A 56,038-nucleotide genomic window follows, 5' to 3' on the forward strand; every position below is an offset into this window, starting at 1 on the left:
GCCCGCCCCCGCCCCCCGACCCCCCGCCCCCGCCGCCCGGCCCCGGCGCCGCCCCCCCCGCGGGCGGGGGCCGGCAGCGGCCGCGCCCCCGGGGGGCGGGCCGGCCCGGGCGCCTTCCGTGCTCCCCCGTACTCCCCCGTACTCCCCCGTGTGTCCCCCGCAGGACCCCCCGTTGCGGTCGCCCCCGGTGCTCCCGGGTGATCCGGACTGCCCGGATCCTCCGGTCGTGCTCCCCCGTGCCTCGCTCCCGCCGGCTCCGCCGGCGGAAGGAGCGGATCGCGGGCCGGCTCCGTTCCGGCGCCCCGTGTCGCCGGTGCCGGAGCCGTGCCCCTCTCCGTGCCTCCACTCTCCCGTCCCGGCAGGTGGCCTCCCATCCGCGCCCGTACTCAACTCCCCGCCTGAGTACGGGTACTCACCCCTGCGCACCTGCCCCCGGAACCCTCCTGGCCGGGTGGGCACGATCGCGTCCGCTCCCGTACGCGCAGGTGGCCGGCAGAAGTCCCCGGAGCTGGGCGGATAAAGTCCCTGGCATGGCACGGATTGCGGTGATCGGCGCCGGGATGGGCGCGATGGCGGCCGCCGCCCGGCTGGCCGTCGCGGGCCACCGGGTGGCGGTGTACGAGCGGACGGACACCTACGGCGGAGCGCTGCGCCGCTTCACACGCGGCGGGTTCTCCTTCGACACGGGCCCCGGTCTGCTGCCGCTGCCCGCCGTCCACCGGGACCTGTTCGTCAAGACCGGCAAGGAGCCGCTGGAGGCGTGCGTCGACCTGGTCCAGGTCGACCCGTCGTCACGGCACGTGTTCGCGGACGGCACCGAGGTGTCCCTGCCGAACGCCTCCCGCGCCGGTGTGGTCGCCGCCCTGGACGAAGGTCTCGGCGCGGGCGCCGGGCAGCGCTGGGGCGACTTCCTGGTCCGGGCGCGCGAGGCCTGGGACCGGACCCGGCGGCCGCTCCTGGAGGAGCCGCTGTGGCCCGACTGGCAGGTGCTGGCCGAGCGCGAGCCCTACCCGGCGGTGCCGCACAAGCGCCTGCTGCGCACCCGCAGGGCCGGCACCCTCGCCGAGGTCGGTGCCTGGGAACTGCGCGACCCCCGGCTGGCCGCACTGCTGGAGAGCCACGCCCTCACGTACGGTCTGGACCCGCGGACCGCGCCCGCGAGCGCGGCCGTCCTGCCGTACATGGAGCACGCGTTCGGCACCTGGTACGTGCGCGGCGGGATGCGGGAGCTGGCGCGGGCGGTGCACGAGCGGTGCCTGGCCCGCAGGGTCGCGTTCCACTTCGGTGCCGAGGTCACCGGTGTGCTGGAGAAGGACGGCCGGGTCGCGGGGATCGAACTGGCCGACGGGACGGCCGTGGAAGCCGATCACGTGGTGGCCGGGGTCTCCCCCGGCACGCTGGACCGGCTGGCGGCGGGCCGGGCGGTGCGCGGCGCGAGCGGGGTGCGCCCGCAGCCGGCGGCGGCCGCGCGGCTGACGCTCCTGCTCGCCCTGCGCGGCGGCCGCCCCGAGGGCACGGCTCACCGCACGGTGGTGCACGCCCCGGACCGCGAGGCCGAGTTGGACGCCCTGTTCGGCCGGGCCGAGCCGGCCGGGCAGCCGACGGTGACGGTTCTGCGGCCGGGCGACGAGCGGGCGGCCCCGGAGGGCCACGAGGCGGTCACCGTCACCGCGACCGTCCCCGCGCGGCCCGACCGCTCCTGGGACGACCTGGCCGCACGGATGCTGGCCGCGGCCGGACGGGCCGTGCCCGGGCTGCGCGAGCGGCTGCTCTGGCAGGAACTGCGCACCCCGGCCGACATCGTGGACGCGACGGGCGCCGAGGGCGGTGCGGTGCCGGTCCCGGCGCTGGCGGCGGCCGGCGGGCGGCTGCTGCACCCGTCCAACACCACCGGCCTGCCGGGCCTGTTCGCCGTCGGCGGCTGGGCGCACCCCGGCGGCGGGCTGCCGCACGCGGGCATGTCGGGTGCGCTGGTGGCCGGTCTGATCGTGGAGGGACCGGGGTTCCGCGGCTCGCAGTGACCTGCCGCCGGGGGCTACGGAAGCGGTACTGCTCTCGGACTCTGGGACTCTCAGAAACGGTACTGCTCGTCGAAGCCGTTCCCCTGCGGCTGCTGCCCGCCTCCCTGGTAGGGATAGGGCTGCTCCGGCGGGAGTTCCTGGCCGTACTCGTCGGTGCTGCGCTGCTGCGGCACCCACACCCCGCCGGGCGGCGTCTCCCCGGTGTAGCTGCCCGAGTACGCGTCCTGCCCGTAGCCCTGCTGGCCGTAGTACTGCTGGTCGCCGTAGCCGGTGTCGTAGGAGGCACCGGCGTAGTTCGACGAGCCGATGTACGGGTCGGAGTAGGCGGCGTACTGCTGCTGGCCGGTGCTGTCGTAGCCCTGCTGCTGGCCGTAGCCCGAGTAGTCGTAGGAGTAGGACTGGTCGGCGCCCTGGGCCGCGTACTGGTCCTGGGGCGGGCCCGGGTAGCCGGTGTCGCCGTAGACGCCGTAGGTGCCGGTGTCGTCGGGCATGGGCTGCGGCTCGTAGACGGCGGTGTGCGCGTCGTCGGCCGCGCGGCCCTGGCGCACCGGGGTGAACACGTCGTCGTGGTCGTCGTCCTGGCCGTAGGCGTCGGTGTCCCGGCTGCGCCCGGCGTCTTCGTCGCCGTAGCCGCCCTCGGCCTCCAGGCCGGAGACCTCCAGGGTCGGCTCCTGGCGTCCGCGCTCACCGCGGCGGCGCTTGCTGCCGCCGAGCACCGGCGCGTTGACCGCCCAGCCGGCCGCGAAGCCGCTGCGGAACGACAGGGTGACGTAGGTCTGCCCGACCGCGAACGCGGCCGCGCCGAGTCCGATCACCACGACCGACGGGATCAGGACACCGACCACGACGCCGAGGAACCCGACGAAGGCCAGCAGCCGCCAGCGCAGCCGCGCCTTGTACTGCAGGAGCACCTCGCCCAGCAGCCACAGCGCGACGATGCCGAACGCGATGTAGAGGACCGCCCAGCCCATGTACGCCCCTCTCCCAGTGGCCGTTACGCAGTGTGTCGTATATCGGTGCGAACGGTCTAGGCCTGCGATGGGTGGTGCAGGCCCAGGTTCTCGTAGATTTCCAGGGTCGCCGTGGAGTTGTTGAGCGTGATGAAGTGCAGCCCGGGCACGCCTTCGGCGAGCAGCCGCGCACAGAACTCCGTGGCGAATTCGATCCCAATGGAGCGTACAGCGGCCGGATCGTCTTGTGCTGTGAGGATCCGCTCTTTCAGGGCGTCCGGGAACGCGGCGTTGGTCAGGGAGCCGATGCGCTCCAGCGTCCGCACACTGGCGATCGGCATGACCTCGGGGATGATCGGGGTCTCGCAGCCGGCGGCCGCGACCCGGTCGCGCAGCCGGAGGTAGTCCTCCGGCTGGAAGAACATCTGCGTGATGGCGTAGTCGGCGCCCGCGCGGCACTTGTCGACGAAGTGGCGGACGTCGGTCTCCCAGTCCGCGGAGCGCGGGTGCATCGCCGGGAAGGCGGCCACGCCCACGCAGAAGTCACCGGAGGCTTTGATCAGTTCGACGAGTTCGGAGGCGTAGGCCAGTCCTCGCGGGTGCGGCACCCAGTCGCCCATGGGGTCACCGGGCGGGTCGCCGCGCAGGGCGAGCATGTTGCGGATCCCGGCGTCCGCGTACTGGCCGATGATGTTGCGCAGGTCGGCCACCGAGTGGTCGACCGCGGTGAGGTGGGCGATCGGCGTGAGGGTGGTGTCGGAGGCGATCGCCTCGGTCGCCTTGACCGTCCCGGCGCGGGTCGAGCCGCCCGCGCCGTAGGTCACGGAGACGAAGTCGGGTGCCACGGCCTCGACCCGGCGCAGCGCGTTCCACAGGTTCCGCTCGCCCTTCGGGGTCTTGGGCGCGTAGAACTCGAACGAGTACGTCGTCTTGCCGGTCGCGAGCATGTCGCGCACGGTGCGGGCGTGGTCCGACCTGATGGATGCGGTGCCGAGGGCCATACCGGCAGGTTAGCCAGGGGCGGGCGGTCCCCCAACCGGGCACGGGATTTTGCACCTTTTGTCCACTTGTTGTCCATCCTTCTGTCCACTCCTTGGACAGAAGGACGGCTCAGGCGAAGGACGCTTCGGACGGAAGGCCGGTTCACCGCTCGCGCAGGCGCTCGGCGAACTCGGCCGCCGCGGCACCCGGGTCACCGGCCTCGGTGATCGCCCGTACGACGACGACCCGCCGGGCGCCCGCGTCCAGGACCTGGTCGAGGTTGCCGAGGTCGATGCCGCCGATGGCGAACCAGGGGCGGTCGGTGCCGAGGCCGGCCGTGTACCGGACCAGGTCCAGGCCGGGGGCGTGCCGGCCGGGCTTGGTGGGGGTCGGCCAGCAGGGGCCGGTGCAGAAGTAGTCCACGCCCTCCTGCCGGGCGGCCGCGGCGGCCTCGGACTCGGCGTGGGTGGAGCGGCCGATCAGCACGTCGTCGCCGAGGACGGCCCGGGCCGCGGGGACCGGGAGGTCGCCCTGGCCGAGGTGCAGGACGTCGGCGCCGGCGGCGTGGGCGACGTCCGCCCGGTCGTTGACCGCGAGCAGCTTGCCGTGCCGGGCGCAGGCCTCGGCGAACACCTCCAGGTGCGCCAGCTCCTCGCCCGCCTCCATGCCCTTGTCGCGCAGCTGCACGATGTCGACGCCCCCGGCGAGGACGGCGTCCAGGAACGCGGGAAGGTCGCCCTGGCGCTTGCGGGCGTCGGTGCAGAGGTAGAGCCGGGCGTCGGCGAGCCGGGCCCGGGCGGTGGTGGCGGCGGTGCCGGTCATACGAGTCCCCCTCGGTTGTCGGTGGCGCGGACCCCACCCGCCTGCCCGCGCGGAGCATGCGGGCGCCGGGGTCCGGTGGTCGGCGCGGACCGCCCCCGCCCGTACGCCGTGGGTGGGCGCGGGCGCGGCGCCCGGCCGGTGGTGCGGGCGGACACGCGCGCCTGCCCGGTGCGCGAGGGCGGGAGGCCTGTGCAGGCCGGTGCGGTCCCGTCCCAGGGGGCGGCCCCGCCCGCCGGGGTCCCGGCCGGGCGTGCGCGTCCCGTGCGGGACCGACCCGGGCACCTTACGCGCAGCCGGCCCGGGTCCGCCCGCCCCGGCCCGTGCGGGGACAGGGTCCGGATCCTCAGAGGGGCCCGTGCGCGGGCACGGCGCGGTCCCGGGCCGTGACCCCGAGGATCACGGCCCCGCACCGGGCGGCTGTCCGGATCCGGCCCCGCTCGCGCGGGGCCGGACGGCCGGCCCGTCGGATCGGGGTCAGACCGCGAGCGCCTGCGCGCGGCGCTTCACCTCCGTGCCGCGGTTCTCGCTGAGCGCCTGCGCCGGGGTGCCGGGCAGGCTGGGGTCGGGGGTGAAGAGCCACTCCAGCATCTCTTCGTCCGTGAAGCCGTCGTCCCGCAGGAGCGTCAGGGTCCCGGTGAGGCCCTTGACGACCTTGTCCCCGTCGATGAAGGCGGCGGGGACGTGCAGCGCGCGGTTCTCACCGCGGCGTACGGCGATGAGCTGGCCCTCCTTGACCAGCTGCCGCACACGCGTCACCTCGACGCCGAACTGCTCGGCGATGTCGGGGAGGGTGAGCCAGGCGGGGACGAGAGCATCGATCTTTGCGTCAATCTCGGTCACGGTGACAAGCCTGCCATCCGCCACCGACAGTCGGAAACCGGCCCGGTCCACCCGGGCGCCCCGGCCCCGTCCACCCGGGCGCTCCGACCCCGCCCACGCAGGCGCCCCGGCCCGCTCCGCCCGGGCCCGGCCCTCAGGCCGTGGCCGCCTTCATCGGCCGGGCCGGGTCCGCCAGCAGCACCCGGTTCATCGGCGTGCCCGACTCGATCAGGCGGCGGCCCTGGGCCAGGTCCCGGGGGCGGCCCACCGCCAGCAGCGCGACCAGCCGCTCGTCCCGCAGCCAGCACGCCGTCCAGGCCGGGCCGGAGGGGTCGCCCCGCCACAGCAGCGCGTCGGCGGCCGCGTGGTGCCCGGCGTACTGCACGAACCGGCCGAACTGCTCGGACCAGAAGTAGGGCACCGGGTCGTACACCGCGGGCGGCTCGCCCGAGGCCCCGCCGACGATGTTCGCGGCGACCGTGCGCGGCCCCTGCAGGGCGTTGTCCCAGTGGTGCACCAGCAGGCGCTCGCCGTAGCGGCCCGAGGGGAAGGAGGCGCAGTCGCCGACGGCGTACACGTCGGGCACGCGGGTGCGCAGGTGCGCGTCGGCGACGATCTCGCCGTGCGCGCCGAGCTCGACGCCGGACCCGGCCAGCCAGGCCGTGGCGGGGCGGGCGCCGATCCCGACGACGACCGCCTCCGCGGGCAGCCGTGAGCCGTCGTCCAGGACCACCGCGCCGGGCTCGACCCGCGCCACGCGCGCGTGGGTGCGCAGGACGGCGCCCGCGTCGGCGTACCAGCGGGCCATCGGCGCGGCGACCTCGGCGGGCAGGGCGTCGGCGAGGGGACGGCCGGCGGCCTCCACGACGGTCACCGAGCAGCCCGCCTCGCGCGCGGCCGTGGCGAACTCCGCGCCGATCCAGCCCGCGCCCACGACCACGATCTCGTGCCGGGCGGCCAGCACCGGCCGCAGCCGCTCGGCGTCGTCCAGGGTGCGCAGCAGGTGCACGCCGGGCACGCCCTGCGCGCCGGGCAGCCGGACCGGCTCGGCGCCGGTCGCGACCACCAGGACGTCGTACGGCACGGGCCCGGCCTCGGTGTCCAGCTCGTGATCGCCGGGGCGCAGGCCCAGCACCTCGCAGCCGAGGCGCAGTTCGATGCCCAGGGCCTCGAAGTCCACGTCGAAGGCGGAGCCCTCGGCCTTGCCGAGCAGGACGGCCTTGGACAACGGCGGGCGGTCGTAGGGCTGGTGGGGCTCGGCACCGATGAGGCTCACGGTGCCGGTGAAGCCCTGTTCGCGCAGGGCGACCGCGGTCTGCACCCCGGCCATGCCCGCGCCCGCCACGACCACGCGCCGCGGCGCGGACGGGCCTGGTTCCTGCGTCTGCTCGCTCACCTGATCACCATAGACACCTGACGTTCCGTCAGTCAGTGCTCCTGCGCCGTGAGCTGCTCCACAACGCTGGTGCCGCTGCCCGGCCCGGACTCCCACTCCCAGGTCTCCTCCAGCCGCACCCGGCCGTCGGGCAGCTCCACGACCGTCGAGACGCAGTGCCCCGAGGCGGTGGTGCCGTCCCGCCTGAGCTGGACGTAGCGGAAGTCGAGCCTGTCACCTTCCCGGATACCCACGAGATGCCCGCGTACGACGTCCCCGCCCGCGTAGTCGGCCCAGATCTCGCCGTCCCGCTCGTGGTAGCGGAACCGGGTGCGGGTCCCCACCTGACCGGGTGCCTGGTCGGCGACCGGGGCGAGGACGAGACCGTCGAGGGATCGGGCCATGGGGGAAGGCTCCCTTACTGCGGTGTGCGGGGTCGGGCTAGGGTGGCCAACGTAGAGCACTCGCGGGAGCCCGGGCGCACCGGGCTGAGAGGGAGGCTGGCGGCCTCCGACCGTACGAACCTGATCCGGGTCATGCCGGCGAAGGGAGGGGCTGGACGCCCATGTCGCGCACGTCCACCACATCAGACGTCCTCGTCGTCGGGGGCGGGATCATCGGCCTGGTCACGGCCTGGCGGGCCGCGCAGCGCGGGTTCGCCACGGCCGTGGTGGATCCCGAGCCCGGCGGCGGGGCCGCCCAGGTCGCCGCCGGGATGCTGGCCGCCGTCACGGAACTGCACTACGGCGAGCAGACCCTGCTGGGGCTGAACCTCGCCTCGGCCCGCCGCTACCCGGAGTTCGCGGCCGAGCTGACCGAGCTGACCGGGCACGACCTCGGCTACCGCCGCAGCGGCACCCTGGCCGTGGCCCTCGACGCCGACGACCGCGCGCACCTGCGGGAGCTGCACGCCCTCCAGCAGCAGTCGGGGCTGGACTCGCAGTGGCTGTCGGGGCGGGAGTGCCGCCGGCTGGAGCCGATGCTCGCGCCGGGGGTGCGCGGCGGGCTGCGGGTCGACGGCGACCACCAGATCGACCCCCGGCGCCTCGCCGCGGCCCTGGTCACCGCCTGTGAGCGGGCCGGGGTGGTCCTGCACCGGGCGTGGGCCGAGCGGCTCACCGTGGCGCGGGACCGGGCCGCGGGTGTGGTCACCGACGACGGGACCGTGCTGGGCGCGGGGCAGGTGGTGCTGGCCGCGGGCAGTCTCAGCGGCCGGCTCGCGGGCGTCCCGGACGAGGTGCTGCCCCCGGTGCGGCCCGTGAAGGGCCAGGTGGTGCGGCTGACCATGCCGGCGCGGCACGGGCCGTTCCTGAGCCGCACCGTGCGCGCGGTCGTGCGCGGCAGCCACGTCTACCTGGTGCCACGCGAGAGCGGCGAGCTGGTGATCGGGGCGACCAGCGAGGAGCTGGGCTGGGACACCACCGTCACCGCGGGCGGCGTCTACGAGCTGCTGCGCGACGCCCACGAGCTGGTGCCGGGCATCACCGAACTGCCGCTCACCGAGACCCGCGCCGGGCTGCGCCCCGGATCCCCGGACAACGCCCCGCTGTTCGGCCCGACGGCCCTGGACGGGCTGCTGCTGGCCACCGGGCACCACCGCAACGGCGTGCTGCTCACACCGGTGACCGGCGACGTGCTGGCGCACGCCCTGGCCACGGGCGAACTGCCCGCCGAGGCCCGCCCCTTCACCCCGGAGCGCTTCCGCGCCGTCACCGCACTCCAGGAGCAGCCCGCGTGAACATCTCCGTCAACGGCGAGCCCCGCCGCGTCCGGCCCGGCACGGCCCTCGACACGGTCGTGGCGTCCCTCACGACCTCGTCCTCGGGAGTGGCCGCCGCCCTCAACGAAACCGTCGTCCCGCGCGCGCAGTGGCCCGCCACGCCCCTGTCCGAGGGGGACCGCGTGGAAGTCCTCACCGCCGTCCAAGGAGGCTGACCATGGCCGACGATCCGTTCGTCCTCGCAGGCACGTCCTTCACCTCCCGCCTGATCATGGGGACCGGCGGGGCGCCCAGCCTGGACGTGCTGGAGCGCTCCCTGGTCGCCTCCGGCACGGAGCTGACGACCGTGGCGATGCGCCGGGTGGACGCCTCCGTGCACGGCTCGGTGCTGTCCGTCCTCGACCGGCTCGGCATCCGGGTGCTGCCCAACACGGCGGGCTGCTTCACCGCGGGCGAGGCCGTCCTCACCGCCCGCCTCGCCCGCGAGGCCCTGGGCACGGACCTGATCAAGCTGGAGGTCATCGCCGACGAGCGCACCCTGCTGCCGGACCCGATCGAGCTGCTGGACGCGGCCGAGACACTGGTCGACGACGGCTTCACGGTGCTGCCGTACACCAACGACGACCCGGTGCTCGCGCGGAAGCTGGAGGACGTGGGCTGCGCGGCGATCATGCCGCTCGGCTCGCCGATCGGGTCGGGGCTGGGCATCCGCAACCCGCACAACTTCGAGCTGATCGTGGAGCACGCGCGCGTGCCGGTGATCCTCGACGCGGGCGCCGGGACGGCCTCGGACGCGGCCCTGGCGATGGAGCTGGGGTGCGCGGGCGTGATGCTGGCCTCGGCGGTGACGCGGGCGCAGGAGCCGGTGCTGATGGCCGACGCGATGCGGCACGCCGTGGAGGCGGGCCGGCTGGCCCATCGGGCGGGCCGGATCCCGCGGCGGCACTTCGCCCGGGCGTCCTCGCCGACCGAGGGCGTGGCGGCGCTGGACCCGGAGCGTCCGGCGTTCCGGTAGGCACGTCCGTCCTTGCGGGGCACGTCACAGGTCCGCTGCAGTCCCGCCCCGAGGACGGCCGGGGGGCGGGGGCTGTCGGTCACGGCTCGTACACTCGCCTGCGTGGACACGACCCTTCAGGACCCCTTGGTCGGGCAGGTGCTCGACGGCCGGTACCGCATCGACGCGCGGATCGCGGTCGGCGGGATGGCCACGGTCTACCGGGCCGTGGACACCCGCCTCGACCGGGTCCTCGCGCTCAAGGTGATGCACCCCTCGCTCGCGGTCGACGGCTCGTTCGTCGAGCGGTTCATCCGCGAGGCGAAGTCGGTGGCCCGGCTGGCCCACCCGAACGTGGTGCAGGTCTTCGACCAGGGCACCGACGGCGCGTACGTCTACCTCGCGATGGAGTACGTGGCCGGCTGCACCCTGCGGGACGTGCTGCGCGAGCGCGGGGCGCTGCAGCCGCGTGCCGCCCTGGACATCCTGGAGCCGGTGCTGGCCGCCCTCGGGGCCGCCCACCGGGCCGGGTTCGTGCACCGCGACATGAAGCCGGAGAACGTGCTGATCGGGGACGACGGCCGGGTGAAGGTCGCCGACTTCGGCCTGGTCAGGGCCGTCGACACGGTGACCAACACCACCGGCACGGTCCTCGGCACGGTGTCGTACCTCGCTCCCGAGCAGATAGAGAACGGCACCGCCGACCCCCGCGTCGACGTCTACGCGTGCGGCGTGATGCTCTACGAGATGCTCACCGGTGACAAGCCGCACGACGGGGACTCCCCCGCCGTGATCCTCTACAAGCACCTGCACGAGGACGTCCCGCCGCCCTCGGCCGCCGTGCCGGGCCTGGCGTACGAGCTGGACGAGCTGGTCGCCTCGGCGACGGCCCGCTCCGCGGAGGTCCGCCCGTACGACGCGGTGGCCCTGCTCGCGCAGGTCCGCGACGGACGCGCCCGGCTCACCGGCGACCAGCTGGACGCGGTGCCGCCGCAGGCGCTGGCGTCGGAGCACGACAACGCCGACGACCGCACGAGCGTGATCCCGCGTGCGCTGACGACACCGCGCCCGGGCTCCTCCGGCCGGGACGGCGCGACGCCCGACGCGGAGCTGAACCGCACCAGCCGTCTGGCGTCCCCGCCGCCGCCCCCGCCGTCTCGGCGCCGGGCGGTGCCGCGCGGCCCGCTGGCGGTCGTCGTGGCCCTCCTGCTCGTGCTGGGCGTGGGCACGGGCGTCTGGTACATCAACTCCGGCCAGTTCACCGAGGTCCCGCCGCTGCTGGCGAAGACCCAGGACCAGGCCGAGGACCGGTTGCGGGACGCGGGGCTGGAGCTGGGCAAGGTCGAGCACGCCCACAGCGACACGGTCGAGCGGGGCCGGATCATCAGCAGCGACCCCCGGACCGGGACGCGCATCCGGGGGAACGACGCGGTGGGCATCACCGTCTCCGACGGCCCCGCGACCGTGCGGGTGCCCGCCCTGGCCGGCCGGAAGCTGGCCGAGGCGCGGTCCTCGCTGAAGGACGACGGGCTGGAGCCCGGCATGGTGACGCGGGCGTTCAGCGAGGACGTGCCGCGTGGCGCGGTCGTCTCCGCGGAGCCGGCGGACGGCACCAAGGTGCGCGCGGGCACGGCGGTGGCGCTCGTCGTCAGCAAGGGCAGCCCCGTCGACGTCCCGGACGTCACCGGCGAGGACCTGGCCGACGCCGAGGCGGACCTGGAGGAGGCCGGCCTCAAGGTGAAGGTCGCCGAGAAGCAGGTCACCTCCGCCGAGTTCGACAAGGGCGAGGTCGCCGGGCAGAGCCCGAAGGCCGGCGGCCGGGCGGCCGAGGGCGACACGGTGACGCTGACGGTGTCCAAGGGGCCCGAGATGGTCGAGGTCCCGGACGTGGTGGGCGACAGCGTCGACGACGCCACCCGCGAGCTGGAGGAGGCGGGCTTCCAGGTCGACGAGGACCGCGGGCTGCTCGGCCTGTTCGGCGACACCGTCGAGGGCCAGTCCGTCGAGGGCGGCGAGCGCGCGCCCAAGGGCTCGACGATCACGATCAAGATCAGGTGACGGCCGCGGGCGCGGGGCCCGCGGCCGGGACGGGGCCGCGGGCATGACACCCTGAACGGGTGATTCCTCAGCTGTCCGGCCCGTCCCGCAACCCCGTGGGCGGCCATGTCCCCGTGGCCGGCGGTCTCCACCGCGTCGGCCTGTCGTACGCCCGTGAACTGGCGGCGGAGGCCGTGCAGGTCTTCGTCGCCAACCCCCGCGGCTGGGCCACCCCGGCCGGGAACCCCCAGCAGGACGAGGCGTTCCGCGCGGCCTGCGAGGCCGGCGGGATCCCGGCGTACGTGCACGCTCCCTATCTGATCAACTTCGGCTCGCACACCGAGGCGACCGTCGAGCGGTCCGTGGAGTCGCTGCGGCACTCGCTGCGGCGCGGGCGGGCGATCGGCGCGCGGGGCGTGGTGGTCCACACGGGCAGCGCCACCGGTGGCCGGGAGCGGCCGGTGGCACTGCGGCAGGTCCGGGAGCACCTGCTGCCGCTGCTGGACGAACTGACCCACGAGGACGACCCGTTCCTGCTGCTGGAGTCGACCGCCGGCCAGGGTGCCTCGCTGTGCTCGCGGACCTGGGACTTCGGCCCGTACTTCGCGGCGCTGGACGCCCACCCGAAGCTGGGCGTGTGCCTGGACACCTGCCATGTGTTCGCCGCGGGGCACGACCTGACCGGCCCGGACGGGATGCACCGGACGCTGGACCTGCTGGTGGACACGGTCGGCGAGGGCCGGCTGAAGCTCATCCACGCCAACGACTCCAAAGACGTCGCGGGCGCGCACAAGGACCGGCACGAGAACATCGGTGTCGGCCACATCGGCGAGGACCCGTTCCGCGCGCTGATGACCCATCCGGCGACCGAGGGCGTGCCGCTGGTCATCGAGACGCCGGGCGGCAAGCAGGGGCACGCGGCGGACGTGGAGCGGCTGAAGAAGCTGCGCGACGGCTGACGCGGCCGCGCGACGGCTGCCGCGGCCGCGCGACGGCCCAAGGATGGGCGGCCGGCCGTCTCAGAGCCCGGGGCCGTCCCCCGGTTCCTCCTGGTAGGAGTAGCGCTGCTCGCGCCAGGGGTCGCCGATGTTGTGGTAGCCGCGCTCCTCCCAGAAGCCGCGCCGGTCGGCGGTCATGTACTCCACGCCGCGCACCCACTTGGGGCCCTTCCAGGCGTAGAGGTGGGGCACGATCAGCCGGACCGGGAAGCCGTGCTCGGCGGTGAGCAGCTCGCCGTCCCTGTGGGTGGCGAACACGCTCTGCTCGGAGGCGAAGTCGGCCAGCCGCAGGTTGGAGCTGAACCCGTACTCGGCCCACACCATCACGTGCGTGACGTCGTCGGCGGGCGGTGCGAGGTCGAGGATCGTGCGGGCGGGGATGCCGCCCCACTCGGCGCCCAGCATGCTGAACTTGGTGACGCAGTGCAGGTCGGCCACCACGGTGGTGTGGGGCAGGGCCGTGAACTCCTCGTGCGTCCAGCAGTGCTTGCCGCCGGCGGCGGTGGCGCCGAAGACCCGGAACTCCCAGCGCTCGGGCCGGAACTTGGGGACGGGGCCGTAGTGCGTGACCGGCCAGCCGCGCTGTACGCGCTGTCCCGGGGGCAGCGCCGGCTGCGCCGCTCCTGCCGAATCGCGCCCTTCTCCCGATTCGTGTCCCAGCGGCTGACCCATGACTCCATCCTGACAGACCCGCGGTGATGCCCCTGACCGGGGCCACTCCATACGCGGACGAAATGGACTAAGCATGCCCTAACTTACTAAGTGAACACTTACTGGACGATCTTCGCCCTCAGTGGAATCATGCGGCGCACGTGCCAGTCCCACGCGTGGAAGGAGCCTCTGCGATGCAGGGCGACCCCGAGGTCCTCGAATTTCTCAACGAGCAGCTGACCGGCGAGCTGACGGCGATCAACCAGTACTGGCTGCACTACCGGATCCAGGACAACAAGGGCTGGACCAAGCTCGCCAAGTACACGCGTGAAGAGTCCATCGACGAGATGAAGCACGCGGACAGGATCACCGAGCGGATCCTGATGCTGGACGGCCTGCCCAACTACCAGCGGCTGTTCCACGTACGGGTCGGCCAGACGGTCACCGAGATGTTCCAGGCGGACCGGCAGGTCGAGGTCGAGGCGATCGACCGCCTCAAGCGCGGCATCGAGGTGATGCGCACCAAGGGCGACATCACGTCCGCGAACATCTTCGAGGACATCCTCGCCGACGAGGAGCACCACATCGACTACCTGGACACCCAGCTGGAACTCATCGAGAAGCTGGGTGAGGCGCTGTACCTCGCGCAGCAGATCGAGCAGCCGAGCTGAGCCCTGCCGTCAGGCGGCGTCTTCCAGTTCCGACAGGACCGGCTCACCGCGGTCGGCCAGGTCGCGGCGCGGGCAGGTGCCCCGGCCGAGGATCGCCTGGATCCGGCGGACGCACGACCCGCAGTCCGTGCCCGCCTTGCAGGCGGAGGCTATCTGGCGGGGCGTGCAGGCGCCGCCGTCCGCGTGCTGCTTGACCTGCTGCTCGGTGATGCCGAAGCAACTGCAGACGTACACGCGGTCCACCTCCCGACGGGATCTGAGTGCCGTCCCCGTGATCGGTGAGGCAAACCTAACCTTACCCGCCGCCCCGGGAGCACGAAAGCAGTGAGGGGCGCGGATCGTGTGATCCGCGCCCCAGTGCTTGCCCCGGTGACGGGCAGGCGGACCGCTACTGGTCCCGGTACATCTCCGCCACGAGGAACGCCAGGTCCAGCGACTGGCTGCGGTTGAGCCGCGGGTCGCACGCCGTCTCGTAGCGCTGGTGCAGGTCGTCGACGAAGATCTCGTCGCCGCCGCCCACGCACTCGGTCACGTCGTCGCCGGTGAGCTCCACGTGGATGCCGCCCGGGTGGGTGCCGAGCGCCTTGTGGACCTCGAAGAAGCCCTTCACCTCGTCGAGCACGTCGTCGAAGCGGCGGGTCTTGTGCCCGGAGGCCGCCTCGAAGGTGTTGCCGTGCATCGGGTCGGTCACCCAGGCGACGGTGGCACCGGAGGCGGTGACCTTCTCGACCAGCTCGGGGAGCTTGTCGCGGACCTTGTCGGCGCCCATGCGCACGATGAAGGTCAGCCGGCCCGGCTCCCGCTCCGGGTCGAGGCGCTCGATGTACTGCAGCGCGTCCTCGGCCGTCGTGGTCGGACCCAGCTTGATCCCGATGGGGTTGCGGATCTTCGAGGCGAACTCGATGTGCGCGTGGTCCAGCTGCCGGGTGCGCTCACCGATCCACACCATGTGGCCGGAGACGTCGTACAGCTGCCCCGTGCGCGAGTCGACCCGGGTCAGGGCCGACTCGTAGTCGAGCAGCAGCGCCTCGTGCGAGGCGTAGAACTCGACCGTCTTGAACTCCTCCGGGTCCGCCCCGCAGGCGTGCATGAAGTTGAGCGCCTGGTCGATCTCGCGGGCCAGCTGCTCGTAGCGCTGCCCCGACGGGGACGACCTCACGAAGTCCTGGTTCCAGGCGTGCACCTGGCGCAGGTCGGCGTAGCCGCCGGTGGTGAAGGCGCGCACCAGGTTCAGCGTGGAGGCGGAGGCGTGGTACATCCGCTTCAGCCGCTCGGGGTCCGGGACGCGGGCCTCTTCGGTGAAGTCGAAGCCGTTGACGGAGTCACCGCGGTAGGTCGGCAGGGTCACGCCGTCGCGGGTCTCGGTCGGCTTGGAGCGCGGCTTGGAGTACTGGCCGGCGATGCGGCCGACCTTCACCACGGGCACGGACGCCGCGTACGTGAGCACCGCGCCCATCTGCAGCAGCGTCTTGAGCTTGTTGCGGATGTGGTCCGCGGACACCGCGTCGAAGGCCTCGGCGCAGTCGCCGCCCTGGAGGAGGAACGCCTCTCCCTTGGCGACGGACGCCATCCGGGCGCGCAGCTGGTCGCACTCGCCCGCGAAGACGAGCGGCGGATACGACTCGAGGTCCGCGATCACTGCGCGCAGAGCCTCGGTGTCGGGGTACTCGGGCTGCTGCGCCGCGGGCAGGTCTCGCCAGGTGTTGCCAGCAGTCGCGCTGGTCTTAGCGTTCACGGTCACGCACTCAACCCTACGGGGTCGGCACGGGCCTCCCGACCGGTGACCAGCAAATGAGACACGGGGTACACCCCTCGGACGTGGGGTAGGGTGCGGGGCATGTTCGCGCACTCGATCCAGACCTGGTGGTGGACCGCTCATCCGGCGGCCCGCTGACTGCGCGTATCCCAGACTTCGCGAAGGCCGCCCGAGGGGCGGCCTTCGGTGTTCCCGGGGTCCGTTCCTCTCCCTCTGACGTTCCCCGAGAAGGAGCACGGACCATGAACCTGCTCGGCTTGCCGGACGACCCCCGTCCGTTCGCCCTGCTGCGCCGCCGCACCCCGGGCCACGACCACGACCTGGTCGAGGTGCTGATCGGCCCCGTCACCGCCCATGAGCGACTGGCCGACCTGCCCGCCGAGAGCCTCGCGCTCGTGCCGTTCCGGCAGATCCGCGAGCGCGGCTTCGACGTCCGCGACGACGGCACACCCCTGCTGGCCCTCACGCCCGAGGAGACGTACACCGTCCCGCTGGCCGAGGCGCTGGAGCAGCTCCCCGCGCACGACGTCCGGGTCCGCGACGGGGGCTTCGACGTCGACGACGACGCGTACGCGCGGATCGTCGGACGGGTGCTGGAGGAGGAGATCGGCCGCGGCGAGGGCGCCAACTTCGTCATCCGGCGGACCTACGAGGGCGAGATCCCCGGGTTCGGCAGGGCGGACGCCCTCGCGCTGTTCCGGCGGCTGCTGGAGGGCGAGCGGGGCGCCTACTGGACGTTCGTCGTGCACACCGGAGAGCGGAAGGGGCCCGAAAGGCCTTCCGCGGAGGGGCGGCGGTGGGAGACGGGTGGGCGCACCCTGGTCGGGGCCAGTCCCGAGGTGCACGTGCGGATGTCCGGCGGCACGGTCGTCATGAACCCGATCAGCGGCACCTACCGCTATCCCGCCGGCGGCCCGACCCCGGAGCACCTGCTGGACTTCCTCGCCGACGGCAAGGAGATCGAGGAGCTGTCGATGGTCGTCGACGAGGAGCTCAAGATGATGTGCACCGTCGGCGACCGGGGCGGGGTGGTGGTCGGACCCCGGCTGAAGGAGATGGCACATCTCGCCCACACGGAGTACGAGCTGCGCGGCAGGTCGACGCTGGACGTGCGGGAGGTGCTGCGGGAGACCATGTTCGCGGCGACCGTCACCGGCTCGCCGGTGCAGAACGCCTGCCGGGTGATCGAGCGGCACGAGAGCGGCGGGCGCGGGTACTACGCCGGGGCGCTGGCCCTGATCGGCCGGGACGCGGGCGGGGCCCAGACCCTGGACTCCCCCATCCTCATCCGCACCGCCGACATCGACGCGGACGGGCGGCTGCGGGTGCCGGTCGGCGCCACCCTCGTGCGCGGCTCGGACCCGGCGGGCGAGGTCGCGGAGACCCACGCCAAGGCGGCGGGCGTGCTGGCGGCGCTGGGCGTACGTCCCTCGCGGCCGCGGGCGGAGCACTCCGGCGCCCGCCTGGCCGACGACCCGCGCGTGCGGGCCGCACTGGACGGACGGCGGGCGTCCCTGGCGCCCTTCTGGCTGCGCATGCAGGAGCCCGCGCAGGAGCCGGCCGGGCACGCCCTGGTCGTCGACGGCGAGGACACCTTCACGGCGATGCTCGCGCACGTGCTGCGCTCGGGCGGACTGCGGGTGAGCGTGCGGCGGTACGACGAGCCCGGGCTGCGGGAGGCGGTGCGGGGACACGAGGGGCCGGTGGTGCTGGGCCCTGGACCGGGGGATCCGTCCGACCCGGCGGATAGGAAGATGCGGTCGCTGCGCGCCCTGACCGCCGAGGTGGTCCGCGCCGGGCGGCACGGCGTGCTCGGTGTCTGCCTCGGGCACGAACTGATCGCCGCCGAGCTGGGGCTGCAGATCGTCCGCAAGGACGTGCCGTACCAGGGGGCGCAGACGGAGATCGAGCTGTTCGGACGGCACGAGACGGTCGGCTTCTACAACAGCTTCACCGCGCGCTGCGACGACGGGGCGGCGGCCGGGCTCGCGGCCCGCGGGGTGGAGGTGTGCCGCGCCGCGAACGGGGAGGTGCACGCCCTGCGCGGGCCGGGCTTCGCCGGTGTGCAGTTCCACCCCGAGTCGGTGCTGACGCTGAACGGGGCGCGGATCGTCCGGGAGCTGATCGGGCAGCTGCGGGACACCGGCGCGCCCTCGCGGTGACGCCCCCCGGTACGGCGCGGACCGGGTGACGCAGACGCGGACCGGGTGACGGACCGGCCGGGCCCGCGGGGTCCCGGCCGGTGGGGGCGTCACTCGTCGTCGAGGCCGCGTTCGATCGCGTACCGGACCAGCTCCACGCGGTTGTGCAGCTGGAGCTTGCCCAGGGTGTTCTGGACGTGGTTCTGCACCGTGCGGTGGGAGATGACCAGGCGCTCGGCGATCTGCTTGTAGCTCAGACCCTTGGCGACCAGGCGCAGCACCTCGGTCTCGCGCTCGGTGAGCCGGGGCGCCTTCGGCTCGTCGGTGTCGGGCGCGGGCGCGGGCTCCGAGGCCAGGCGGCGGTACTCGCCGAGGACCAGACCGGCCAGGCCCGGGGTGAAGACGGGGTCGCCGGCCGCGGTGCGGCGGACCGCGTCCTGGAGTTCCTCGGTGGAGGCCGACTTCAGCAGATAGCCGGTCGCGCCGGACTTCACCGCCTCCAGCACGTCGGCGTGCTCGCCGCTCGCGGACAGCACCAGCACGCGCAGGGCCGGGTCGGCGGCCACGACCTCCTTGCAGACCTGGACGCCGGGCTTGCCGGGCAGGTTCAGGTCCAGGACGAGGACCTGGGGCGCGGCGGCCCGGGCGCGGCGCACGGCCTGGTCGCCGTCGCCCGCGGTGGCGACCACGTCGAAGCCCGACTCGGCCAGGTCGCGGGCGACGGCGTCGCGCCACATGGGGTGGTCGTCGACCACCATCACCTTGATCGGGTCCCGTCCGTCCCCGGTGCTCGACGTCATCGCCGCTCCGCCTTCCCCCGCGTGTCCGCCACGCTCTTCGGTACCTTCAACTCGACTTCCGTGCCCTGCCCCGGCACCGAGATCAGCTCGGCGCTGCCGCCGAGGTCGCGCAGCCGGCCGCGGATCGACTGGGCGACGCCGAGCCGCCCCTCGCCCTCGGCCTGGGCGAGCCGCCCCTCCGGGATGCCGGGCCCGTCGTCCCGGACGGTGACGATCACCTCGTCGGGTTCGTCCTCGACCAGGATCCAGGCGCGGGCGTCCTCCCCCGCGTGCCGCCGGACGTTGTCCAGCGCGGCTCCGACCGCCGCGGCGACCTCCCGGGCGGCGGCGGGCGCGAGGAGCACCGGGGCGCCGGGCTCGGCGAGGCTCACGGTGGCCCTGGCGTACGGCGCGAGCAGGGCGCGCAGGTCGGCGGGCCCGTCGTCGGGCTCCTCCTCGACGGCCCGGACGAGCGCGCCCTCGGCGGCGTCCTCCGAGACGCGGGAGACCGGCACCAGCCCGCCGGAGACGAGGGTGCGCAGCGCGACCTCCTGCTCGCCGGCCATGCGGCCCAGCTCGGCCGCCTCGCCGCCGATCACCGCGCCCCGGCGCTGCACCATCGCCAGCACCTGCAGCACGCTGTCGTGGATGTCCCGGGCGAGGCGCTCCCGCTCGCGGGTGGCGGCCTCGATCTCCAGGGCGCGGGCGAGGGTGCGCTCGGAGGCGCGGGCCACCTCGACGACGTAGCCGATGGCGACGGACGCGATGATGACCAGCACGACGTTGTGGACGGTGTCGCGGGCCGGGCTGCCGCGCTCGGCCAGGTTGGCCACGGCCACCAGGGAGGAGGCCAGGGCCGCCCAGCGCCAGCCGCCCTTGAGGGCGAAGGCCAGGACGGCGCCCGCCGTCCAAATCGACGGCAGGGTCGGGCCGCCCGCCTGGACCCTCTCGTGCGCGTCGGCGACGGGCGTGAGCAGGATGCCGGTGAGGGCGACGGTCAGGTCGGCGGCCAGGAACCCCCGGGTGCAGCGGGCCGCGTTCGCGACCCGGGTCAGCGTGGCCAGGGTCCACCCGGCCAGCACCACGTAGTAGCCGACGGCGATCCAGGGGCGCGGGAACTCGTCGTGGGCGGTGGCGAACAGGCCGATGGCGTACAGCATCGTGAGCACCCGGTAGGCGGTCAGCGCCCGCCACAGCGGCTGCTCGACCGACATCCTCATGACACGCTCGCGCCTGGCCATCTCCCCCACCCCCGGCCCGGGCCCCGGCTAGGGCTCGGTGCGCTGCTCCGACTGCTTTTCCTTCTCGGCCTGTTCCTTCTCGGCCTTGGCGAGCGCGGCCCGGGCGGCCTTCCCGGCCTCCTTCTCCGCCTTCGCCGCCTCGGCGAGCTGCCGCTTCATGGCCGTGGCGTACATGTCGACGTACTCCTGGCCGGACAGCTTCATGATCTCGTACATGACCTCGTCGGTCACCGCGCGCAGCACGAACCGGTCGTGCTCCATGCCCTGGTAGCGGCTGAAGTCCAGGGGCTTGCCGATGCGGATGCCGGGCCGCATCAGCTTGGGCATCACCTGGCCGGGCGGCTGGATCTTCTCCGTGTCGATCATGGCGACGGGGACGACGGGCGCGCCGGTCGCGAGGGCCACGCGCGCGAGGCCGCCGGGCTTGCCCCGGTACAGCCGGCCGTCGGGCGAGCGCGTGCCCTCGGGGTAGATCCCGAACAGCTCACCGCGCTCCAGCACCTCGATGCCGCTCCTGATGGCGGCCTCGCCCGCGCCGCGCGCACCGGAGCGGTCCACGGGCAGCTGGCCGACGCCCTTGAAGAAGGCGGCCGTCAGCCGGCCCTTGACCCCGGGCGTGGTGAAGTACTCGGCCTTCGCGATGAAGGTGACCTTGCGGTCCAGCACCGCGGGCAGGAAGAACGAGTCCGAGAAGGACAGGTGGTTGCTCGCCAGGATCGCGGGGCCCTCGGCGGGAATGTGCTCCAGACCTTCCACCCAGGGCCTGAAGGCGACCTTCAGCGGTCCCCCAACAGCGACCTTCATCGCGCCGTACAACAACCGAGTGCCTCCTGTAGGTATCGGTCAGACCTTAACCCGGAGTGCCGTCAAAGGCGCCGACGGCCCTGGTCGGTGTCAGTGCGGTCGCGTACGGTGAAGGTCCCGCGAACGCCGTGCGACCCCTTCCATGACGTTCCGTGACATCAGTGATCGTGTCCGTCCCTTCTCACGACCTGGAGGCCGAAGGTGCCGGTCCTCGCCGGAGCCGAGCCGTTCCACCACGAGGGCGGGGAGGTCGCCGTCCTCCTCTGCCACGGCTTCACCGGATCACCGCAGTCGCTGCGCCCCTGGGCGGAGCACCTCGCCGAGCACGGCATGACCGTCTCCCTGCCGCTGCTGCCCGGGCACGGCACGCGCTGGGAGGACCTGCGGATCACCGGCTGGCAGGACTGGTACGCCGAGGTGGACCGCGCCCTGCGCCTGCTGTGCGAGCGCCGCGAGAAGGTCTTCGTCGCCGGTCTGTCGATGGGCGGCGCCCTGGCCCTGCGGCTGGCCGCCAAGTACGGCGACGCCGTGAGCGGTGTGATGGTCGTCAACCCGGCGAACAAGGTGCACGGGCTGGCCGCGCACGCGCTGCCGGTGGTCCGCCACCTCGTCCCGGCGACGAAGGGCATCGCGAGCGACATCGCCAAGCCGGACGGCAGGGAGCTCGGCTACGACCGGGTGCCGCTGCACGCGGCGCACTCCCTGCGGCAGTTCTTCCGGATCGTCGACGGCGAGCTTCCCCAGGTCACCCAGCCGGTGCTGCTGCTGCACAGCCCGCAGGACCACGTGGTGCCGCCCGCCGACTCGGCCCGCATCCTCGGCCGCATCTCGTCGACGGACGTGCGGGAGGTCCTGCTGGAACAGAGCTACCACGTCGCCACGTTGGACCATGACGCGGACCGGATCCACGAGGAGAGCCTCGCGTTCATCGGCCGGCTCGCGTCCGGCCCCGTCCAGGAGTCCGGTCTCGGCAAGGAAGGGACGACCGCAGGTGGCTGAGAACGACTCCGACCGCGAGGGCCGGGAGCCGGACGAGAAGGGTGTCCCCTTCGACGAGGACGCCGCGTGGGCCGCGATCGTCGCCGGGTACGGCGAGGAGCCGCCGGACCCGCCCGGCGCGAAACCCTTCAAGCCGGTGGAGGACCTGGCGCTGCTGGAGGCCGGCACCAACGACGACCGGGTGGAGACGGCCGGGGCCGCCGGTGAGGCGGTGAAGCCCGCCGAGCCGGAGGAGAGCGACCGGCCCGCCGAGAAGCCGGTCAAGCCGCTCGGCGGCTCGGTCTCCTTCGCGCCCGGCGTCGGCCCGCGCGACTACAGCGTGCCCGAGCCCGCCGAGGAGGACTTCGACGAGGACGACGAGGGCCACTTCGTGCCGCCGGAGCCGCCTCCCCTGCCGACCGCCGACCCCACGGCGAAGTTCGCCTGGCTCGGCGTGCTGGGCGGCCCGGTGCTGCTGCTGCTCGCCGTGCTGCTCGGCTGGGAGATGACCTGGTGGCTGGCCACCCTGGGGATCGGCGGCTTCCTCGGCGGCTTCGCGACGCTGGTGGCCCGCATGCGCACGGACGACGAGGACGACGACGACCCCGGGCGCGGGGCGGTCGTCTAGCCGGCGGGCACCCTGAGGGCGGCCAGGACCGGGAGGTGGTCCGTGGCCGCCCTCAGGTCTGCGTCCGTCACCCCGGACAGCGCCGACGGCACGCCGCAGCCGAGCACCTCGATGCCGCCGGTCGCGAAGATCGCATCGATGCGCTGGTAGGGGTCGTGGGGGGTCCAGGTGTGCTCACCGCCCCAGGGCGCGGCCGCCCGGCAGTCGGTCAGCCGCCCGGCCAGGCGGCGGAAGGCCGGGCCCTCGGGCCGTTCGTTGAGGTCGCCACCGGCGATCGCGTGCTCCACGCCCATCCCGGCGAGCCGGTCCAGCAGCATGCCGGACTGCGCGTAGCGCTCGTCCTTCTGCAGGGACAGGTGGCAGCTGAGCACGCCCAGGCGGGTGCCGGCGATCCGGACGACGGCGGTGGCGAAGCCGCGGCGGTGCAGTCCGGGAGTGGGGGGCAGCAGGACGTCCTCGGTGCGTTCGACGCCCACCCGCAGCGAGCCGAGGATCGCCGGTCCGGTGGTGGTGGCGCCGCCGGTGACCATCACCAGGTCGCAGGCGCGGGCCAGCCGGGCGAGCTTCTTGCGCCAGCGGACGAAGCGGGGGGCTTCCTGGAGGAGGACGAGATCGGGCTCGCACGCCCGGATGACGCGGACGAGGGCGTCCGTGTCGTCGCGCAGGGAGCGGATGTTGTAGCTGAGGACCCTGATGACCGCGGAACCGTCGGGTTCCGTACGGGAGTTGGGGAGCAGCGGCATGTGATCAATTTACGCCTCATGGCGCGGGGCGCGGGGTACGTGCGCGCGTGCCGGTTGTTCGTGGCTCGTCGCGCAGTTCCCCGCGCCCCCGAAGACGAAATGCAGGGCGTCACATGATCGGGTCGGGTTCCCTCGCCAGGTCGGCCGCGCCCACCAGGCCGGCCTTGTTGCCCAGTTCCGCCGCGCGGACCTCGGCCACGGGACGCCAGTTGCCGCCCACGAGCCAGCGCTTGTAGGACTTGCGGATCGGTCCCAGGACCAGCTCGCCCTCGTCGGACAGACCGCCGCCGACGATGAACGCCGAGGGGTCGAAGAGGGAGGCGAGGTCGGCGAGCCCCGCACCGACCCAGCGGGCCAGTTCGCGGTACGAGTCGACGGCCACGCGGTCGCCCTGGCGGGCGGCCATGGAGATGTGCTTGCCCTCGATGCCGTCGGGCGTGCCGTTGCCGAGCCCCAGCAGTATCTCGGCGTTCTCCGGAGTGGCGTTGGCGCGCTGCTTGGCGTACCGCACGAGCGCGCGGCCCGAGGCGTACTGCTCCCAGCAGCCCTGCGAGCCGCAGCCGCACAGCAGGCCGTCCGGCACCATGCGGATGTGGCCGAACTCGGCGGCCACGCCGAAGTGCCCGCGGCGCAGCTTGTTGCCGATGATGATGCCGCCGCCGAGGCCGGTGCCCAGCGTGATGCAGATGACGTTGCGGTGGCCCTTGCCCGCACCGAACTTGTACTCGCCCCAGGCTGCGGCGTTCGCGTCGTTCTCGACGACCACGGGGAGGCCCGTGCGGGCCTCGACCTTCTCCTTGAGCGGCTCGTTGCGCCAGTCGATGTTGGGCGCGAAGTAGACCTCGGAACGCTGCCGGTTGACGTATCCGGCGGCGCCGATGCCCACGCCGACGATCTCGTGACCGACGCGCGCGCCGTCCACCGCCGAGGCGATGGCGTCCACGATGCCCTCGGGCGTGCCCGGGGTCGGCACCGTGTGCGTCGAGAGGATGTTGCCTTCCTCATCGACCACGCCGGCCGCGATCTTCGTGCCGCCGATGTCGACGCCGATGGTGAGTCCCATGAATCCCTCAGTTTCGGTCGAGCCCCGCTACGGCCAACGGTACCCGAGGCCCTGACCCCCGGTCGGCGGTCGTCCGCGAGCTGGGCAGGGCGCGGTGGCGGCTCCAGGGGGCCGCTCGTTCCCGGAACGGGGGATTCAGTCCAGGTCGATGCGCTCGCCGGGGCCGTCGTCGCCGCCGCGGTCCGGTCGTTCGCCCTGGTCACGCGGGTCGCCCTCGGTGTCGCGGCCGGTCCAGCGCCGCTCCTGGCCCTGGACGGCGGTGCGGTAGGCGGCCAGCAGTTCGTTGCCGGCGGCGGCCAGGTGGTCGAAGACGTCCGGGTTGCGCTCGATGACCGGTTCCACGGCGGACCGGGCCTGCTCGACGACCTGCCGGACGGCCTGCTGGGCCGCCGGGCCCGCGAGTGCGCCGAGCAGCGGGGACCGGACGCCCGACAGCTTGTCCGCGACGGCGTCGACGAGCTTCTTCAGCTCCTCGGCCGCGGAGCCCGGGGGCGTGCCGTGCTGTGTGCGGCGGCGGGCCTTCTCCGCTTCGAGGTCCTCGGCGCACGCCCTCGACCAGGCGTCGGCGTCGAACGCCCGCGCCTCGTCCGCGGCCTCGTCGCGCGCGCCGTCGAACGGGGGCTGCTCTTCGCTCATGACGGACTCCTGACTACGGTTCGTTCCTCCGACGTTACCCGAACGGCCGTACCGGGTTCACGGGCCGGACGGACCGTGTCCGGCCGCGCCGGCCGCGCCGGCCGCCTCACCGGGTCCGGGGCCACAGCCGGGGGTCGGGCGCGAAGCGGACGCGCAGCTCGCCCTCGCGCAGCGCGGCCCCGTCGACCGTGCAGCGGCGCAGGGCGGAGGGCAGGGGGACGATCCTGCGGAACCCGCCCGCCGTGACCACGAGTTCGTCGCCGCGCCGGACCAGGTCCAGTTCCTCGCGGACGGCGCCGGGCAGGGGAAGGTGCCAGACCAGCACGCCGTCCTCGGCGAGCCGGTCGGTCACGGGCCAGTCGACGGCGGGAGCGGCGCCGCCGGCACCCGGGGCGCCGAGCGCGGCGAGGTCGTCGGCGCCGCGCGGGTCGCGGCCGAGGTGCGCGACGGTGCGGACGTCGTGGACCTGGCGCCACTCCTCCAGCGCCTTGCGCTGCTGGGCGACCGGGCCGGCCAGCCAGGTGTCGGGCGAGGCCTCGGGCAGGACGCGGTTGGCGACGACGGCGTCGGTGCGCAGTCCGCGCAGGGCGAGTCCGAGTCCGGCGGTGCGCAGGGCGTCGGAGCCGGCCGGGCCGGGCTCGGCGACCAGGCGGACGACGGTCTCCCGGTCGGCGAGGACGGCCTCGACCGCGGCCAGTTCGGTGTCCCAGCGGGCCGCCGTCTCGTACAGCCACTCCGCGGGCATGGGGACGCCGGCCAGGCGGCCGAGGACGGGGCGCAGGGCGCGGGCGGCCCGCCGCTCGGGCGGCACCAGACGGCGCAGGTAGCGGCGGAGTTCCTCGGGCAGGGCGAGCAGGGCGAGGGCCTGCGGGACCGGCGGCAGGTCCACGACGAGCAGGTCGTACGCCTCGCCGAGCGCCGCGTCGCGCAGGGCGCGCAGCAGGGCGAGCTCCTCCGCACCGGGCAGGGGGGTGAGCTCCTCGGGGTCGAGACGCGAGGCGCCGAGGAGGTCGAGGGCGGAGGCGGCGCGGTCCTGGAGGGCGGTGAGGTCCCGGCGGAAGTCCCGGGCCGGGTCGGGGCGCCGGACGGTGAGGTGCGGGGCGGCTTCGACGGGCGCCGGGCCGGTCGGCACGCCGAGGGCGGCACCGAGGGTGTCGGTGCGGTCGCTGCCGAGGAGGAGGGTGCGGGTGCCCCCGGCCGCCGCGACCAGGGCGGTCGCGGCCGCGAGAGTGCTACGACCGCTGCCGCCGGGGCCGGTGATCAGGAGGGTGCGCATGGAACGGAACGCTACCGGCCACCACCGGCGTGCCCGGCGCGGCAGCGGAGTCCCCCGGCCGCCGCGGGGCGAGGGCTCCGCACCGGACCTCCGGTTCCAGGGGTACGGCCGCTTCCCCGGCGCCGCACACCCGGGGCCGGGCCCGCGGTGTCCGCCGCGCGGGCGGGAGCGGCCACGGCGGGAGCACGGCGGGCCCGTGGCGGAAGTGTCCGCGGCGACCGGGCGGCTCCGGCCGCTTCCTCAACCCGCCGACCGGGGTCGGACCTGCGCAGGAGCGGCCACGACGGGAGCGCGGCGGGGGGGAAGTGCCTGCGGCGCTCAGGCGGCTCCGGCCGCTTCCTCAGCGCCCCGCGCCGCGGTCGCACCTGCGGCTCCGCCGCGCGGGCGGCAGCGGCCACGACTGGAGCGCGGCGGAAGCGCCCGCGGCGCTCAGGCGGATACGGCCGCTTCCTCAGCGCCGCACACCCCGGTCGGACCTGCGCGGGAGCGGCCACGACGGGAATGCGACGAGCCCTTCGCGGGAGCTCCCGCGGCGATCAGGCCGATTCGACCCGCTTCTTCAGCCCCGCCAGCGCGCGGTCGATGATGACCTTCTCCGCCTTGCGCTTGATCATGCCGAGCATGGGGATCTTGACGTCGACGGTCAGCGCGTACGTGACCTCCGTGCCGCCCGTCCCCGCCGGCTTCAGCAGGTAGGTGCCGTCGAGGGAGCGCAGCATCTGGGACTTCACCAGGGTCCAGGACACCTCGTTGTCACCGGTCCAGGTGTAGGCGAGGACCTGGTCGTCCTTGATCGCGCCCGCGTCCATGACGAGGCGGACCTGCTCGGCGCGGCCCTGCGCGTCGGTCTGGAGGACCTCCGCCTCCTTCACCTCACCGGTCCAGTCCGGGTAGCGGCCGAAGTCGGCGATGACCGCCATGACGTCGGCCGGGGCCGCCTCGATGGTGATGCTCGAGCTGGTGTGTTCCGCCATCGCCGTGGCTCCTCCAGATGCGGGCCGGTATGGATCGTGGTGCGCACGTGTGTGCAGCGTGAAGGCTACCGCGCACGGGACCGCCCGATCTCATCCGACCTGGGGCGCCCTCACCACTGGAGCGCCCAGGGCGTGCCGGTCCCCGCGAAGTGCCCGACGTTCACACATTCGGTTGCCCCGATCCGCATCCGCCGCACCAGCGGCTGGTGCACGTGTCCGAAGAGGGAGTACCGCGGACGGGTGCGGCGGATGGCGTCGAGCAGGGCCCGGCTGCCATGTTCGAAGCGGCGCGCGACCGTGTCGTAGACCAGTTCGGGCACCTCCGGCGGGATGTGCGTGCACAGCACGTCGACCTCGCCCACGGCCTCGATCTTCGCCGCGTACTCCTCGTCGCTGATCTCGTAGGGCGTGCGCATCGGGGTGCGCAGCCCGCCGCCGACGAAGCCGAAGACCCGTCCGCCTATCTCCACGCGCTGCCCGTCCAGGACGGTCGTGCCGGGGCCGGCGTACTCCGGCCACAGGGACGGGATGTCGACGTTGCCGTAGGTCGCGTACGTGGGGGTGGGGAACGCGGCGAACATCTCGGCGTACTGCTTGCGCACCGCCTGCTCGATCACCGCGGCGCGGTCCTCGCCGACGCCGGCCCACAGGCGGGCGCCGAACGCGCGGGCCTCCTCGAAGCGCCGGGCGGTGCGCAGGGCGACGATGCGGTCGGCGTTCTCCACGCCGAACAGGTCCGGGAAGATGCCGCGCGAGTGGTCGGCGTAGTCGAGGAAGAGCACGAGGTCGCCCAGGCAGATCAGCGCGTCGGCGCCGTCGCCGGCCCGGGCCAGGTCTCGGGCGTTGCCGTGCACGTCGCTGACCACGTGCACGCGGGTGGTGGGGCGTCCGGCTGGTGTGGGTGCCATGACGATCAAGGGTAGGTCGCGCGCTGCGCCTGTGAACAGTGGCGGTCCTACCTGCGGTTACTGGCCAGTCGTTTTGGCGGTGGACTACTGTGCGCGAAGGAACGCCCGACCGTGTGACGCAGCGAACATCTCGATGGGACCCCCTGTCGGAGAAGCCATACCGGCGGGTAACGTCCGGGCAGTCCAGTCGTGCTCTGCATTTCAACAAGTGAATGCCTGAGTACCTGCCCGAGCCTTGGACCGCACCGTCGCAGCACACACCGTCGTGGCGCCGGTGCCCTATGAGGAGCAGCAGTCTTGCGCGAGTTCAGCCTTCCGGCTTTGTACGAGGTCCCTGCGGACGGAAATCTGACCGACATCGTCCGCAGAAACGCCGCGCAGCACCCGGACGTCGCCGTGATCGCCCGCAAGGCCGGCGGCAGCTGGCAGGACGTCACGGCCACCGCGTTCCTCGCCGAGGTGCACCGGGCGGCCAAGGGGCTCATCGCCGCCGGGGTGCAGCCGGGCGACCGGGTGGGCCTGATGTCGCGCACGCGCTACGAGTGGACGCTGCTGGACTTCGCCATCTGGAGCGCGGGCGCGGTGACCGTGCCGGTGTACGAGACCAGCTCGCCCGAGCAGGTGGAGTGGATCCTCGGCGACTCGGGCGCGACCGCCTGCGTCGTGGAGAGCGACGCCCACACCGCCGCCGTCGAGTCGGTGCGCGACCGCCTGCCGGCGCTCAAGCACGTGTGGCAGATCGAGGGCGGCGGCCTCGACGAGCTGGGCCGGCTCGGCCAGGACGTCACGGACCGGACGGTGGAGGAGCGCAGCTCGATCGCCCGGGCCGACGACCCGGCGACCATCGTCTACACCTCGGGCACCACCGGCCGCCCCAAGGGCTGCGTGCTGACCCACCGCAGCTTCTTCGCCGAGTGCGGCAACATCGTGGAGCGGCTGCGTCCGCTGTTCCGCACGGGCGAGTGCTCGGTGCTGCTCTTCCTGCCGCTCGCGCACGTCTTCGGCCGGCTGGTGCAGATCGCGCCCATGATGGCGCCGATCAAGCTCGGCTGCGTGCCGGACATCAAGAACCTCACCGACGAGCTGGCCGCGTTCCGCCCGACGCTGATCCTCGGCGTGCCGCGCGTCTTCGAGAAGGTCTACAACTCGGCGCGCGCCAAGGCGCAGGCCGACGGCAAGGGGAAGATCTTCGACAAGGCCGCCGACACGGCGATCGCCTACAGCAGGGCGCTGGACACCCCCTCGGGCCCGTCCTTCGGCCTGAAGATCAAGTACAAGGCGTTCGACAAGCTCGTCTACAGCAAGCTGCGCGCGGTCCTCGGCGGCCGGGGCGAGTTCGCCATCTCCGGCGGCGCCCCGCTCGGCGAGCGGCTCGGGCACTTCTTCCGCGGCATCGGCTTCACGGTCCTGGAGGGCTACGGCCTGACCGAGTCGTGCGCGGCCACCGCGTTCAACCCCTGGGACCGGCAGAAGATCGGCACGGTCGGCCAGCCGCTGCCCGGTTCGGTGGTCCGCATCGCGGACGACGGCGAGGTGCTGCTGCACGGCGAGCACCTGTTCAAGGAGTACTGGAACAACCCCGGCGCGACCGCCGAGGCGCTGGCCGACGGCTGGTTCCACACCGGTGACATCGGCACGCTCGACGAGGACGGCTACCTCAGGATCACCGGCCGCAAGAAGGAGATCATCGTCACCGCCGGCGGCAAGAACGTCGCCCCGGCCGTGATCGAGGACCGCATCCGGGCGCACGCCCTGGTCGCGGAGTGCATGGTGGTGGGCGACGGACGGCCGTTCGTGGGCGCCCTGGTCACCATCGACGAGGAGTTCCTGGGTCGTTGGTGCAGCGACCACGGCAAGCCGGCCGGTTCCACGGCGGCGTCGCTGTGCGAGGACCCGGACCTGCTGGCCGCGATCCAGGCGGCGATCGACGACGGCAACGCCGCGGTGTCCAAGGCGGAGTCGGTGCGCAAGTTCCGCATCCTGTCGCACCAGTTCACGGAGGAGTCGGGCCACCTGACGCCCTCGCTGAAGCTGAAGCGGAACGTGGTGGCGAAGGACTACGCGCACGAGATCGAGGCGATCTACGCCAAGTGACGCCGGGCACCCGCGGGGCGGGCACCTTCTACAGCAGCTGCTCGAGGTGCTCCGCCAGCAGGTCCCAGCGCCACTTCTCCTCGACCCACGCCCGGCCCCGCTCGCCCATCCGGCGGCGCAGCTCCGCGTCGCCGAGGAGCGTGACGATGCGGTCGGCGGCGTCCTCCGGGGAGCCGCCGCGCACCACCCAGCCGGTCTCGCCGTCGAGGACCGCGTCCGGGGCGCCGCCCGAGTCCCCGGCCACCACCGGCAGGCCCGTCGCCGAGGCCTCCAGGTAGACGATGCCGAGGCCCTCGACGTCGAGGCCGCCGCGCCGGGTCCGGCAGGGCATGGCGAAGACGTCGCCGGCGCCGTAGTGCGCGGGCAGCTCGGACCAGGGGACGGAGCCGGTGAAGCGGACCGAGGCGGCGACGCCCGTCTCGTGGGCCAGCCGCCGCAGGTCCTTCTCGTAGGGCCCGCCGCCGACGATCAGCAGGACGGTGTCCGGCTCGGCCGCCAGGATGCGGGGCAGGGCGCGGATCAGGGTGTCCTGGCCCTTGCGCCGCACCAGCCGGGAGACGCAGACCACCACGGGCCGGTCCGTCAGACCCAGCCGGGCGCGCACCTCGTCGCCGCCCGACCCGGGGTGGAAGGTCTTCTCGTCGACGCCCGGCGGCAGTTGCACCATGCGCGCGGCGGCCTGCGGAGTCAGCGCGGTCGCGATCCGCGAGCGGGTGTACTCGCCGAGGTAGGTCAGCGTGTCCGTGGCATCGCCGATGCGGCGCAGGAGCTGCCGGGCGGCGGGCAGTTGGGCCCAGCCGGCCTCGTGCCCGTGCGTGGTGGCCACCAGCCGCTCGGCGCCCGCCTCGCGCAGGGCCGGGGCCATCAGGCCGAGCGGGGCGGCCGCGCCGAACCACACCGACGTACACCCGTGCTCGCGCAGCAGTCCCACGGCCCGCCGGGTCGCCCCCGGCGTCGGCAGCAGCATGGTCGTGCGGTCGCGTACGACGGTGAAGGGCTGCTCGGCGTCGAAGGCGCGGGTCGCCTCGATCCCCTCGCTGCCGCGCTTCCACGTCGAGGCGTAGACGACCAGCTGCTGCGGGTCCAGCCGCAGCGCCATGTTGTGCAGGAACGCCTGGATGCCACCGGGCCGGGGCGGGAAGTCGTTGGTCACGATCAGGGTCTTGCGCACGCCGCCGACCCTACCGAACGGCCCCGCGGGTCCCCCCGGCGCGGCGGGTGTGGCACGCTCACAGGCGGCGGGCCCCTCACGGCCCCCTCGACGCGGCAGCCGAACGGACAGGGATCACGTGGAGACGACGGGCGCGAGGCGGTCCCTGGCATGGCTGCCGGTGATCTGGTGTCTCACGAGGACGCTGCTGCTGCTGTGGGTGCTGAAGGTGTACGTCTTCCCCGGCCCGGACGTCACCAGCGACGTGCACGTGATCTACCAGGGCTGGTACGGCGTGCTGCGCGGCGGAACGTTCCCGCTGGAGGACGTCACCTGGCAGTACCCGCCGGCCGCCGCGCTGGCGATCCTCTCCCCCGGCCTGCTGCCCTTCCTCGACTACGCGACGGCGTTCTTCGTCCTGGTCTGCGTCACCGACCTGCTCGTCCTGGTGCTGCTGGCGTACGCCGGGCGCCGCCCGGGCCGGTCCCCGCGCGGCGCCTGGGTGTGGGTCGCCGGCGTCCCGCTGCTCGGCCCGACCGTCTACGCCCGCTACGACGTGATGGTCACCGCCGTCGCGGTGGCCGCCCTGCTCGCGGGTGTCCGGCACCCGAGGACGCTCGGCGTGCTGGCGGCCTTCGGCGCGCTGCTGAAGGTGTGGCCGGCGATGCTGCTGCTGGCCGCGCACCGCCGCAGCGCCTGGGTGTCGGCCCTGGGTACGGGCCTGCTGGTGTCGGCGCTGTTCCTGCTGACCATGCCGGGGCCGTTCGCGTTCCTGACCTTCCAGCGGGACCGGGGCACGGAGGTGGAGTCGCTGGGCGCGCTGGTCTTCCACGTCGCCCGGCACTTCGGCTGGCAGGGGGAGATCAAGCTCAACTACGGCTCCATCGAGTTCCTCGGCCCGTACGTGCGCGAGGTGAGCACGGGAGCGCTGTTCTTCACCGGAGCGGCCTTCGGCTGGCTGGTGCTGTGGCGGCTGCTGGCCCGGCGCTTCGAGGAGCACACCCTCGCCGACGCGGCCTTCGTGGCGGTGCTGATGTTCACCACCACGAGCCGGGTGATCAGCCCGCAGTACATGGTGTGGCTGGTCGGACTGGCGGCGGTGTGCCTGTGCTTCCCCGGAAGCCGGATGCGCCTGCCCGTGGTGCTGGTGCTGGTGGCGTGCTTCGTGACGGTGCTGGAGTTCCCGCTGTACTTCGCCGACGTGGTGGCGAGCAACGGCCTGGGGCTGACCCTGCTGTTCCTGCGCAACGGCCTGCTGGTGGCCGCCACGCTGCTCGCGGCGCGCGCCCTGTGGCGCGCGACGGTCCCCGGGCCGGCTCCCGCCCGGGTGCCCGCCGGTTCCGCGCGCGGCGACCGCGACCCGTCCGGGGTCGCCGGCGAGCCGGAGCCCGCCGGTGCGCGCCGGGAGGCGGGCGACCTGCTCCCGCCCGGTCAGCCCAGCTGATCCCGCAGGTACGACCGCCACTCACGGGTGAACGCCTGCGGCGTCGTGCCCAGGACGTCGCGCATCGCCCCCTCCACCGCCCCCTCGCGTGTCCCGTGCTCCCCGACGGCCCGGTAGAAGGCGCGCAGCCGGGCCTCTCCCCAGCGGCCCGCGATCATCAGGCACGCCGTCCAGCCGCTCTCGTAGGACCGGGCCAGCCGGCCCGCGTCGCCCGTGAAGCCGAAGTCCCGGTCCGAGGGGAGTCCGGCCGGGACCTCGCCCCGGCGCACCGCCCGGGACAGCTCCGGGGCGGCCTCGGCGGGGGCCCGGCCCGCCGTGCGGTAGCCGACCCAGTCGGCGTACCCCTCGGACAGCCACAGGGGGGTGGCGGCACCGGTGTGGGCGCGGGTGGCGACGTGCGTGGTCTCGTGGGTGACGACGACCTGCTCCCCGGGGCCGCCGAGGAGGGCGAACGCCTCCGGGTTGACGATGATCCGGTCGGCCGGGGACCGGCCGGGGGTGCCGGTCTCCCCGGTGGTGACCGCCGCGATGCCCCGGTAGGAGGAGGCGGGCGAGCCCAGCAGGCCCGCCATCGCCGTCAGCGATCCCGGCACCAGGAGGACGACCCGGCCGCTCCAGTCCGCGCCCCAGGCGTCCGTCACGGCCGGCACCGCGCGGTCGGCCAGTCCGGCGAAGTCGCGCAGCGCGCCGGCGGACTGCCCGACGCCCAGGACGAGACTGCGCTCGCCCCGGACCAGCCGCACGGTCCCCTGGTCCCAGAGCTGCTGCGCGGCCTTCTCGGCGGGCCGCTCGGCGTCGACGGTCCACTCCCCGTCCGCGTCCCGGCTCAGCCGCAGGGTGCGCCGGGCGGTGACCGGTGCCCGGTCGTACCCGGCGAGGCGGTAGCGCAGCTCGGCGTCGGCGGTGGCCGTGCCGCCCGTGCGGCGCAGGTCGGTCAGGCGGTACGACCAGGCGGTCAGGGGCACCGCGCGCAGCCGGCCGAAGTCGCCTCCCGTGCCGGTGCGGGCCCAGGCCCGTGCGTCGCGGTCCAGGACGGCCGCGGCCCGGCGGTCCAGCAGCCGCTGGACGTCGATGGTGGTGCTGTCGGCGGTGGACGGCCCGCCGCAGCCGGCCAGGGCCACGAGCAGCAGGACGAGCACCAGCACCGCGGACCCCGACCTTCGACCAGCCACCTCCCGATCGTACGGGCGCCCGGCCGGTCCGGTCAGACCCTGGTCACCGAGGAGACCGGCATCATCCCGACCGGGTCGTAGCGCACGGGCGCTCCCGGGTAGGGCGCGTGGATCACCTGGCCGTTGCCCATGTACATCCCGACGTGGCTGGCGTCGGACCGGTAGACGACCAGGTCGCCGGGGCGCGCCTCGGACAGCGGGACCTGCCGGCCCGCGAAGCGCTGGGCCTGCGAGGTGCGCGGCAGGGCCACCCCGGCCTGCGCGTACGACCACTGCATCAGGCCCGAGCAGTCGAAGCCGGTGGGCCCGTTGGCGCCCCAGACGTAGGGCTTGCCGAGGGCGCTGCGGGCGGCGGCGACGGCGGCGGCCCCGCGGCCCGAGGCGGCGGCGCCGCCGGGGGCGGGCAGGTCGGTGCGGCCGGCGCGGGAGGCCCGGTCGTAGGCCTCGCGTTGGCCGTCGGACAGGGAGTTGAGCAGCCGCCGGGCGGTGACGAGCTTGTGCTCGACGGTCCTCTTGTGGGCGGCGACGGCCTTGCGGCTGCGCTCCAGTTCGCGGAGCTTGTCCGCCGTCTCCGCACGGTCCTGGGCGAGTTCGCGCAAGGCGCCCTGCAACTCCTTGAGTTCACCGGCCTGGTGGGCGGTGAGGCGGTCGAGCCGGGCGGCCCTGTCGAGGTAGTCGTCCGGGTCGTCGGAGAACAGCAGCTCGACGGCCGGGTCGACTCCGCCCGAGCGGTACTGGGCCCCGGCCAGCGAACCGAGCGATTCGCGCAGGGAGTTGATGCGCTGCTGCTGGCGGGCGATCCGGTCCCGGGCGGTGCCGACCTCCTCGCGCAGTGCGTCGGCGCGCTCGTCCGCCTCGTTGTAGGCCTCGGTCGCCCGCTCCGCCTGCTCGAAGAGGCGGTCCACCGTGGCCCGGGTGTCGTCGTGCGGTGCGGCGGCGGCCGGGACCGTGGTCAGTGCGGCGGCCGCCACGGACAGCAGACCGAACGCGGCACCGGCGCCCCGGTCGGGCCGGGACGGTGCAAGGCGGCGATGGGACCCCACGGGAAGCCGCTCTCCTTCCGCTGGCGGAATGGACGCGGCAGACAGTAGCCCCGCGGCGGGTGACCGCCAACGACCGTCCGGGGGTACGCGGCGCGGCGCCCCGCCGCTGACGCAGGTCACCGGCGGGGCGTGGGCTCACTCGGGGCTGTCGGGATTCCCCCGAACGGCGGACATGATCTCCGGGTCCGGGGGAAGCCGGACCGGTTCGCGCGGTCCGGGTGTCAGACCCGGACGCCGAACATGAAGGGGCCGCCGATGGTGTTCATCGACTCGTAGCGGACGACCGTGCCGGTGCGGGGGGCGTGGATGATCTGCCCGTTGCCCGCGTAGAGGCCGACGTGGTGCAGGTCGTTGAAGAAGAACACCAGGTCGCCGACCTTGAGCTGGCTGACCGAGTAGATCTTGGTGCCGGCCCCGGTCTGCGCCTCGGAGGTGCGCGGGATCTGCACACCGGCCGCCGCGTAGGCCCGGGAGGTGAGGCCGGAGCAGTCGAAGGAGCTCATGCCGGTGGCGCCGTAGACGTAGGGCTTGCCGAGCTGGGCCTGGGCGAAGGCGAACGCGGCGGCGGCGCGGCCCGAGCCGGGCGGCACGTCGACGTCGAGGGCGTCGCGCTCGCTGGCGCGGGTGGCGCGGGTCTCCTCGGCGGCCAGCGCGGCCTTCTCGGCGGCGGTGAGGCTGTTGAGCAGCTTCTGCGCGGCCGCGAGCTTGCCCTGCACCTCCGTCTTCTTCTTGCCGAGTTCGGTCCGGGTGGAGGCGAGGTCCTTGAGCTTCTCGGCGGCCTCGGCACGCTCCTGGGCGAGTTCGCGCTGCTTGTCCTGGACCTTCTTCAGCGCCTCGACCTGCTGGCTGCTCAACTGGTCGAGCGTGGAGGCCTTGTCGAGGTAGTCGTCCGGGTCCGCGGAGAGGAACAGCTGGACGGACGGGTCGATCGTGCCGGTGCGGTACTGGGAGGCGGCGGCGAGGCCGAGGCTGTCGCGCAGCTCGTTGAGCTCCTCCTGGCCGCGGGCGACGCTGTCCTGGATGGTGGAGATCTCCTTCTGGAGCTTCTCCTGCCTCTCCTTGGCGCCGTTGTACTTCTCGGTGGCCTTCTCGGCCTCCTCGTAGAGCTTGTCGACCTTGGTCTTGACCTCGTCCTTGCTCGGCTTCTCACTGGGGGCCGCGTTGGCGGCCTGCGAGCTGAAGGCGACGGCAGCGGCGGCGGCGGTGGTCAGCACGGTCACACGTGCGCGGCTGGGCTGCTTCGGACGACGGTGGGACGCCACGGGTGAAAAGCTCCTTCTGGCCCCTCCGCCGTCTCTCCCGATGAGTGATCACCCGAGCGGAGGTTGGGGCCGACCCTAGTGACCTTCCTGTGATCAGTTCAAATCCTCAGATGAAAATTCGCGTCACGGTAAGCCATCTTTTCCCCTGGACTCACAGGCGGTGAGAGGCGCTTGACGCACCGTGGCCCACAGGCCCCGCCAATTCGGGCATCACGCCCGGACGTTGCGCATGCGGGCGTACGCCCTACAGGCTCACGTAAGGCGCTTGAGGAGCATCGCCGAGGCCACCGGCCGGGCACCTGCGCGGGCGACCCCGTCGGCCACCTCCCGGTCGGTGGAGGCCACGATGACGGGGCGGCCCGGGGGTTCGGCGCGCACCAGCTGCCGGATGAGCTCGTCGGCGGTGACGCCCGGCTTCGAGAACAGCACCCGCACCCCGCGCGGGGGTGCGAGCAGCACCGGCGCGGCCAGCTCGGCCCCGTCGAAGACGCAGGTCACCTCGGCGCCGCTCTGCGCGGCCAGTTGGGAGAGCTGCCCCAGCAGCCTCAGGCGCTGCTTCTCCAGCGGCATCTGCGGATAACCCGTTTTGGTGACGTTGTACCCGTCGACGACGAGGTGCGCCTGCGGCAGCGCGAGGAGCTGGTCGAGGACCTGCGGGTCGTTCTCCGACAGGGCGCGGGCGGCGATGTCCTTGGGTGTCATCCGGCCCGGCTCGACCGCGTCGACCGTCTCGGCCGGGCGGACGGACACCGGCGGCAGGGCCAGCTCGCGGCGCAGCCCCTGGGTGGCGTCCAGCAGGGTGTCCAGCAGCAGCCGCACCCGCATGTCCTCCACACTGCGGCCCTCACGCGCGGCCCGCCGGGCGGCCTCCAGGGCCGCCTCGGTCTCGCCGAGCCGCGCCTTCAGCCGCCGGGTCTCGCTCTCGGCGGCGGAGACCTGGGCGTGCCCCTCGGCGCGCACGGCCTCGATCTCGCCGTGCGCCTTGCGCAGGGCGGCCTCGCCGCGCTTGACGTCGCTGAGGGCGGCGCGCAGCTTGCGGTGCAGTGCCTCGCCCTCCTTCCTGGCCGACTCCAGCTCCGCGCGCAGCCGCTCGGTCTCGGACCGGGTCGCCTCCCGGGCCCGGTCGAGTTCCGCGCGCAGCCGCTCCAGCTCGGCCCGGCTCTCCTCGTCGGCCCGCTCGGCGTCGGCTCGCTGGGCCTCCTCGCCGGCGGCCGCGACCAACTTCACCCAGCCGGGCGGGCGCAGTACGTACGCCGCGGCCGCCACGTCGAGCGGGTCGGCGGCCGGGGGCGGGGAGCCGGAGTCGAGGGCGCCGGTGAGCTCCGGCTGGGTCTCCCTGAGCTTCTCCCCGATGCGCTGGCGGAACAGCGGGTCGGTCTCCAGCGCCGAGGCCATGGCGTTGCCGGCGAACTTGGCCCGCCGGTTGGGCGCGAAGCGGGCGTACTGCCGCAGCTGGGCGGGCAGCTCGCCGACGGTCAGCGAACCGAAGCCGTCGGCGACGATCTGCACGACCCGGCGGCGCACGCCGTCGGGCAGCGGACGGTCGAGCACCTCGGCGGCGCCGTCGCCCGGCTCCCCGCCCGTGGTCTCCACCATCCGTCACACCCCAATCCGTGCGGGACCCTCCCCCACTCCCGGCTTCGCCCGAGCGGGGGGGACCCCCATGCTCAGGAGCCGGCGCCCGGCCTGTCCACGAGTTCCACCTGGTCCACCGCGTTGCACCAGCGGCAGCGCACCGACTCGATGGTCTCACTGAGCACCTCGCGCTCCTCGACCTTCGGCTCTCCGGCCAGGTCGAGGTGGACGTACTCGACGACCTTCGACGAGCGGGTGACGTCGAACCGCGTGAGGTTGCCGCAGAGGGTGCAGCGCCAGCGCGTCCCGGCGGTCGGCAGGGGAACCGTCATCGTGACCTGTTCTCTTTCCTCTAGTGTCCGTGACGCCACCGGCATCCCCGGTGCGTGTGGCTCGTAACCCTACGGCCTGGGGGGTGCCCGCCGCCCACGTGTCCACGGCGGCGAGGCGGTCTGTCCGGCTGCGTCCCCTTACGTCATGCTCTGTAGTCATGATCCGCAAGTGGAGTGCGTCGTTCGTCCGGGCCGGCAGGGCGGCCGGAGGGGCGTCGGCACCGGTGACGTACTCGCTGATCGCCCTGTGCTGCCTGGTCTTCCTGGCCGGGCCCGGTTCGGGCCTGAATCCGGCGTACGGCACGGGCGACGAGCTGCTGGCGGCGCAGCGGGCCTACTTCCGCCGCTGGGGGGTGGTCCCCGCGGAGCTGTTCGACGGCTCCGCCCACACCGGCGGCTCGGTCCTCACCCCCGTGACCGCGCTGTTCGTCCACGGCAGCTGGGTGCACCTGCTCGGCAACATGCTCTTCCTCTACGTCTTCGGGGCGATGACCGAGGAACGCATGGGCCGCGTGCAGTTCCTGCTGTTCTACACCGGCTGCGGCTGCCTGGCCCTGCTCGGCTACGCCGTCGCCAACGCGGACTCGGGACAGTCCCTGGTCGGGGCCTCGGGGGCGATCTCCGCCGTCCTCGGCGCGTTCCTGTACCTGTTCCCGCGGGCCCGGGTGACCAGTCTCCTGCCGTTCCTGTTCTTCCTGCCGGTGCGCTTCCCGGCGTGGGTCGTGCTGCCGTTCTGGGCGGCCCTGCAATGGCTGGCGGCGGGACGTGCCTCGGACGGGCCCGGGGTGGCCTACCTGGCCCACCTGATCGGATTCGGGCTGGGCTTCGGCTACGCGTCCGTGCGCTACGGCCGTCCGACCGGCCCGACTAGAGTGAGGACCGCCCCTGCTCCGGCCCCCGAGGGAGAGAACCAGCCGTGATCACCGCGATCGTCCTCATCAAGACCAGCGTGGACCGGATCCCCGAGATCGCGGAGTCGATCGCGGCGCTGGAGAACGTCAGCGAGGTCTTCTCGGTCACCGGCACCTACGACCTGATCGCGATGGTCCGGGTGAGCCGGCACGAGGACCTGGCCGAGGTCATCCCCGGCCGGATCAGCAAGATCCCCGGGGTGGAGGGCACGGACACGCACGTGGCGTTCCGCACCTACTCGCAGCACGACCTGGAGGCCGCGTTCTCCATCGGCCTGGACGCGTAGCCCCGGTCGCGGGGCCCTGCGGGCGATCGTCCCGAGGGCCCGGCCACCGCCGCTCCCGGCCCACGCTCCTCACACGGAGGTGTCCGGCACGCAGCGGCCGTCCTCGGTGCGGTAGTTCCACTTCGCCCCGTCGGTCACCAGCTCCCGCACGGCCCGGACGAAACGCTCCACGTGCTCGTCCGGCGTGCCCGCCCCGAAGCTCACCCGGATGGCGTTGAGCGCCTTCTCGCCCGGCGCGGCCTCCGGCGCCCCGCACTCGCCCTGCTGCTGCGGGTCACCGCCGAGCAGCGTGCGCACCAGCGGGTGGGCGCAGAACAGCCCGTCCCGGACGCCGATGCCGTACTCGGCGGAGAGCGCGGCGGCGAAGTGGGAGCTGTTCCAGCCGTCCACGACGAAGGAGAGCACGCCGACACGCGGCGCGTCGTCGCCGAAGAGGGACAGGACCCGGACCTGGGGCACCTCGGCGAGCCCCTGGCGCACCCGGTCGATCAGGTACTGCTCGCGGGCGACCAGCGTGTCGAACCCGGCCTCGGTGAGGGCCTTGCAGGCGGAGGCGATGGAGTAGGCGCCGATGACGTTCGGGGAGCCGGCCTCGTGGCGAGCGGCGCTGTCGTGCCACTCCACGTCGACGCCACCGTCCTCCCGGCGCGTGACCTTGCGGGAGGCGCCGCCGCCCGCGAGGTACGGCTCGGCCGCGCGCAGCCAGTCGGACCGGCCGGCCAGCACGCCGGAGCCGAAGGGCGCGTACAGCTTGTGCCCGGAGAAGGCGACCCAGTCGACGTCGAGGTCCGCGACGGAGACGGGGTGGTGCGGGGCCAGCTGGGCGGCGTCCAGCACGATCCGGGCGCCGTGGGCGTGCGCGGCCGCCGCGAGCTCCCGCACGGGCCACAGTTCCCCGGTGACGTTGGAGGCGCCGGTGACGCACACGAGGGCGGGGCCGTGGGGGTCCCGGTCGGCCAGGGCCCGCTCCAGGGCCTCGACGGCCTCGCGGTGGCTCCTCGGGGCGTCGAGGCAGGTGACCTGGGCGTCGCGCCAGGGCAGCAGGGAGGCGTGGTGCTCGGTCTCGAAGACGAAGACCCGGCAGTCCTCCGGCAGGGCGGCGGCGAGGAGGTTGAGGGAGTCGGTGGTGGACCGGGTGAACACCACCTGGTCGCCGTCCCGGCAGCCGAGGAACTCCGCGACCGTGCGGCGGGCGTTCTCGAACAGGTCGGTGGACAGCTGGGACAGGTACCCGGCGCCCCGGTGGACGCTGCCGTAGTAGGGCGCGTAGGCGGCGACGTCGTCCCAGACGCGCTGGAGCGCCGGGGCGCTGGCAGCGTAGTCGAGCGCGGCGTAGGTGACCTCTCCGCCGGTCACCAGCGGCACGGTGACGTCCCGGCCCAGAACGGGCAGCGGGGCGCAGACGGACTGTTCGGCGGCAACGGCGGAGACGGACATGGTGAACTCCCGTGAGATCAGGCGGGACCACCCGCGGGCCCGATGGGCTGCCGGCGGGGGTGAGGAAAGGAAGAGGGGATGCGGAGGCGGGGCTCTGCGGCCCTATCGCATTCGCTGACTCACGGAGAACTCCTCGACGACCAGGACCCCTGGTCCCACACTTCTCACAAGCGTGCGAGGGGTCCGCGCTTGCCGCAGACCTCGCTGCCTGCGGCCTGGTCTTCACCCGGGGCACCCCGCCACGGACGGAGGGTTGCCGGACAGTCGGCCGGGGCCTCATGACTGTCACTCATGACCTGTTCAGGAACGTACGCGAAAAGATCGGCGCCCCGCAACCCGGGTCCGGATCGCGGGACGCCCTCGTCGCAGCCGCTAGGCGTTGGTCGCGGCCACCCAGCGCTCCAGGGTCCGCTTGGCCGCCCCGGAGTCGATCGACTCCGCCGCCTTCGCCATGCCGGCGCCGAGCTGCTCGGCCAGCGTCCCCGTGCCCGGCTCCAGCGCCACCAGGGCCGCCGCCGCGTTCAGCAGGACGGCGTCGCGGACGGGGCCGGTCTCGCCGTCCAGCAGCCGGCGGGCGACCTCCGCGTTGTAGGAGGCGTCCGCGCCGCGCAGCGCCTCGACCGGGACAAGCTCCAGACCCACGTCACGCGGGTCGAAGGCCTCCTCGGCCACCCTGCCGTCCCGGACGATCCAGACCCGGGAGGTGGACGTGGTGGTCAGTTCGTCGAGGCCGTCGTCGCCGCGGAAGACCAGCGACGAGTGGCCGCGCCCGGCGAAGACGCCCGCGACGATGGGCGCCATGCGCGGGTCGGCCACGCCGACGGCCTGGGCACGGACCTTCGCGGGGTTGGTCAGCGGACCCAGGACGTTGAAGATCGTCCGGATGCCCAACTGGCCGCGGGCCGCGCCCGCGTAGCGCATCGAGGGGTGGAACTTCGCCGCGAAGCAGAAGGTGATCCCGGCCTCTTCGGCCACGCCGGCCACCCGGTGCGTCGGCAGTTCCAGGTTGACGCCGAGCTTCTCCAGGACGTCCGAGGCCCCGGACGCCGAGGAGGCGGCCCGGTTGCCGTGCTTGACGACCTTGGCGCCCGTGCCGGCGATGACGATGGCCGACATGGTGGAGATGTTGACGGTCTTCGCCCCGTCGCCGCCCGTGCCGACGATGTCGACCGCCGGTCCGGGCACCTCGATCACGTTGGCGTGCGCGTACATCGCCCGGACGAACCCGGAGATCTCCTCGACGGTCTCGCCCTTGGCGCGCAGCGCGACCACGAAGCCGGCGATCTGCGCGTCCGTGGCCTCGCCGCGCATGATCAGGTCCATCGCCCAGGCGGTGTCGTCGGCGGTCAGGTCCCGGCCCTGAAGCAGGCCGTTCAGCAGCAGGGGCCAGGAGCGGGCCGCCGCGGTGTCGCCTCCGGCGGGGATCACAGCGCTCATAAGCCGCTCCAGGGTCAGGTGTCCCGCACTGCGGGACGGAATGTCTCGACGCGTCCACCCTATCCACCCCCGGACAGGCCGAAGGGCCCCGTCCCAACACCGGACGAGGCCCTTCTGTGGCGTGGCGAAGCAGTGATCAGTGGTGGCCGTGGCCGCTCGTGATCTCCCGGTACTCCTCGACGGTGGGCTTCGGGATCTGGGAGCCGTCGCCGTAGTAGGCGTCGCTGAGCTTGGCGCGCAGCTTCTCGGAACCCTTCACCTTGCGCTCGACGCCGTTCTCGTCGACCGTCGGGCCGATCTCGGCCGGCTTGTACTGCTCGTGCGCCGTGAGCGTGTACATCTGCTCCTGGCTGAGCGGCTCGTGCACCTCGATGAACTCACCGTGCGGCAGGCGCTTGATGATGCCCGACTCGCGGCCGTGCAGCACCTTCTCCTTGTCCCGGCGCTGGAGGCCGAGACAGATGCGCTTGGTGACGACGAAGGCGACGACCGGGCCGAGGAAGAACCCGATCCGGACGAACCAGGTGACCGCGTTGATCGACAGGTGGAAGTGGGTCGCGACGATGTCGTTGCCACCGCCGATCAGCATGATCACGTAGCCGGTGACCCAGGCGACACCCACGGCCGTGCGGGTCGGGGCGTTGCGCGGACGGTCCAGGATGTGGTGCTCGCGCTTGTCCCCGGTGATCCAGGACTCGATGAACGGGTACAGGGCGATGATCGCGAGGAACAGGCCGAAGAGGACCAGCGGGATGAACACGCCCAGGACGAGCGTGTGACCCCAGAAGTTGATCTCCCAGCCCGGCATCGCGCGGACCAGACCCTCGGCGAAGCCCATGTACCAGTCGGGCTGGGCACCGGTCGACACCTGGTCGGGGCGGTAGGGGCCCAGGACCCAGATCGGGTTGACGGTCGCGATGCCGGCGATGGCCGCGATGACACCGAAGACCAGGAAGAAGAAGCCTCCGGCCTTGGCCATGTAGACCGGCAGCAGCGGCATGCCGACGACGTTCTTGTTGGTCCGTCCGGGACCCGCGAACTGCGTGTGCTTGTGGTAGAAGACCAGGATCAGGTGGCCGACCACGAGCCCGAGCATGATGCCCGGCAGCAGCAGGATGTGGATCGAGTAGAACCGGGCGACGAAGTCGGTGCCCGGGAACTCCCCGCCGAACAGGAACATCGAGATGTACGTGCCCACGATCGGCACGGACAGGATCGCGCCCTGCGTGAAGCGGACACCGGTGCCGGAGAGCAGGTCGTCCGGGAGCGAGTAGCCGGTGAAACCGGTGAACATGCCGAGGACGAACAGCAGGAAGCCGAACAGCCAGTTGATCTCGCGCGGCTTGCGGAACGCGCCGGTGAAGAAGACGCGCATCATGTGCACGAACATGCCGGCGAGGAAGATGATCGCCGCCCAGTGGTGGATCTGCCGGATCAGCAGACCGCCGCGGACGTCGAAGCTGATGTCCAGCGTGGAGGCGAACGCCTCCGACATCAGCTGCCCCTGGAGCGGGACGTAACTGCCGTGGTACTCCACCTCGTTCATCGACGGGTGGAAGAACAGCGTCAGGTACACACCCGTCAGGATGATGATGATGAAGCTGTAGAGGCAGATCTCACCGAGCATGAAGGACCAGTGGTCCGGGAAGATCTTGCGCATGTTGGCCTTGGCCAGGGAGTAGATCCCCAGGCGGCCGTCGGCCCAGTCGGCGACCCGCTCTCCGGCGGGTGCCTTGCGGCGTGTCTGTGCAGTGCTCATCCGCGCTCCCAGAAGGCAGGGCCGACGGGCTCTTCGAAGTCGCCGAGCGCCTCGAGGTAGCCCTCGTCGTTCACGCCGATGCGCAGCTGCGGCAGGGCGTGACCGGCGGGACCGAAGATCACTCGGGCACCGTCGGACAGGTCGAAGGTGGACTGGTGGCAGGGGCAGAGCACGTGGTGCGTCTGCTGCTCGTACAGGGAGATCGGGCAGCCGACGTGGGTGCAGATCTTCGAGTACGCGACGATGCCCTCGTGCGACCACTCGAGCTCGCGCTTGTCCTTGATGTTCTCCGGCTGGATCCGGACGATCATCAGGGCGGCCTTGGCGATCTCGTTCTGGAAGTCGTGGTCGTGCTCCTCCAGGCCCTCGGGCTTGGCGAAGGTCAGCGAACCGACCGCGACGTCGGAGGGGCGCAGCGGCTCGTTGGTGTTCATGTTGACGAGCAGCTTGCCCTTGGACCACAGCGTGTGGCGGAGCTTCTCGCCGGGCAGCGGGCCGAGGTCGCGCAGCAGCACGACACCGGAGAGCGGGACCAGCGTCAGCGCGCCGAGCATGGTGTTGCGGATCAGCTTGCGACGGCCGAGCGCGGACTCCTTGGCGCCCTGCTTGAAGTCGGCGAAGACCTTCTCGCGGACTTCGGGCTCCGCCTCGATCGGGTGACGCTCGTCGGCGATCTCCACGTCCGACATCAGGGTGCGGGCCCAGTGGACGGCGCCCGCGCCGATGCAGAACAGCGCGATGCCGAGCGTGACGCCCAGCGCGAAGTTCAGCGCGCTGATGTGACCCAGCGGGAAGATGTAGACCGACTTGTCGACCGGGATCGCCACGAACGCGGCGATGAAGGCGATGGTGGCCAGCATCGACACCGTGAACATCAGGGCGACCGAGCGCTCGGACCGCTTGGCGGCCTGCTCGTCGATGTCCTGGATCCGGTGCTCGTGGGGCGGCAGGCCCGGGTCGGCGAACGGGTGCTTGTCGTCCGCGACGGTCACCACACCGTGCTCGTCGTGTCCTGCGGACTGCGCGGCGGGCAGGTTCTCTTCTGGAATGTCTTGGCTACTCATGACTTCTTGGCCTTTGCGGTCCGGGCGGCGACCCATACGGCGACGGCGATCAGTCCGCCGAGACCGAAGATCCAGCCGAACAGACCCTCGCTGACCGGCCCGAGACCGCCCAGCTCGAGGCCGCCGGGGCTCTCGGTCTTCTCGCTGTTGACCGCGTCGAGGTACGCGATGATGTCCTTCTTGTTCTTCTCCGACAGCGTGGTGTCGGAGAAGGACGGCATGTTCTGCGGGCCGGTCTGCATGGCCTCGTAGATGTGCTTCGGGGTGACGCCCTCGAGGGTCGGCGCGTACTTGCCGTGCGTGAGCGCGCCGCCCTTGCCGGTGAAGTTGTGGCACTGCGCGCAGTTGGTGCGGAACAGTTCACCGCCCTTGGCGATGTCGGCACCCTCGGGGCCGTACTGCTCCTCCGTCGGAACGGACGGACCGGCGCCCAGCGAGGCGATGTACGCCGCGAGCTGGTCGATCTCGGCCTGCGAGTAGATGTTCTTCTTCTCCGGGACCTGGGGGCCCTGGGAGGTGGCGGCCGGCATACGGCCCGTGCCCACCTGGAAGTCGACGGCCGCGGCGCCCACACCCACCAGGCTCGGCCCGTCGGAGGTGCCCTGACCGCCGGTGCCGTGGCAACTGGCGCAGCCGACGGCGTAGAGCTTCTTGCCCTCCTCGATGGTGAGGGACTGGGCGGTTTCGTCGGCCTGCGCCTTGTCCGCGGGTGCGAACACGGCGTACAGCCCCCCGGTGCATGCCAGCGCGAGGAGTAGGACCACGAGCGCCGCCAACGGGTGGCGTCGTCGTGCGGAGAGCTTTTTCACGGATTACCCCGGTGTCAGGATCTTCTGCGTCGATGCTTCTGGGATGCGCGCTTCGTCGAGCACGCGCGGTTGGGGGCCCTGCTACTTGATCATGTAGATCGTGGCGAAGAGGCCGATCCAGACGACATCGACGAAGTGCCAGTAGTAGGACACGACGATCGCAGCGGTCGCCTGCTCGTGGGTGAACCTCCGGGCCGCGTAGGTCCGGCCCAGGACCAGCAGGAAGGCGATGAGACCGCCTGTCACGTGCAGGCCGTGGAAACCGGTGGTCAGGTAGAACACCGAGCCGTACGGGTCGGAGGACAGGGACAGGCCCGCCTCCTTGACCAGCTCCGTGTACTCGAAGACCTGACCGCCGATGAAGATCGCACCCATCACGAAGGTGACGATGAACCACATCCGCAGCTTCTTCACGTCACCGCGCTCGGCGGCGAAGACGCCGAGCTGGCAGGTGAGCGAGGAGAGCACCAGGATCGTGGTGTTCGTCGCCGAGAACGGGAAGTTGAGATGGCTCGCCATCTCCTTCCAGTGATCGGGACCCGTCACCGATCGCAGGGTGAAGTACATCGCGAAGAGGGCCGCGAAGAACATCAGCTCGGAACTCAGCCAGATGATGGTTCCGACGCTGGTGAGGTTCGGCCGGTTGACCGACGGGTGCGCGTGCCCGGTTTCTACTGTCGTTGCTGTCGCCACGACCGACATTATGTCGGTCGCTTATCCCGCCCTCACTCCGGGGGGTGCCGTTCGGAGTGTCTTCCCGGTTCGTACCGGTGTTGACGTGGTGTTCAAGGGAGTAGCATCCGGCCCAACGGGCCTGTCCTTACGACGCTGACGTCACGGAGGAACAATGCAGCCGACCGCCACGGTGCTGGTCTACAGCGACGACTCCCACACCCGCGAGCAGGTGCGGCTCGCCACGGGACGGCGGCCGGCGCCCGACGTGCCCGTGGTGGAGTTCGTGGAGTGCGCGACCCCCGCGGCGGTGGTGAAGGAGCTGGACAAGGGCGGGATCGACGTCTGCGTCCTGGACGGCGAGGCCGTGCCCATGGGGGGCATGGGCGTCTGCCGGCAGATCAAGGACGAGGTCTTCGACTGCCCGCCGGTGCTGCTGCTGATCGGCCGGCCGCAGGACGCGTGGCTGGCGACGTGGAGCCGCGCGGAGGCGGCGGTGACGCTGCCGGTGGACCCGGTGGAGTTCGCCTCCGCGCTGGCGTCCCTGCTGCGGGAGAAGGCCGCTCTCAAGGCCTAGGAGCCGGGGAGCGGGCGTGGGCCGCTCACACGCTCTGCGGCGTCAGGCGGGCCGTGTCGGCCTGTGCGGGGCCGTCGGACGTGCCGCCCACCAGCGCGCTGCCGGTGCGCCACTTCGCCCAGTCGAGGTTCCAGTCGCCGTAGCCGTTGCCGAACGGGGCCATCGTGTCGCCGCCGGAGTTGACGACCTCGACGATGTCGCCCTCGCGGACGGTGTCGTAGAACCAGGCGGCGTTCTCGGTGCTCATGCCGGTGCAGCCGTGGCTGACGTTGGCGAAGCCCTGGGAGCCGACCGACCAGGGGGCGGCGTGGACGTACTCGCCGCTGTTGGTGACCCGGACCGAGTGGTGGACGATCAGGTCGTAGAAGTCCGAGGAGCCGATGCTGGCGCTCGTCATGCGGACGGTGCCCTCCTTGGCGAGGACGACCTTGACGCCGTTGCGGGTGTCGTAGCCGGGCTTGCCCGTGGTCACGGGTATCTGCCGGATGATCTCGTCGTTCTTGTAGACGGTCATCTGGTGGGCGGCGGCGTCGGTGACGGCTATGAGCTTGTCCGCGGTGGTGAAGGTCAGCGGCTTGGCCTTGCCGCCCCACATGCGGTCGCCGACCTTGATGCCCTCCAGGTTGCTGCGGACCTGGACGGTGGCCTGGGCGGGCCAGTACTCCTTGGGGCGGTAGTGGAGCTTCTTGTCGTCCACCCAGTGCCAGGCGCCCTCGGTGGCGGGCGTGGAGGTGACCTTGAGGGCGCGCTCCACGACGGCCCGCTGGGCGGGGTCCTTCACCGGCTGGCTCAGCTCCGCCGTGACGGGCTGGCCGACGCCGTACGTGCCCTTCTTCGGGCCGAACGCGACGTCCAGGCGCTTCTTGGCGGTGGGCTTGCCGGTGTCGAAGGTGATGACCTTGCGGCCGGGCTCCCCGTCCTCGTTCTCGGTGCTCACCCGGACCGTGTAGCCGGCGTCGGCGGCCAGCGGGGAGGTGCTGTGCCAGCGGCGCCCGTCGGCGGCGAGTTCGCCCGCCACGTAGCGCCCTGAGGCGTCGTAGGCCGTGACGTCGGTGATGCGCCCGTCGGAGTCCTCGGCGACCACTTCCAGGGGCTTGTCCGGGTCGGCCTTCCGGTTGCCCTCGGTGGGGGCGTTGAAGGAGATCTGGTCCGCCGCGTCGTAGGGGCGGGCGGAGAGCGGGTCGCCGTCGGAGCCGCAGGCGGTGACGCCCGCGCAGAGGGCTATCACCAGCAGCGTGCAGCTGACGACGGGGCGGGAGTTCGCTGTGTGGCTCATGACCTCACGCTAGGAACCGGCGTCAATCGCGGCACGCCGGATGACTCGTACGAGTGACACGCATTGCGGTGGACGGCGGACACGAAAGCAGGGGCCCGGACACTCCTCTCGGAGTGTCCGGGCCCCTGCGGCGCTCGGTGTCCTACTGGGTGCGGTTCTCACCGCGGTAGTACTCGAAGACCCAGCCCCAGACGGCGATCAGGATGACCGGCAGCGAGAAGTACATCAGCCACCAGCCGATGGCGACCGCCAGGAAGGCGAGGGCGCCGCCGATGCCCAGGAAGAGCGGCTGCCAGCTGTGCGGGCTGAAGAACCCGACCTCGCCGGCGTCGTCCGCGACGTCCGCCTCCTTGTTGTCCTGTGCGCCGACGTCCACCCGCTTGGCCGTGAAGCCGAGGTAGAAGCCGATCATGATGCACAGGCCGAAGGCCAGGAAGAGGGCCGTGGTACCGGCGGGCTCCTTCGACCAGAAGCCGTAGACGACCGCCATGATGAGCACGAAGGCGCTCAACCACATGAACATCTTGCCCTGGATCTTCACTTGCCGGCCTCCTTGCCGCCAGCGAGGGCCTTGTCGCCGTGGCCCACGTTCTCGAGCTGGTCGAGAGCTGCGATCTCCGGGTGGTGCAGGTCGAACGCCGGGGATTCGCTGCGGATCCGCGGCATGGTGATGAAGTTGTGCCGCGGCGGCGGGCAGGAGGTGGCCCACTCCAGGGAGCGGCCGTAGCCCCACGGGTCGTCGACGCCGACGGGCTTGCCGTACTTGGCGGTCTTCCAGACGTTGTAGACGAACGGCAGGATCGACATGCCGAGCAGGAACGAGCTGATCGTCGAGATCGTGTTCAGCGCGGTGAAGCCGTCGGCCGCCAGGTAGTCGGCGTACCGGCGGGGCATGCCCTCGGCGCCCAGCCAGTGCTGCACCAGGAACGTGCCGTGGAAGCCGATGAACAGCGTCCAGAAGGTGATCTTGCCCAGGCGCTCGTCCAGCATCCTGCCGGTCCACTTCGGCCACCAGAAGTGGAATCCGGAGAACATCGCGAACACCACGGTGCCAAAGACGACGTAGTGGAAGTGCGCCACCACGAAGTACGAGTCGGAGACGTGGAAGTCCATCGGCGGCGAGGCCAGGATGACGCCGGTCAGGCCACCGAAGGTGAAGGTGATCAGGAAGCCGGTCGCCCAGAGCATCGGCGTCTCGAAGGACAGCGAGCCCTTCCACATGGTGCCGATCCAGTTGAAGAACTTCACGCCGGTCGGGACGGCGATGAGGAACGTCATGAAGGAGAAGAACGGCAGCAGCACACCACCGGTGACGTACATGTGGTGGGCCCACACCGTCACGGACAGACCCGCGATCGCGATGGTCGCGCCGATCAGACCCGTGTAACCGAACATCGGCTTGCGGGAGAAGACAGGGATGACCTCACTGATGATGCCGAAGAACGGCAACGCGATGATGTACACCTCTGGATGGCCGAAGAACCAGAACAAGTGTTGCCACAGCAACGCTCCGCCGTTGGCCGAGTCGAAGATGTGGGCGCCGAACTTGCGGTCCGCCTCCAGCGCGAACAGGGCCGCGGCCAGCACCGGGAAGGCCAGCAGGACCAGCACACCGGTCAGCAGCACGTTCCAGGTGAAGATCGGCATGCGGAACATCGTCATGCCCGGGGCGCGCATGCAGATGATGGTGGTGATGAAGTTGACCGAGCCGAGGATCGTGCCGAAGCCGGAGAAGGCCAGACCCATGATCCACATATCGGCGCCGATACCCGGGGAGCGGACCGCGTCCGACAGGGGGCTGTAGGCGAACCAGCCGAAGTCGGCCGCGCCCTGCGGCGTGAGGAAGCCGCCGACCGCGATGAGCGAGCCGAACAGGTACAGCCAGTAGGCGAACATGTTCAGCCGCGGGAACGCCACGTCCGGCGCGCCGATCTGCAGCGGCATGATCCAGTTCGCGAAGCCCGCGAACAGCGGCGTCGCGAACATCAGCAGCATGATCGTGCCGTGCATCGTGAACGCCTGGTTGAACTGCTCGTTCGACATGATCTGCAGACCAGGCCGGGCGAGCTCGGCGCGCATGAGCAGCGCCATCACGCCACCGATGACGAAGAACACGAACGACGTGGCCAGGTACAGCGTGCCGATCGTCTTGTGGTCCGTCGTCGTCAGCCACTTGACCACGACACTGCCGCGGTTCTGGCGCCGGACCGGCTGCTCGTCCTCGTAGTGGGACCCAGCAGCCGCGGCACCCTTGGGGTCATTCAGGATGCTCACAGTACGTTCGACTCCCGGTTCTTCTCGTGGCCCGCCTGCTCGATGCCGGACGGGACGTAACCGGTCTGCCCCTTCTTCACGAGGTCCTTGAGGTGCTGCTCGTAGCGCTCGGGGGAGACGACCTTCACGTTGAACAGCATGCGCGAGTGGTCGACGCCGCAGAGCTCGGCGCACTTGCCCAGGAAGGTGCCCTCCTTGTTGGGGGTCACCTCGAAGGCGTTGGTGTGGCCCGGGATGACGTCCTGCTTCATGAGGAACGGCACCACCCAGAAGGAGTGGATGACGTCACGGGAAGTCAGGATGAAGCGGACCCTCTTGCCCTCGGGGAGCCAGAGCGTCGGACCCGGGTTGTTCGTCTGCGGGTTCCGGGTGCCCGGGGTGCCGCAGTCGTAGGTGCCGCCGGCGTCGGCCGGGAAGTCCTTCTTGAACCGGTCCGGGATCGCGTCCAGGTCCTTGGAGGTCTTCGCGTCACCGGACGTGCCGGCGACGGGCTCGATGTAGTTGAAGCACCAGCTCCACTGGAAGCCGACCACGTTGATGGTGACGTCGGGCTTCTTCTTGAGGCTGAGGAGCTCGGACTCGTCGCGGGCGGTGAAGTAGAACAGCACCGAGACGATGATGAGCGGGACCACGGTGTACAGCGCCTCGATGGGCATGTTGTACCGGGTCTGCGGAGGTACCTCGACCTTGGTGCGGCTGCGCCGGTGGAAGAAAGCACTCCACAGGATCAGACCCCACACCAGCACGCCGACGGCGAGCGCAGCCGCCCAGGACCCCTGCCACAGGGAGAGGATCCGCGGAGCCTCTTCCGTGGTCGGGGTGGGCATACCAAGGCGGGGGAAGTCTTCCCAGTTGTACGAGCAACCGGTGGCTGTCGCCAAGACCAGGCCCGCGGTCAGTGCCTGCAGCAGCTTCCGCCGCATCGGGCGCCGCGGCGAGCGGTCGGAGCCGTTGGGACTCACGTAGCGCCTTCCCGAGAGTCTCGCCCGCGCGGTTCGGCTGCGGCCTGGCCTTCTCGCTGGTCGGTCGCCGCCCTGCGTCGGGCAGGGGTTTGGATGTTTATGCGGACCAAACCCTAGCCGACGCCCTCCGGGGGTTCTCGGGGAGGGGTGCCTACTCACTCGGGTGGTTCGCTGATTTGGCGGCTGCGGGCCGTTTGTGGCTGTTCGCGCAGTTCCCCGCGCCCCTGCGGGGACGTCGTGGCGCCGGGCGTTCTAGCGTTGCGGTGTGGGTTACTTCGACGCCGCTTCCGCCGCTCCGCTCCATCCCGTCGCACGGCAGGCCCTGCTGGCCTCCCTCGATGAGGGGTGGGCCGACCCCGCACGGTTGTACAAGGAGGGGCGGCGGGCGCGGCTGCTGATCGACGCGGCGCGGGAGGCCGCCGCCGAGGCGGTGGGGTGCCGGCCGGACGAGCTGGTGTTCACCTCGTCCGGAACGCGTGCCGTGCACACGGGGATCGCGGGCGCCTCGGCCGGACGGCGGCGGGTCGGACGCCACCTGATCGTGTCAGCGGTCGAACACTCCTCGGTACTCCATTCGGCCGAGCGGCACGAGGCGGAGGGCGGTTCGGTCAGTCGGGTGACGGTGGACCGGCACGGGGCGGTGGACCCCGCTGCCTACGCCGAGGCCCTGCGCCCCGACACGGCCCTGGCGTGCCTCCAGTCGGCCAATCACGAGGTGGGCACCGAGCAGCCGGTCGCCGAGGTGGCCCGGCTGTGCCGGGAGGCCGGGGTGCCGTTGCTGGTGGACGCGGCCCAGTCGCTCGGCTGGGGGCCGGTGGACGGGGACTGGTCGCTGCTGACGGGCAGTGCGCACAAGTGGGGCGGGCCGCCCGGGGTCGGGCTGCTGGTGGTGCGCAAGGGGGTGCGCTTCGCGGCGCAAGGGCCGTCGGACGAGCGGGAGTCGGGGCGGGCGCCCGGTTTCGAGAACGTCCCGGCGATCGTGGCGGCGGCCGCGTCGCTGCGCGCCGTGCGGGCCGAGGCCGTCGAGGAGGCGCGGCGGCTGCGGGAGCTGACGGACCGGATCCGGGCCCGGGTGCCGCGGTTGGTGCCCGACGTGGAGGTGGTCGGCGATCCGGTGCGCCGCCTGCCCGGGGTCGTCACCTTCTCCTGCCTCTACGCCGATGGGGAGGCCCTGCTGCACGAGCTGGACCGCGCCGATTTCTCCGTCTCGTCCGGATCGTCCTGCACCAGCAGCACGCTGACGCCCAGCCACGTCCTGCGCGCCATGGGCGTGCTGAGTGAGGGGAACGTGCGGGTCTCGCTGCCGATGGGGACGGCCGAGGAGGAGGTGGAGAGATTCCTGGAGGTGCTGCCGGGGGCCGTGGCGGCGGTCCGGGAGAAGCTCGGCGCGCCGGTCGCGCGGACGGCGGTGCGGGAGGACGTGCTCGTCGTGGACTCCCTGGGCAAGCGGTGCCCGATCCCCGTCATCGAGCTGGCCAAGGTCATCGGGGACGTGCCGGTGGGCGGGCTGGTCCGGGTCCTGTCGGACGACGAGGCGGCCCGGCTGGACATCCCCGCGTGGTGCGAGATGCGGAACCAGGAGTACGTGGGCGAGGAGCCGGCGGACCGAGGAGCGGCCTACGTGGTCCGCCGGGCGAGCTGAGTAGGCCGAGGGGCGTGGGGAACTGCGCGCAGCAGCACCCCACGCACCCGCAGCCGCAGCCGCAGCCGCAGCCGCAGCGATCAGCCCAGGTGTCCCCGGACCTCTTCGGCGGCCTCGTCCCCGTACGCCTTGGTGAACCGCTCCATGAAGTGCCCGCGCCGCAGCTGGTACTCCTGCGTCCCGACCGTCTCGATCACGAGGGTCGCCAGCATGCAGCCGACCTGCGCGGCCCGCTCCAGGGAGACGTCCCAGGCCAGGCCGGAGAGGAACCCGGCGCGGAAGGCGTCGCCGACGCCCGTCGGGTCGGCCTTGCGCTCCTCGTCCGGCGTGCCGACCTCGATGGGGTCCTCGCCGGCCCGCTCGATGCGCACGCCCCGCGCGCCGAGGGTGGTCACCCGGTGGCCCACCCGGGACAGGATCTCGGCGTCGGTCCAGCCGGTCTTGGTCTCGATGAGGCCCTTCTCGTACTCGTTGGAGAAGAGGTAGGTCGCCCCGTCCAGCAGGATGCGGATCTCCTCGCCGTCCATGCGGGCGATCTGCTGGGAGAAGTCGGCGGCGAACGGGATGTCCCGCGAGCGGCACTCCTCGGTGTGGCGGAGCATCGCCTCCGGGTCGTCGGCGCCGATGGAGACCAGGTCGAGACCGCCGACCCGGTCGGCGACCGTCTTGAGCTCGATGAGGCGGGCCTCGCTCATGGCGCCGGTGTAGAAGGAGCCGATCTGGTTGTGGTCGGCGTCGGTGGTGCACACGAAGCGGGCGGTGTGCAGCGTGTCGGAGATGCGGACGGAGTCGGTGTCGACGCCGTGCCGCTCCAGCCAGGCCCGGTACTCGTCGAAGTCCGCGCCCGCGGCGCCGACCAGGATCGGCCGGGTGCCGAGCTGTCCCATGCCGAAGGCGATGTTCGCGGCGACGCCGCCGCGGCGGACGTCCAGCTTGTCGACCAGGAACGACAGCGAGACCGTGTGCAGCTGGTCCGCTACGAGCTGGTCGGCGAAGCGGCCGGGGAAGGTCATGAGGTGGTCGGTGGCGATGGAGCCGGTGACTGCGATGCGCACGGCGTGGATTCTCCTGGGGGAGGCGGACCTTGACGTCTCACGCTATCGGGTGGGCGTGGCCGCTCTGAAGGCAACGAAACTACCCGATAGTAGATCTTTCTCCGTGCACCGGGGCGTGCATACGGTGCCGTTATGACGAACCTCAAGCTCCACACCACCGCTCCGGTCGACATGGAGGGCGATCTGGCCTCGCTGCCGGGTGAGGGTGCGCGGATGGCCCCGCACTGGGCGGCTCCCGAGCGGGTCGCCTCCCGGCCGGTCTCCCCGGCCCTGATCCACGGGGTGGAGGTGCCCGTCGCGTCGGCGCGGCTGCTCGACGCGATGTCGGACTACGGCGACTGAACGGCGCACGCACGGGAACCGCGAGCTCCCCCGCTGCGTCCCATCGCTGTCCCCCGTAAAGGGGAGACGGGATACGACCCACCAGCGGCCTGATCCGGCCGGGCAGGGTCCCCCTGGGACAGCTGTGCAGCCGAAGGAGCGATGCGGTGAACACCGAGCGACCCGAGAACGACGACGCCGCGAGGGACCTGGGCGCCGGCGCGGACGCCCGCACGGCCGGCGAGCCGGGTCCCGAGACCGGCCCTTCGGCGGCGGCCGGGGTGCCGCAAGCTGCGCCGGACGGCGCGTCGGACGGCGCCGGGGGATCCTCCGGGGAGGCCGGGAAGCCCGAGACGACCGCGGCAAGCGACACCGGGAACGCCGGAACCGCCGGGGCACACCCGGAGCAGACCCAGGACCCCGGGCACGCCGAAGCCAGCACCGACTCCGCCCGGGACGCCGGGGATGCCGAAGCCGGCACCGAGCCCGCCCGGGACGCCGACACGGACGCGGAGCCCGCCGCGAACGCGGGAGCCGGCACCGCCCCCGCCCGGGACGCCGGGGACGCCGAAGCCGGCACTGAGCCCGCCCGGGACGCCGAAACCGGCACCGAGCCCGCCCGGGACACCGACGCGGACGCGGAGCCCGCCGCAAACGCGGGAGCCGACGCCGACCCCGCCAGGGACGCCGGGGACGCCCAGGACGCCGGGGACGCCCGGGACGCCGAAGCCGGCACAGAATCCGCCCGGGACGGCCAAGCGGACGCCGAGCTCGCCGCGAATACCGAAGCCGGCACCGACACCGCCCGGAACACCGACGCGGACGCGGACCCCGCCCGGGACGCCGGAGCGGAGACGCAGTCCGCCGGAGGTACCCGGGCGAACCCGGATTCCGTCCGGGACGGCCGAGGGAGCGCCGGACCCGTCCTGGAGCGGTCCGGGTCCTCGGGTTCGTCCGGCGCTCGCGGCTCCGCCGCGGACGGTGAGCTTCCCCCGCTGCCCGCTCACGAGGACCGGGGCCCGCACGGTGGTGGCCGGCGCCGTACGCCCGCGCTGGTCGCGTCCGTCGCCGCGGCCGTCCTGCTGATCGGCGGGGGCGGCGCCTGGCTCGCCTCGAACGCGTCCGGCGGTACGGACGGCAAGGCCGCCGCCCCCGGTGCGCCCGGCGGCGACGGCACTCCCCCGCCACTGGCCCTCGACGGGTACTCGGAGTCCGCGCCGGGCGACGGCAACGGCATCGCGCCCGGCGAGCCCAACCCCTACGGCGCGACGTACCGCGTGGAGGGCGAGCTCCCGGACGGCCCCCGCGAAGCCCCGGTGTACCGGGCCCGCGGCGAGGTGGCGAAGGACGACGTGGCCCGGCTGGCGAAGGCGCTCGGGATCGAGGGCACGCCGGTCGCCCAGGGAGAGGCCTGGAAGATCGGGGGCCAGGACGGTTCCGGACCGGCGCTTCAGGTGAATCGGCAGGCGCCGGGGGCCTGGACGTTCAGCCGCCACGCGCCGGGCACCGACAACTGC

General features: G+C 72.7%; 54 protein-coding genes and 2 riboswitches (1 of these 56 cut by a window edge). Of the genes, 19 read left to right on the forward strand and 35 right to left on the reverse strand.

The annotated features are described in order from the left end of the window. Nucleotides 1-530: 530 nt before the first annotated feature. Entirely contained in the window at nt 531-2,021 is a 1,491-nt protein-coding gene (locus ACH4C6_RS26790) for a phytoene desaturase family protein (protein WP_398111151.1), read from the forward strand. A 50-nt stretch (nt 2,022-2,071) separates the two neighbouring features. On the opposite strand, the gene ACH4C6_RS26795 is transcribed toward ACH4C6_RS26790, so the two are convergent. From ACH4C6_RS26795 to ACH4C6_RS26820, 6 genes are all read right to left on the reverse strand, one after another. Further along, a complete protein-coding gene (locus ACH4C6_RS26795; RefSeq protein ID WP_398111152.1) occupies nt 2,072-2,992 on the reverse strand; it encodes a hypothetical protein in 921 nt (306 codons plus the stop codon). Nucleotides 2,993-3,048: 56 nt separating this feature from the next. Beyond that, a complete protein-coding gene (gene metF / locus ACH4C6_RS26800) occupies nt 3,049-3,972 on the reverse strand; it encodes a methylenetetrahydrofolate reductase [NAD(P)H] (RefSeq protein ID WP_398111153.1) in 924 nt (307 codons plus the stop codon). 142 nt (nt 3,973-4,114) lie between these two features. Continuing rightward, nucleotides 4,115-4,774, reverse strand: coding sequence for a thiamine phosphate synthase (gene thiE / locus ACH4C6_RS26805; protein ID WP_398111154.1), 660 nt, complete (start codon nt 4,772-4,774; stop codon nt 4,115-4,117). 474 nt (nt 4,775-5,248) lie between these two features. Beyond that, nucleotides 5,249-5,614, reverse strand: a complete 366-nt coding sequence (locus tag ACH4C6_RS26810) for an Rv2175c family DNA-binding protein (RefSeq protein ID WP_369196198.1) — start codon at nt 5,612-5,614, stop codon at nt 5,249-5,251. A gap of 133 nt (nt 5,615-5,747) precedes the next feature. Continuing rightward, on the reverse strand, nt 5,748-6,989 hold the full coding sequence (locus ACH4C6_RS26815; protein WP_398111155.1) for an NAD(P)/FAD-dependent oxidoreductase: 1,242 nt from the start codon (nt 6,987-6,989) through the stop codon (nt 5,748-5,750). A 32-nt stretch (nt 6,990-7,021) separates the two neighbouring features. Beyond that, entirely contained in the window at nt 7,022-7,372 is a 351-nt protein-coding gene (locus ACH4C6_RS26820) for a hypothetical protein (protein ID WP_398111156.1), read from the reverse strand. 52 nt (nt 7,373-7,424) lie between these two features. After that, nucleotides 7,425-7,536, forward strand: a riboswitch (TPP riboswitch). Here ACH4C6_RS26820 and thiO point away from each other — a divergent pair. The 5 genes from thiO (at nt 7,534) to ACH4C6_RS26845 (ending at nt 12,678) form a co-directional block, all read left to right on the forward strand. Then, nucleotides 7,534-8,706 (forward strand): glycine oxidase ThiO, encoded by a 1,173-nt coding sequence (thiO, locus tag ACH4C6_RS26825; RefSeq protein ID WP_398111158.1) that lies wholly within the window; start codon nt 7,534-7,536, stop codon nt 8,704-8,706. Its footprint overlaps the riboswitch before it by 3 nt. Beyond that, the gene (gene thiS, locus ACH4C6_RS26830) at nt 8,703-8,903 is read left to right on the forward strand and encodes a sulfur carrier protein ThiS (protein WP_398111159.1); all 201 of its coding nucleotides are present in this window, start codon (nt 8,703-8,705) and stop codon (nt 8,901-8,903) included. Before thiO ends, thiS begins: the two co-directional genes overlap by 4 nt. A 2-nt stretch (nt 8,904-8,905) precedes the next feature. Further along, the gene (locus tag ACH4C6_RS26835; protein WP_398111160.1) at nt 8,906-9,703 is read left to right on the forward strand and encodes a thiazole synthase; all 798 of its coding nucleotides are present in this window, start codon (nt 8,906-8,908) and stop codon (nt 9,701-9,703) included. A 102-nt stretch (nt 9,704-9,805) separates the two neighbouring features. Further along, on the forward strand, nt 9,806-11,740 hold the full coding sequence (gene pknB, locus ACH4C6_RS26840; protein WP_398111161.1) for a Stk1 family PASTA domain-containing Ser/Thr kinase: 1,935 nt from the start codon (nt 9,806-9,808) through the stop codon (nt 11,738-11,740). Nucleotides 11,741-11,799: 59 nt separating this feature from the next. Then, on the forward strand, nt 11,800-12,678 hold the full coding sequence (locus ACH4C6_RS26845; protein WP_398111162.1) for a deoxyribonuclease IV: 879 nt from the start codon (nt 11,800-11,802) through the stop codon (nt 12,676-12,678). Between the two features lie 60 nt (nt 12,679-12,738). On the opposite strand, the gene ACH4C6_RS26850 is transcribed toward ACH4C6_RS26845, so the two are convergent. After that, a complete protein-coding gene (locus ACH4C6_RS26850; protein WP_398111163.1) occupies nt 12,739-13,389 on the reverse strand; it encodes a sulfite oxidase-like oxidoreductase in 651 nt (216 codons plus the stop codon). Between the two features lie 173 nt (nt 13,390-13,562). Between ACH4C6_RS26850 and bfr the strand changes: the two genes are divergently transcribed. Then, nucleotides 13,563-14,039, forward strand: coding sequence for a bacterioferritin (gene bfr, locus ACH4C6_RS26855; RefSeq protein ID WP_398111164.1), 477 nt, complete (start codon nt 13,563-13,565; stop codon nt 14,037-14,039). Nucleotides 14,040-14,048: 9 nt separating this feature from the next. Here the strand turns inward: bfr and ACH4C6_RS26860 are convergent, their stop codons facing one another. After that, complete coding sequence (locus ACH4C6_RS26860) at nt 14,049-14,282, reverse strand: bacterioferritin-associated ferredoxin (protein ID WP_398111165.1); 234 nt, start codon at nt 14,280-14,282, stop codon at nt 14,049-14,051. A 145-nt stretch (nt 14,283-14,427) separates the two neighbouring features. Beyond that, the gene (locus ACH4C6_RS26865) at nt 14,428-15,780 is read right to left on the reverse strand and encodes a class II 3-deoxy-7-phosphoheptulonate synthase (RefSeq protein WP_398111166.1); all 1,353 of its coding nucleotides are present in this window, start codon (nt 15,778-15,780) and stop codon (nt 14,428-14,430) included. A gap of 96 nt (nt 15,781-15,876) precedes the next feature. On the opposite strand from ACH4C6_RS26865, the gene ACH4C6_RS26870 reads away from it, so the two are divergent. Further along, a complete protein-coding gene (locus tag ACH4C6_RS26870; protein WP_078602827.1) occupies nt 15,877-15,933 on the forward strand; it encodes a trp operon leader peptide in 57 nt (18 codons plus the stop codon). Between the two features lie 104 nt (nt 15,934-16,037). Further along, nucleotides 16,038-17,957 carry an anthranilate synthase family protein gene (locus ACH4C6_RS26875; protein ID WP_398111167.1) on the forward strand — a complete coding sequence of 640 codons (1,920 nt, stop codon included), beginning with the start codon at nt 16,038-16,040 and terminating at the stop codon, nt 17,955-17,957. Between the two features lie 89 nt (nt 17,958-18,046). Here the strand turns inward: ACH4C6_RS26875 and ACH4C6_RS26880 are convergent, their stop codons facing one another. From ACH4C6_RS26880 to ACH4C6_RS26890, 3 genes are read right to left on the reverse strand one after another with little or no spacing between them, the layout of a single operon-like run. Beyond that, on the reverse strand, nt 18,047-18,736 hold the full coding sequence (locus tag ACH4C6_RS26880) for a response regulator (RefSeq protein WP_398111168.1): 690 nt from the start codon (nt 18,734-18,736) through the stop codon (nt 18,047-18,049). After that, nucleotides 18,733-19,956 (reverse strand): MacS family sensor histidine kinase, encoded by a 1,224-nt coding sequence (gene macS, locus ACH4C6_RS26885; RefSeq protein WP_398111169.1) that lies wholly within the window; start codon nt 19,954-19,956, stop codon nt 18,733-18,735. Before macS ends, ACH4C6_RS26880 begins: the two co-directional genes overlap by 4 nt. Nucleotides 19,957-19,983: 27 nt before the next feature. Beyond that, nucleotides 19,984-20,760, reverse strand: a complete 777-nt coding sequence (locus tag ACH4C6_RS26890; RefSeq protein ID WP_369196174.1) for a lysophospholipid acyltransferase family protein — start codon at nt 20,758-20,760, stop codon at nt 19,984-19,986. A 201-nt stretch (nt 20,761-20,961) separates the two neighbouring features. Here ACH4C6_RS26890 and ACH4C6_RS26895 point away from each other — a divergent pair, with 201 nt between their 5' ends. Together ACH4C6_RS26895 and ACH4C6_RS26900 are read left to right on the forward strand one after the other, a co-directional pair. Then, on the forward strand, nt 20,962-21,759 hold the full coding sequence (locus ACH4C6_RS26895; protein ID WP_398111171.1) for an alpha/beta hydrolase: 798 nt from the start codon (nt 20,962-20,964) through the stop codon (nt 21,757-21,759). Further along, on the forward strand, nt 21,752-22,366 hold the full coding sequence (locus ACH4C6_RS26900) for a hypothetical protein (RefSeq protein WP_398111172.1): 615 nt from the start codon (nt 21,752-21,754) through the stop codon (nt 22,364-22,366). The genes ACH4C6_RS26895 and ACH4C6_RS26900 overlap by 8 nt, the downstream gene beginning before the upstream one ends. Here ACH4C6_RS26900 and ACH4C6_RS26905 read toward each other — a convergent pair. From ACH4C6_RS26905 to ACH4C6_RS26930, 6 genes are all read right to left on the reverse strand, one after another. Continuing rightward, entirely contained in the window at nt 22,363-23,109 is a 747-nt protein-coding gene (locus ACH4C6_RS26905; RefSeq protein ID WP_398111173.1) for an endonuclease/exonuclease/phosphatase family protein, read from the reverse strand. The two genes, ACH4C6_RS26900 and ACH4C6_RS26905, sit on opposite strands and share 4 nt — an antisense overlap. Nucleotides 23,110-23,218: 109 nt before the next feature. Further along, a complete protein-coding gene (locus ACH4C6_RS26910; RefSeq protein ID WP_398111174.1) occupies nt 23,219-24,172 on the reverse strand; it encodes an ROK family glucokinase in 954 nt (317 codons plus the stop codon). 135 nt (nt 24,173-24,307) lie between these two features. Then, entirely contained in the window at nt 24,308-24,808 is a 501-nt protein-coding gene (locus tag ACH4C6_RS26915) for a DUF5304 domain-containing protein (RefSeq protein WP_398111175.1), read from the reverse strand. Nucleotides 24,809-24,914: 106 nt separating this feature from the next. Further along, nucleotides 24,915-26,084: an ArsA family ATPase gene (locus ACH4C6_RS26920; RefSeq protein ID WP_398111177.1), complete on the reverse strand. Its 1,170-nt coding sequence runs from the start codon at nt 26,082-26,084 to the stop codon at nt 24,915-24,917. A 536-nt stretch (nt 26,085-26,620) separates the two neighbouring features. Next, on the reverse strand, nt 26,621-27,058 hold the full coding sequence (locus ACH4C6_RS26925) for an SRPBCC family protein (protein WP_398111178.1): 438 nt from the start codon (nt 27,056-27,058) through the stop codon (nt 26,621-26,623). Nucleotides 27,059-27,168: 110 nt separating this feature from the next. Then, the gene (locus ACH4C6_RS26930) at nt 27,169-27,966 is read right to left on the reverse strand and encodes a metallophosphoesterase (RefSeq protein WP_398111179.1); all 798 of its coding nucleotides are present in this window, start codon (nt 27,964-27,966) and stop codon (nt 27,169-27,171) included. 297 nt (nt 27,967-28,263) lie between these two features. Between ACH4C6_RS26930 and ACH4C6_RS26935 the strand changes: the two genes are divergently transcribed. Next, entirely contained in the window at nt 28,264-30,060 is a 1,797-nt protein-coding gene (locus ACH4C6_RS26935; protein WP_398111180.1) for an AMP-dependent synthetase/ligase, read from the forward strand. Nucleotides 30,061-30,088: 28 nt separating this feature from the next. Here the strand turns inward: ACH4C6_RS26935 and ACH4C6_RS26940 are convergent, their stop codons facing one another. Further along, nucleotides 30,089-31,231 (reverse strand): glycosyltransferase family 4 protein, encoded by a 1,143-nt coding sequence (locus ACH4C6_RS26940; protein WP_398111181.1) that lies wholly within the window; start codon nt 31,229-31,231, stop codon nt 30,089-30,091. Between the two features lie 118 nt (nt 31,232-31,349). Between ACH4C6_RS26940 and ACH4C6_RS26945 the strand changes: the two genes are divergently transcribed. Then, entirely contained in the window at nt 31,350-32,654 is a 1,305-nt protein-coding gene (locus ACH4C6_RS26945) for a glycosyltransferase 87 family protein (RefSeq protein ID WP_398111182.1), read from the forward strand. On the opposite strand, the gene ACH4C6_RS26950 is transcribed toward ACH4C6_RS26945, so the two are convergent. From ACH4C6_RS26950 to ACH4C6_RS26970, 5 genes are all read right to left on the reverse strand, one after another. After that, nucleotides 32,642-33,826, reverse strand: coding sequence for a hypothetical protein (locus ACH4C6_RS26950; protein ID WP_398111183.1), 1,185 nt, complete (start codon nt 33,824-33,826; stop codon nt 32,642-32,644). The genes ACH4C6_RS26945 and ACH4C6_RS26950 overlap by 13 nt on opposite strands. Nucleotides 33,827-33,858: 32 nt before the next feature. Further along, nucleotides 33,859-34,869 (reverse strand): NlpC/P60 family protein, encoded by a 1,011-nt coding sequence (locus ACH4C6_RS26955; protein WP_398111184.1) that lies wholly within the window; start codon nt 34,867-34,869, stop codon nt 33,859-33,861. A gap of 221 nt (nt 34,870-35,090) precedes the next feature. Further along, nucleotides 35,091-36,131 (reverse strand): NlpC/P60 family protein, encoded by a 1,041-nt coding sequence (locus ACH4C6_RS26960; protein ID WP_398111185.1) that lies wholly within the window; start codon nt 36,129-36,131, stop codon nt 35,091-35,093. 252 nt (nt 36,132-36,383) lie between these two features. Continuing rightward, nucleotides 36,384-37,727 (reverse strand): NYN domain-containing protein, encoded by a 1,344-nt coding sequence (locus ACH4C6_RS26965; protein WP_398111186.1) that lies wholly within the window; start codon nt 37,725-37,727, stop codon nt 36,384-36,386. Between the two features lie 71 nt (nt 37,728-37,798). Continuing rightward, on the reverse strand, nt 37,799-38,038 hold the full coding sequence (locus tag ACH4C6_RS26970) for a hypothetical protein (RefSeq protein WP_114251597.1): 240 nt from the start codon (nt 38,036-38,038) through the stop codon (nt 37,799-37,801). Between the two features lie 158 nt (nt 38,039-38,196). Here ACH4C6_RS26970 and ACH4C6_RS26975 point away from each other — a divergent pair, with 158 nt between their 5' ends. Both ACH4C6_RS26975 and ACH4C6_RS26980 read left to right on the forward strand, forming a co-directional pair. Beyond that, entirely contained in the window at nt 38,197-38,958 is a 762-nt protein-coding gene (locus ACH4C6_RS26975; protein WP_398111187.1) for a rhomboid family intramembrane serine protease, read from the forward strand. Continuing rightward, nucleotides 38,955-39,236, forward strand: coding sequence for an Lrp/AsnC family transcriptional regulator (locus ACH4C6_RS26980; protein WP_376323652.1), 282 nt, complete (start codon nt 38,955-38,957; stop codon nt 39,234-39,236). The genes ACH4C6_RS26975 and ACH4C6_RS26980 overlap by 4 nt, the downstream gene beginning before the upstream one ends. A gap of 69 nt (nt 39,237-39,305) precedes the next feature. Here the strand turns inward: ACH4C6_RS26980 and ACH4C6_RS26985 are convergent, their stop codons facing one another. The 6 genes from ACH4C6_RS26985 to ACH4C6_RS27010 form a co-directional block, all read right to left on the reverse strand. Beyond that, nucleotides 39,306-40,673 (reverse strand): aminotransferase class V-fold PLP-dependent enzyme, encoded by a 1,368-nt coding sequence (locus tag ACH4C6_RS26985; protein WP_398111188.1) that lies wholly within the window; start codon nt 40,671-40,673, stop codon nt 39,306-39,308. A 180-nt stretch (nt 40,674-40,853) separates the two neighbouring features. Continuing rightward, nucleotides 40,854-40,970, reverse strand: a riboswitch (SAM riboswitch). Nucleotides 40,971-41,045: 75 nt separating this feature from the next. Beyond that, on the reverse strand, nt 41,046-42,110 hold the full coding sequence (trpD, locus tag ACH4C6_RS26990) for an anthranilate phosphoribosyltransferase (RefSeq protein WP_398111189.1): 1,065 nt from the start codon (nt 42,108-42,110) through the stop codon (nt 41,046-41,048). A gap of 136 nt (nt 42,111-42,246) precedes the next feature. Next, nucleotides 42,247-43,869, reverse strand: coding sequence for a cytochrome bc complex cytochrome b subunit (locus tag ACH4C6_RS26995; protein ID WP_398111190.1), 1,623 nt, complete (start codon nt 43,867-43,869; stop codon nt 42,247-42,249). Then, on the reverse strand, nt 43,866-44,933 hold the full coding sequence (locus ACH4C6_RS27000) for a Rieske 2Fe-2S domain-containing protein (RefSeq protein WP_398111191.1): 1,068 nt from the start codon (nt 44,931-44,933) through the stop codon (nt 43,866-43,868). The genes ACH4C6_RS26995 and ACH4C6_RS27000 overlap by 4 nt, the downstream gene beginning before the upstream one ends. Then, nucleotides 44,930-45,742 (reverse strand): c-type cytochrome, encoded by an 813-nt coding sequence (locus tag ACH4C6_RS27005; protein ID WP_398111192.1) that lies wholly within the window; start codon nt 45,740-45,742, stop codon nt 44,930-44,932. Before ACH4C6_RS27005 ends, ACH4C6_RS27000 begins: the two co-directional genes overlap by 4 nt. A gap of 81 nt (nt 45,743-45,823) precedes the next feature. After that, the gene (locus ACH4C6_RS27010) at nt 45,824-46,444 is read right to left on the reverse strand and encodes a heme-copper oxidase subunit III (protein WP_010048918.1); all 621 of its coding nucleotides are present in this window, start codon (nt 46,442-46,444) and stop codon (nt 45,824-45,826) included. Nucleotides 46,445-46,589: 145 nt separating this feature from the next. On the opposite strand from ACH4C6_RS27010, the gene ACH4C6_RS27015 reads away from it, so the two are divergent. Then, nucleotides 46,590-46,991 (forward strand): hypothetical protein, encoded by a 402-nt coding sequence (locus tag ACH4C6_RS27015; RefSeq protein WP_398111193.1) that lies wholly within the window; start codon nt 46,590-46,592, stop codon nt 46,989-46,991. Nucleotides 46,992-47,016: 25 nt separating this feature from the next. Here the strand turns inward: ACH4C6_RS27015 and ACH4C6_RS27020 are convergent, their stop codons facing one another. From ACH4C6_RS27020 to coxB, 4 genes are all read right to left on the reverse strand, one after another. Further along, nucleotides 47,017-48,267 (reverse strand): Ig-like domain-containing protein, encoded by a 1,251-nt coding sequence (locus tag ACH4C6_RS27020; RefSeq protein WP_398111194.1) that lies wholly within the window; start codon nt 48,265-48,267, stop codon nt 47,017-47,019. A gap of 142 nt (nt 48,268-48,409) precedes the next feature. Then, complete coding sequence (locus ACH4C6_RS27025; protein WP_398111195.1) at nt 48,410-48,808, reverse strand: cytochrome c oxidase subunit 4; 399 nt, start codon at nt 48,806-48,808, stop codon at nt 48,410-48,412. Further along, nucleotides 48,805-50,541 carry a cytochrome c oxidase subunit I gene (gene ctaD / locus ACH4C6_RS27030; protein WP_398111196.1) on the reverse strand — a complete coding sequence of 579 codons (1,737 nt, stop codon included), beginning with the start codon at nt 50,539-50,541 and terminating at the stop codon, nt 48,805-48,807. The genes ACH4C6_RS27025 and ctaD overlap by 4 nt, the downstream gene beginning before the upstream one ends. Further along, on the reverse strand, nt 50,538-51,503 hold the full coding sequence (gene coxB / locus ACH4C6_RS27035) for a cytochrome c oxidase subunit II (protein ID WP_398111197.1): 966 nt from the start codon (nt 51,501-51,503) through the stop codon (nt 50,538-50,540). Before coxB ends, ctaD begins: the two co-directional genes overlap by 4 nt. 265 nt (nt 51,504-51,768) lie before the next feature. Here coxB and ACH4C6_RS27040 point away from each other — a divergent pair, with 265 nt between their 5' ends. Next, nucleotides 51,769-53,145: a cysteine desulfurase/sulfurtransferase TusA family protein gene (locus tag ACH4C6_RS27040; protein WP_398111198.1), complete on the forward strand. Its 1,377-nt coding sequence runs from the start codon at nt 51,769-51,771 to the stop codon at nt 53,143-53,145. An 80-nt stretch (nt 53,146-53,225) separates the two neighbouring features. Here the strand turns inward: ACH4C6_RS27040 and ACH4C6_RS27045 are convergent, their stop codons facing one another. Beyond that, nucleotides 53,226-54,200 (reverse strand): carbohydrate kinase family protein, encoded by a 975-nt coding sequence (locus tag ACH4C6_RS27045; RefSeq protein ID WP_398111199.1) that lies wholly within the window; start codon nt 54,198-54,200, stop codon nt 53,226-53,228. 132 nt (nt 54,201-54,332) lie between these two features. Between ACH4C6_RS27045 and ACH4C6_RS27050 the strand changes: the two genes are divergently transcribed. Next, nucleotides 54,333-54,542, forward strand: a complete 210-nt coding sequence (locus tag ACH4C6_RS27050) for a hypothetical protein (protein ID WP_398111200.1) — start codon at nt 54,333-54,335, stop codon at nt 54,540-54,542. Between the two features lie 146 nt (nt 54,543-54,688). Then, nucleotides 54,689-56,038, forward strand: partial view of a hypothetical protein gene (locus ACH4C6_RS27055; protein WP_398111201.1) — the 5' portion only. Its footprint extends 942 nt past the window's final position; only the first 1,350 of its 2,292 coding nucleotides appear in the window; it begins with the start codon at nt 54,689-54,691; its stop codon lies beyond the right edge, outside the window.

Source organism: Streptomyces sp. NPDC017943 (genome assembly GCF_044328425.1).
Lineage (GTDB): Bacteria > Actinomycetota > Actinomycetes > Streptomycetales > Streptomycetaceae > Streptomyces > Streptomyces djakartensis_A.

Excerpts from the sequence above, each read along its gene's own strand:
- ACH4C6_RS26820 (WP_398111156.1), bottom strand. The coding sequence starts at position 7,372 with ATGGCCCGATCCCTCGACGGTCTCGTCCTCGCCCCGGTCGCCGACCAG.
- ACH4C6_RS26905 (WP_398111173.1), bottom strand. The coding sequence starts at position 23,109 with ATGCCGCTGCTCCCCAACTCCCGTACGGAACCCGACGGTTCCGCGGTC.
- ACH4C6_RS26930 (WP_398111179.1), bottom strand. The coding sequence starts at position 27,966 with ATGGCACCCACACCAGCCGGACGCCCCACCACCCGCGTGCACGTGGTC.
- ACH4C6_RS27000 (WP_398111191.1), bottom strand. The coding sequence starts at position 44,933 with ATGAGTAGCCAAGACATTCCAGAAGAGAACCTGCCCGCCGCGCAGTCC.
- ACH4C6_RS26925 (WP_398111178.1), bottom strand. The coding sequence starts at position 27,058 with ATGGCGGAACACACCAGCTCGAGCATCACCATCGAGGCGGCCCCGGCC.
- ACH4C6_RS27010 (WP_010048918.1), bottom strand. The coding sequence starts at position 46,444 with ATGTCGGTCGTGGCGACAGCAACGACAGTAGAAACCGGGCACGCGCAC.
- ACH4C6_RS26790 (WP_398111151.1), top strand. The coding sequence starts at position 531 with ATGGCACGGATTGCGGTGATCGGCGCCGGGATGGGCGCGATGGCGGCC.
- ACH4C6_RS26880 (WP_398111168.1), bottom strand. The coding sequence starts at position 18,736 with ATGACGTCGAGCACCGGGGACGGACGGGACCCGATCAAGGTGATGGTG.
- thiE (WP_398111154.1), bottom strand. The coding sequence starts at position 4,774 with ATGACCGGCACCGCCGCCACCACCGCCCGGGCCCGGCTCGCCGACGCC.
- ACH4C6_RS26795 (WP_398111152.1), bottom strand. The coding sequence starts at position 2,992 with ATGGGCTGGGCGGTCCTCTACATCGCGTTCGGCATCGTCGCGCTGTGG.
- ACH4C6_RS27020 (WP_398111194.1), bottom strand. The coding sequence starts at position 48,267 with ATGAGCCACACAGCGAACTCCCGCCCCGTCGTCAGCTGCACGCTGCTG.
- ACH4C6_RS26920 (WP_398111177.1), bottom strand. The coding sequence starts at position 26,084 with ATGCGCACCCTCCTGATCACCGGCCCCGGCGGCAGCGGTCGTAGCACT.
- ACH4C6_RS26995 (WP_398111190.1), bottom strand. The coding sequence starts at position 43,869 with ATGAGCACTGCACAGACACGCCGCAAGGCACCCGCCGGAGAGCGGGTC.
- metF (WP_398111153.1), bottom strand. The coding sequence starts at position 3,972 with ATGGCCCTCGGCACCGCATCCATCAGGTCGGACCACGCCCGCACCGTG.
- ACH4C6_RS26875 (WP_398111167.1), top strand. The coding sequence starts at position 16,038 with ATGAACCTGCTCGGCTTGCCGGACGACCCCCGTCCGTTCGCCCTGCTG.
- ACH4C6_RS26970 (WP_114251597.1), bottom strand. The coding sequence starts at position 38,038 with ATGACGGTTCCCCTGCCGACCGCCGGGACGCGCTGGCGCTGCACCCTC.
- trpD (WP_398111189.1), bottom strand. The coding sequence starts at position 42,110 with ATGAGCGCTGTGATCCCCGCCGGAGGCGACACCGCGGCGGCCCGCTCC.
- ACH4C6_RS26985 (WP_398111188.1), bottom strand. The coding sequence starts at position 40,673 with ATGTCCGTCTCCGCCGTTGCCGCCGAACAGTCCGTCTGCGCCCCGCTG.
- ACH4C6_RS26910 (WP_398111174.1), bottom strand. The coding sequence starts at position 24,172 with ATGGGACTCACCATCGGCGTCGACATCGGCGGCACGAAGATCGCGGCC.
- ACH4C6_RS26975 (WP_398111187.1), top strand. The coding sequence starts at position 38,197 with ATGATCCGCAAGTGGAGTGCGTCGTTCGTCCGGGCCGGCAGGGCGGCC.
- ACH4C6_RS26965 (WP_398111186.1), bottom strand. The coding sequence starts at position 37,727 with ATGGTGGAGACCACGGGCGGGGAGCCGGGCGACGGCGCCGCCGAGGTG.
- ACH4C6_RS26850 (WP_398111163.1), bottom strand. The coding sequence starts at position 13,389 with ATGGGTCAGCCGCTGGGACACGAATCGGGAGAAGGGCGCGATTCGGCA.
- ACH4C6_RS26890 (WP_369196174.1), bottom strand. The coding sequence starts at position 20,760 with ATGAAGGTCGCTGTTGGGGGACCGCTGAAGGTCGCCTTCAGGCCCTGG.
- ACH4C6_RS27050 (WP_398111200.1), top strand. The coding sequence starts at position 54,333 with ATGACGAACCTCAAGCTCCACACCACCGCTCCGGTCGACATGGAGGGC.
- ACH4C6_RS27015 (WP_398111193.1), top strand. The coding sequence starts at position 46,590 with ATGCAGCCGACCGCCACGGTGCTGGTCTACAGCGACGACTCCCACACC.
- thiO (WP_398111158.1), top strand. The coding sequence starts at position 7,534 with ATGTCGCGCACGTCCACCACATCAGACGTCCTCGTCGTCGGGGGCGGG.
- bfr (WP_398111164.1), top strand. The coding sequence starts at position 13,563 with ATGCAGGGCGACCCCGAGGTCCTCGAATTTCTCAACGAGCAGCTGACC.
- macS (WP_398111169.1), bottom strand. The coding sequence starts at position 19,956 with ATGGCCAGGCGCGAGCGTGTCATGAGGATGTCGGTCGAGCAGCCGCTG.
- ACH4C6_RS26915 (WP_398111175.1), bottom strand. The coding sequence starts at position 24,808 with ATGAGCGAAGAGCAGCCCCCGTTCGACGGCGCGCGCGACGAGGCCGCG.
- ACH4C6_RS26835 (WP_398111160.1), top strand. The coding sequence starts at position 8,906 with ATGGCCGACGATCCGTTCGTCCTCGCAGGCACGTCCTTCACCTCCCGC.